Source organism: Dellaglioa sp. BT-FLS60 (assembly GCF_054941065.1).
In genome coordinates this window covers 1-57408 of the sequence record NZ_JBSOLI010000034.1, presented here as the reverse complement: position 1 = coordinate 57408, position 57408 = coordinate 1, and the positions used below count along the sequence as shown (strand labels likewise).

The 57408-nt window shown below is 34.1% G+C and carries 65 protein-coding genes and 1 pseudogene; 21 read left to right on the top strand and 45 right to left on the bottom strand.

Annotation, left to right across the window (positions count from 1 at the left end; all coding sequences use genetic code 11):
- The first annotated feature begins 69 nt into the window (after positions 1 to 69).
- Together treR and treC are read left to right on the top strand one after the other, a co-directional pair.
- Positions 70 to 789, top strand: a complete 720-nt coding sequence (gene treR / locus ACVQ8P_RS05850; protein ID WP_462298172.1) for a trehalose operon repressor — start codon at positions 70 to 72, stop codon at positions 787 to 789.
- Positions 790 to 807: 18 nt separating this feature from the next.
- Complete coding sequence (treC, locus tag ACVQ8P_RS05845) at positions 808 to 2454, top strand: alpha,alpha-phosphotrehalase (RefSeq protein WP_462298170.1); 1647 nt, start codon at positions 808 to 810, stop codon at positions 2452 to 2454.
- Between the two features lie 88 nt (positions 2455 to 2542).
- On the opposite strand, the gene ACVQ8P_RS05840 is transcribed toward treC, so the two are convergent.
- A complete protein-coding gene (locus ACVQ8P_RS05840) occupies positions 2543 to 3850 on the bottom strand; it encodes a sialate O-acetylesterase (protein ID WP_462298168.1) in 1308 nt (435 codons plus the stop codon).
- A 301-nt stretch (positions 3851 to 4151) separates the two neighbouring features.
- Between ACVQ8P_RS05840 and ACVQ8P_RS05835 the strand changes: the two genes are divergently transcribed.
- From ACVQ8P_RS05835 to ACVQ8P_RS05820, 4 genes are all read left to right on the top strand, one after another.
- Positions 4152 to 5477 carry an MATE family efflux transporter gene (locus ACVQ8P_RS05835; protein ID WP_462298166.1) on the top strand — a complete coding sequence of 442 codons (1326 nt, stop codon included), beginning with the start codon at positions 4152 to 4154 and terminating at the stop codon, positions 5475 to 5477.
- Positions 5478 to 5494: 17 nt separating this feature from the next.
- The gene (locus ACVQ8P_RS05830; RefSeq protein WP_462298164.1) at positions 5495 to 5842 is read left to right on the top strand and encodes a VOC family protein; all 348 of its coding nucleotides are present in this window, start codon (positions 5495 to 5497) and stop codon (positions 5840 to 5842) included.
- 102 nt (positions 5843 to 5944) lie between these two features.
- Complete coding sequence (locus ACVQ8P_RS05825; protein WP_462298163.1) at positions 5945 to 6601, top strand: ABC transporter ATP-binding protein; 657 nt, start codon at positions 5945 to 5947, stop codon at positions 6599 to 6601.
- A complete protein-coding gene (locus tag ACVQ8P_RS05820; RefSeq protein ID WP_462298162.1) occupies positions 6594 to 7352 on the top strand; it encodes an ABC transporter permease in 759 nt (252 codons plus the stop codon). Before ACVQ8P_RS05825 ends, ACVQ8P_RS05820 begins: the two co-directional genes overlap by 8 nt.
- 272 nt (positions 7353 to 7624) lie before the next feature.
- Here the strand turns inward: ACVQ8P_RS05820 and ACVQ8P_RS05815 are convergent, their stop codons facing one another.
- The 3 genes from ACVQ8P_RS05815 to ACVQ8P_RS05805 are packed head-to-tail and all read right to left on the bottom strand — an operon-like array spanning position 7625 to position 10888.
- Positions 7625 to 8770, bottom strand: coding sequence for a glycerate kinase family protein (locus ACVQ8P_RS05815; protein WP_462298161.1), 1146 nt, complete (start codon positions 8768 to 8770; stop codon positions 7625 to 7627).
- A gap of 53 nt (positions 8771 to 8823) precedes the next feature.
- Positions 8824 to 9492, bottom strand: coding sequence for an ABC transporter ATP-binding protein (locus ACVQ8P_RS05810; protein ID WP_462298383.1), 669 nt, complete (start codon positions 9490 to 9492; stop codon positions 8824 to 8826).
- Between the two features lie 22 nt (positions 9493 to 9514).
- Positions 9515 to 10888, bottom strand: coding sequence for an ABC transporter permease (locus ACVQ8P_RS05805; RefSeq protein WP_462298160.1), 1374 nt, complete (start codon positions 10886 to 10888; stop codon positions 9515 to 9517).
- A gap of 192 nt (positions 10889 to 11080) precedes the next feature.
- Here ACVQ8P_RS05805 and ACVQ8P_RS05800 point away from each other — a divergent pair, with 192 nt between their 5' ends.
- Entirely contained in the window at positions 11081 to 11926 is an 846-nt protein-coding gene (locus ACVQ8P_RS05800; RefSeq protein ID WP_462298159.1) for a hypothetical protein, read from the top strand.
- Between the two features lie 94 nt (positions 11927 to 12020).
- Here the strand turns inward: ACVQ8P_RS05800 and ACVQ8P_RS05795 are convergent, their stop codons facing one another.
- The 7 genes from ACVQ8P_RS05795 to ACVQ8P_RS05765 form a co-directional block, all read right to left on the bottom strand.
- Positions 12021 to 12890, bottom strand: coding sequence for a DegV family protein (locus ACVQ8P_RS05795; protein WP_462298157.1), 870 nt, complete (start codon positions 12888 to 12890; stop codon positions 12021 to 12023).
- Between the two features lie 55 nt (positions 12891 to 12945).
- Positions 12946 to 13308, bottom strand: coding sequence for a fluoride efflux transporter CrcB (gene crcB, locus ACVQ8P_RS05790; protein WP_462298155.1), 363 nt, complete (start codon positions 13306 to 13308; stop codon positions 12946 to 12948).
- Positions 13305 to 13691 (bottom strand): fluoride efflux transporter CrcB, encoded by a 387-nt coding sequence (gene crcB, locus ACVQ8P_RS05785; protein ID WP_462298381.1) that lies wholly within the window; start codon positions 13689 to 13691, stop codon positions 13305 to 13307. Before crcB (ACVQ8P_RS05785) ends, crcB (ACVQ8P_RS05790) begins: the two co-directional genes overlap by 4 nt.
- Before the next feature lie 225 nt (positions 13692 to 13916).
- Positions 13917 to 14540, bottom strand: a complete 624-nt coding sequence (locus tag ACVQ8P_RS05780; protein WP_462298154.1) for a response regulator — start codon at positions 14538 to 14540, stop codon at positions 13917 to 13919.
- Positions 14537 to 15754: a sensor histidine kinase gene (locus ACVQ8P_RS05775; RefSeq protein WP_462298152.1), complete on the bottom strand. Its 1218-nt coding sequence runs from the start codon at positions 15752 to 15754 to the stop codon at positions 14537 to 14539. Before ACVQ8P_RS05775 ends, ACVQ8P_RS05780 begins: the two co-directional genes overlap by 4 nt.
- A 64-nt stretch (positions 15755 to 15818) precedes the next feature.
- Positions 15819 to 17933, bottom strand: coding sequence for an MMPL family transporter (locus tag ACVQ8P_RS05770; RefSeq protein ID WP_462298150.1), 2115 nt, complete (start codon positions 17931 to 17933; stop codon positions 15819 to 15821).
- A gap of 157 nt (positions 17934 to 18090) precedes the next feature.
- Positions 18091 to 19179: a DUF871 domain-containing protein gene (locus ACVQ8P_RS05765; RefSeq protein WP_462298148.1), complete on the bottom strand. Its 1089-nt coding sequence runs from the start codon at positions 19177 to 19179 to the stop codon at positions 18091 to 18093.
- A gap of 335 nt (positions 19180 to 19514) precedes the next feature.
- Between ACVQ8P_RS05765 and ACVQ8P_RS05760 the strand changes: the two genes are divergently transcribed.
- Positions 19515 to 20258, top strand: coding sequence for a hypothetical protein (locus ACVQ8P_RS05760; RefSeq protein ID WP_462298146.1), 744 nt, complete (start codon positions 19515 to 19517; stop codon positions 20256 to 20258).
- 22 nt (positions 20259 to 20280) lie between these two features.
- On the opposite strand, the gene ACVQ8P_RS05755 is transcribed toward ACVQ8P_RS05760, so the two are convergent.
- From ACVQ8P_RS05755 to larA, 12 genes are all read right to left on the bottom strand, one after another.
- Positions 20281 to 21012: a hypothetical protein gene (locus ACVQ8P_RS05755; protein WP_462298144.1), complete on the bottom strand. Its 732-nt coding sequence runs from the start codon at positions 21010 to 21012 to the stop codon at positions 20281 to 20283.
- Positions 21012 to 21908: an ATP-binding cassette domain-containing protein gene (locus tag ACVQ8P_RS05750; RefSeq protein WP_462298143.1), complete on the bottom strand. Its 897-nt coding sequence runs from the start codon at positions 21906 to 21908 to the stop codon at positions 21012 to 21014. The genes ACVQ8P_RS05755 and ACVQ8P_RS05750 overlap by 1 nt, the downstream gene beginning before the upstream one ends.
- Positions 21909 to 22141: 233 nt before the next feature.
- On the bottom strand, positions 22142 to 23014 hold the full coding sequence (locus tag ACVQ8P_RS05745) for an NAD(P)-dependent oxidoreductase (protein ID WP_462298379.1): 873 nt from the start codon (positions 23012 to 23014) through the stop codon (positions 22142 to 22144).
- A 107-nt stretch (positions 23015 to 23121) separates the two neighbouring features.
- A complete protein-coding gene (gene trxA / locus ACVQ8P_RS05740) occupies positions 23122 to 23445 on the bottom strand; it encodes a thioredoxin (protein ID WP_462298141.1) in 324 nt (107 codons plus the stop codon).
- A gap of 18 nt (positions 23446 to 23463) precedes the next feature.
- Positions 23464 to 24201 carry a TerC family protein gene (locus ACVQ8P_RS05735; protein WP_462298140.1) on the bottom strand — a complete coding sequence of 246 codons (738 nt, stop codon included), beginning with the start codon at positions 24199 to 24201 and terminating at the stop codon, positions 23464 to 23466.
- Between the two features lie 125 nt (positions 24202 to 24326).
- Entirely contained in the window at positions 24327 to 25157 is an 831-nt protein-coding gene (gene larE, locus ACVQ8P_RS05730) for an ATP-dependent sacrificial sulfur transferase LarE (protein WP_462298378.1), read from the bottom strand.
- 17 nt (positions 25158 to 25174) lie between these two features.
- Positions 25175 to 25510 carry a hypothetical protein gene (locus ACVQ8P_RS05725; RefSeq protein ID WP_462298138.1) on the bottom strand — a complete coding sequence of 112 codons (336 nt, stop codon included), beginning with the start codon at positions 25508 to 25510 and terminating at the stop codon, positions 25175 to 25177.
- Positions 25511 to 25527: 17 nt separating this feature from the next.
- Positions 25528 to 26241 carry an MIP/aquaporin family protein gene (locus ACVQ8P_RS05720; RefSeq protein WP_462298136.1) on the bottom strand — a complete coding sequence of 238 codons (714 nt, stop codon included), beginning with the start codon at positions 26239 to 26241 and terminating at the stop codon, positions 25528 to 25530.
- A gap of 2 nt (positions 26242 to 26243) precedes the next feature.
- The gene (larC2, locus tag ACVQ8P_RS05715; RefSeq protein ID WP_462298134.1) at positions 26244 to 26681 is read right to left on the bottom strand and encodes a nickel pincer cofactor biosynthesis protein LarC2; all 438 of its coding nucleotides are present in this window, start codon (positions 26679 to 26681) and stop codon (positions 26244 to 26246) included.
- 35 nt (positions 26682 to 26716) lie between these two features.
- On the bottom strand, positions 26717 to 27496 hold the full coding sequence (gene larC, locus ACVQ8P_RS05710; RefSeq protein WP_462298133.1) for a nickel pincer cofactor biosynthesis protein LarC: 780 nt from the start codon (positions 27494 to 27496) through the stop codon (positions 26717 to 26719).
- A 13-nt stretch (positions 27497 to 27509) separates the two neighbouring features.
- Positions 27510 to 28256, bottom strand: a complete 747-nt coding sequence (gene larB / locus ACVQ8P_RS05705; protein ID WP_462298132.1) for a nickel pincer cofactor biosynthesis protein LarB — start codon at positions 28254 to 28256, stop codon at positions 27510 to 27512.
- A gap of 12 nt (positions 28257 to 28268) precedes the next feature.
- Positions 28269 to 29543, bottom strand: coding sequence for a nickel-dependent lactate racemase (gene larA / locus ACVQ8P_RS05700; protein WP_462298376.1), 1275 nt, complete (start codon positions 29541 to 29543; stop codon positions 28269 to 28271).
- A gap of 304 nt (positions 29544 to 29847) precedes the next feature.
- Between larA and ACVQ8P_RS05695 the strand changes: the two genes are divergently transcribed.
- From ACVQ8P_RS05695 to ACVQ8P_RS05680, 4 genes are read left to right on the top strand one after another with little or no spacing between them, the layout of a single operon-like run.
- Positions 29848 to 30513 (top strand): Crp/Fnr family transcriptional regulator, encoded by a 666-nt coding sequence (locus tag ACVQ8P_RS05695; RefSeq protein ID WP_462298130.1) that lies wholly within the window; start codon positions 29848 to 29850, stop codon positions 30511 to 30513.
- Positions 30514 to 30527: 14 nt separating this feature from the next.
- Complete coding sequence (gene cbiM, locus ACVQ8P_RS05690) at positions 30528 to 31529, top strand: cobalt transporter CbiM (protein ID WP_462298128.1); 1002 nt, start codon at positions 30528 to 30530, stop codon at positions 31527 to 31529.
- The gene (locus ACVQ8P_RS05685) at positions 31507 to 32319 is read left to right on the top strand and encodes an energy-coupling factor transporter transmembrane component T (protein ID WP_462298127.1); all 813 of its coding nucleotides are present in this window, start codon (positions 31507 to 31509) and stop codon (positions 32317 to 32319) included. Before cbiM ends, ACVQ8P_RS05685 begins: the two co-directional genes overlap by 23 nt.
- A gap of 12 nt (positions 32320 to 32331) precedes the next feature.
- Positions 32332 to 33057 (top strand): energy-coupling factor ABC transporter ATP-binding protein, encoded by a 726-nt coding sequence (locus ACVQ8P_RS05680; RefSeq protein ID WP_462298125.1) that lies wholly within the window; start codon positions 32332 to 32334, stop codon positions 33055 to 33057.
- 50 nt (positions 33058 to 33107) lie between these two features.
- On the opposite strand, the gene ACVQ8P_RS05675 is transcribed toward ACVQ8P_RS05680, so the two are convergent.
- The gene (locus ACVQ8P_RS05675; protein WP_462298123.1) at positions 33108 to 33473 is read right to left on the bottom strand and encodes a winged helix-turn-helix transcriptional regulator; all 366 of its coding nucleotides are present in this window, start codon (positions 33471 to 33473) and stop codon (positions 33108 to 33110) included.
- A 131-nt stretch (positions 33474 to 33604) separates the two neighbouring features.
- Here ACVQ8P_RS05675 and ACVQ8P_RS05670 point away from each other — a divergent pair, with 131 nt between their 5' ends.
- Positions 33605 to 34786, top strand: coding sequence for an MFS transporter (locus tag ACVQ8P_RS05670; RefSeq protein WP_462298121.1), 1182 nt, complete (start codon positions 33605 to 33607; stop codon positions 34784 to 34786).
- 49 nt (positions 34787 to 34835) lie between these two features.
- Here ACVQ8P_RS05670 and nhaC read toward each other — a convergent pair whose 3' ends face one another.
- The 6 genes from nhaC to ACVQ8P_RS05640 form a co-directional block, all read right to left on the bottom strand.
- On the bottom strand, positions 34836 to 36206 hold the full coding sequence (gene nhaC, locus ACVQ8P_RS05665; protein WP_462298119.1) for a Na+/H+ antiporter NhaC: 1371 nt from the start codon (positions 36204 to 36206) through the stop codon (positions 34836 to 34838).
- Positions 36207 to 36605: 399 nt separating this feature from the next.
- A complete protein-coding gene (locus ACVQ8P_RS05660) occupies positions 36606 to 38222 on the bottom strand; it encodes a SulP family inorganic anion transporter (RefSeq protein ID WP_462298118.1) in 1617 nt (538 codons plus the stop codon).
- A gap of 129 nt (positions 38223 to 38351) precedes the next feature.
- Positions 38352 to 38798 carry a universal stress protein gene (locus ACVQ8P_RS05655; protein ID WP_462298117.1) on the bottom strand — a complete coding sequence of 149 codons (447 nt, stop codon included), beginning with the start codon at positions 38796 to 38798 and terminating at the stop codon, positions 38352 to 38354.
- 18 nt (positions 38799 to 38816) lie between these two features.
- The gene (locus tag ACVQ8P_RS05650; protein WP_462298115.1) at positions 38817 to 40193 is read right to left on the bottom strand and encodes an Nramp family divalent metal transporter; all 1377 of its coding nucleotides are present in this window, start codon (positions 40191 to 40193) and stop codon (positions 38817 to 38819) included.
- 213 nt (positions 40194 to 40406) lie between these two features.
- Positions 40407 to 41054, bottom strand: a complete 648-nt coding sequence (locus ACVQ8P_RS05645) for a metal-dependent transcriptional regulator (RefSeq protein WP_462298374.1) — start codon at positions 41052 to 41054, stop codon at positions 40407 to 40409.
- A gap of 177 nt (positions 41055 to 41231) precedes the next feature.
- Positions 41232 to 41564: an MFS transporter gene (locus ACVQ8P_RS05640; protein ID WP_462298114.1), complete on the bottom strand. Its 333-nt coding sequence runs from the start codon at positions 41562 to 41564 to the stop codon at positions 41232 to 41234.
- Between the two features lie 566 nt (positions 41565 to 42130).
- Here ACVQ8P_RS05640 and ACVQ8P_RS05635 point away from each other — a divergent pair.
- Positions 42131 to 42796 (top strand): metal-dependent transcriptional regulator, encoded by a 666-nt coding sequence (locus tag ACVQ8P_RS05635; RefSeq protein WP_462298112.1) that lies wholly within the window; start codon positions 42131 to 42133, stop codon positions 42794 to 42796.
- A 170-nt stretch (positions 42797 to 42966) separates the two neighbouring features.
- Here the strand turns inward: ACVQ8P_RS05635 and ACVQ8P_RS05630 are convergent, their stop codons facing one another.
- The 8 genes from ACVQ8P_RS05630 to ACVQ8P_RS05595 form a co-directional block, all read right to left on the bottom strand.
- A complete protein-coding gene (locus tag ACVQ8P_RS05630; protein WP_462298111.1) occupies positions 42967 to 43155 on the bottom strand; it encodes a transposase in 189 nt (62 codons plus the stop codon).
- 18 nt (positions 43156 to 43173) lie between these two features.
- The gene (locus ACVQ8P_RS05625; protein WP_462298109.1) at positions 43174 to 43443 is read right to left on the bottom strand and encodes a hypothetical protein; all 270 of its coding nucleotides are present in this window, start codon (positions 43441 to 43443) and stop codon (positions 43174 to 43176) included.
- Between the two features lie 179 nt (positions 43444 to 43622).
- Positions 43623 to 44168, bottom strand: a complete 546-nt coding sequence (locus ACVQ8P_RS05620) for a transposase family protein (RefSeq protein ID WP_462298108.1) — start codon at positions 44166 to 44168, stop codon at positions 43623 to 43625.
- A 310-nt stretch (positions 44169 to 44478) separates the two neighbouring features.
- Positions 44479 to 44922: a universal stress protein gene (locus tag ACVQ8P_RS05615; RefSeq protein WP_462298106.1), complete on the bottom strand. Its 444-nt coding sequence runs from the start codon at positions 44920 to 44922 to the stop codon at positions 44479 to 44481.
- Positions 44923 to 44951: 29 nt separating this feature from the next.
- Positions 44952 to 46319, bottom strand: a complete 1368-nt coding sequence (locus ACVQ8P_RS05610) for an Nramp family divalent metal transporter (protein ID WP_462298105.1) — start codon at positions 46317 to 46319, stop codon at positions 44952 to 44954.
- 333 nt (positions 46320 to 46652) lie between these two features.
- Positions 46653 to 46850, bottom strand: coding sequence for an integrase core domain-containing protein (locus ACVQ8P_RS05605; protein ID WP_462298104.1), 198 nt, complete (start codon positions 46848 to 46850; stop codon positions 46653 to 46655).
- A gap of 40 nt (positions 46851 to 46890) precedes the next feature.
- A complete protein-coding gene (locus tag ACVQ8P_RS05600; RefSeq protein WP_462298103.1) occupies positions 46891 to 47178 on the bottom strand; it encodes a hypothetical protein in 288 nt (95 codons plus the stop codon).
- Between the two features lie 9 nt (positions 47179 to 47187).
- Positions 47188 to 47337: a hypothetical protein gene (locus ACVQ8P_RS05595; RefSeq protein ID WP_462298101.1), complete on the bottom strand. Its 150-nt coding sequence runs from the start codon at positions 47335 to 47337 to the stop codon at positions 47188 to 47190.
- A 327-nt stretch (positions 47338 to 47664) separates the two neighbouring features.
- On the opposite strand from ACVQ8P_RS05595, the gene ACVQ8P_RS05590 reads away from it, so the two are divergent.
- Positions 47665 to 47946 carry a transposase gene (locus ACVQ8P_RS05590; RefSeq protein WP_462298373.1) on the top strand — a complete coding sequence of 94 codons (282 nt, stop codon included), beginning with the start codon at positions 47665 to 47667 and terminating at the stop codon, positions 47944 to 47946.
- 203 nt (positions 47947 to 48149) lie between these two features.
- Here ACVQ8P_RS05590 and ACVQ8P_RS05585 read toward each other — a convergent pair whose 3' ends face one another.
- Positions 48150 to 48599 carry a Fur family transcriptional regulator gene (locus tag ACVQ8P_RS05585; protein WP_462298100.1) on the bottom strand — a complete coding sequence of 150 codons (450 nt, stop codon included), beginning with the start codon at positions 48597 to 48599 and terminating at the stop codon, positions 48150 to 48152.
- Between the two features lie 147 nt (positions 48600 to 48746).
- Between ACVQ8P_RS05585 and ACVQ8P_RS05580 the strand changes: the two are divergent.
- The 3 genes and pseudogenes from ACVQ8P_RS05580 (at position 48747) to ACVQ8P_RS05570 (ending at position 51153) form a co-directional block, all read left to right on the top strand.
- Positions 48747 to 49664: pseudogene (locus ACVQ8P_RS05580) on the top strand (IS30 family transposase).
- 102 nt (positions 49665 to 49766) lie between these two features.
- The gene (locus ACVQ8P_RS05575; RefSeq protein WP_462298099.1) at positions 49767 to 50444 is read left to right on the top strand and encodes a VIT1/CCC1 transporter family protein; all 678 of its coding nucleotides are present in this window, start codon (positions 49767 to 49769) and stop codon (positions 50442 to 50444) included.
- 52 nt (positions 50445 to 50496) lie between these two features.
- Positions 50497 to 51153, top strand: a complete 657-nt coding sequence (locus ACVQ8P_RS05570; RefSeq protein WP_462298371.1) for a VIT1/CCC1 transporter family protein — start codon at positions 50497 to 50499, stop codon at positions 51151 to 51153.
- 387 nt (positions 51154 to 51540) lie between these two features.
- Here ACVQ8P_RS05570 and ACVQ8P_RS05565 read toward each other — a convergent pair whose 3' ends face one another.
- A complete protein-coding gene (locus tag ACVQ8P_RS05565; protein ID WP_462298098.1) occupies positions 51541 to 51669 on the bottom strand; it encodes a hypothetical protein in 129 nt (42 codons plus the stop codon).
- A 547-nt stretch (positions 51670 to 52216) separates the two neighbouring features.
- Between ACVQ8P_RS05565 and ACVQ8P_RS05560 the strand changes: the two genes are divergently transcribed.
- A complete protein-coding gene (locus ACVQ8P_RS05560; protein WP_462298097.1) occupies positions 52217 to 52816 on the top strand; it encodes a cadmium resistance transporter in 600 nt (199 codons plus the stop codon).
- Between the two features lie 9 nt (positions 52817 to 52825).
- A complete protein-coding gene (locus tag ACVQ8P_RS05555) occupies positions 52826 to 53155 on the top strand; it encodes an ArsR/SmtB family transcription factor (protein ID WP_462298096.1) in 330 nt (109 codons plus the stop codon).
- Positions 53156 to 53644: 489 nt separating this feature from the next.
- Here the strand turns inward: ACVQ8P_RS05555 and ACVQ8P_RS05550 are convergent, their stop codons facing one another.
- From ACVQ8P_RS05550 to ACVQ8P_RS05530, 5 genes are all read right to left on the bottom strand, one after another.
- Positions 53645 to 53935, bottom strand: a complete 291-nt coding sequence (locus ACVQ8P_RS05550; RefSeq protein ID WP_462298095.1) for a hypothetical protein — start codon at positions 53933 to 53935, stop codon at positions 53645 to 53647.
- 175 nt (positions 53936 to 54110) lie between these two features.
- Entirely contained in the window at positions 54111 to 54359 is a 249-nt protein-coding gene (locus ACVQ8P_RS05545; RefSeq protein ID WP_462298094.1) for a hypothetical protein, read from the bottom strand.
- Between the two features lie 545 nt (positions 54360 to 54904).
- Positions 54905 to 55333, bottom strand: coding sequence for a MerR family transcriptional regulator (locus tag ACVQ8P_RS05540; protein WP_462298093.1), 429 nt, complete (start codon positions 55331 to 55333; stop codon positions 54905 to 54907).
- An 18-nt stretch (positions 55334 to 55351) separates the two neighbouring features.
- Positions 55352 to 55561, bottom strand: a complete 210-nt coding sequence (locus ACVQ8P_RS05535; protein ID WP_462298092.1) for a hypothetical protein — start codon at positions 55559 to 55561, stop codon at positions 55352 to 55354.
- Positions 55562 to 56002: a GNAT family N-acetyltransferase gene (locus ACVQ8P_RS05530; RefSeq protein ID WP_462298090.1), complete on the bottom strand. Its 441-nt coding sequence runs from the start codon at positions 56000 to 56002 to the stop codon at positions 55562 to 55564.
- A 124-nt stretch (positions 56003 to 56126) separates the two neighbouring features.
- Here ACVQ8P_RS05530 and ACVQ8P_RS05525 point away from each other — a divergent pair, with 124 nt between their 5' ends.
- A complete protein-coding gene (locus ACVQ8P_RS05525) occupies positions 56127 to 56981 on the top strand; it encodes an alpha/beta hydrolase (RefSeq protein ID WP_462298089.1) in 855 nt (284 codons plus the stop codon).
- Positions 56982 to 57408 lie beyond the last annotated feature (427 nt).

The window sequence follows — 57408 nt, the reverse complement described above, 5'->3', positions numbered from 1 at the left end:
ACATTTATATACACTTGTATAGACTTGATTAATTATGTTAAACTAATCTTATCATTGGAGGTAGTTATCATGACTAATCAAAATAAACATTTAGGTATTTATCAAGACCTTGCCACTAAAATCACACATAATATTTATGCAAAGGGTACCTTTCTACCTAGTGAAACTCAACTAAGTGAATTATACGGAACTTCTCGCGAAACAATTCGAAAGGCACTTCAAAATTTACTCACTAATGGTTATATTCAAAAAATTCGCGGCAAAGGATCCTTAGTTTTGGACGTTAAACGTTTTGTTTTTCCTGTTTCAGGAATTACCTCTTATAAAGAACTCGATCAGTCACTACAAATGAATTCAGAAACTCAAGTTAAACAATTATTTAGTACAACAATTCCTGAGGGTAGTTTTGCCCCTGAATCCGTCACTGGTGATCATGCTACTTTCATTGAACGATTACGTCTCGTAAAAAATGAGCCCAGCGTTATTGACCGTGACTACATACTCACTAGTATTGTCCCTAAATTACCACTAGCAGCTGCTCAAGACTCTATTTATGACTACTTTGAAAACAAATTAGGTTTAGAAATCAGTTATGCTGTTAAAAAAATCACGGTTGAACCTGCAGACTTAACTATCCAAAAATTATTAGATATTCCAAAAAATGAATCTGTTGTTGTTATACGAAGTGAGACCTATTTACAAGATAGCCGATTATTTCAAATTACTGAAGCTATCCACCGTGCAGACCGCTTTAGTTTTGTTGATTTTGCTCGACGAACAAAAAAATAAAAACATAGGAGAAAAATTATGAAGTTTGAAGATAAAATCATTTACCAAATTTACCCGAAATCATTTTACGATAGTAATAATGATGGACTAGGCGATTTACAAGGTATCATCGCGAAAATCCCTTATTTGAAACAACTCAATATTGATATGATTTGGTTTAATCCTTTTTTTATTTCACCACAAAATGATAATGGCTACGATATTTCCGATTACTATCGTATTGATTCTCACTTTGGAACTATGACTGACTTTGAAGAACTTATCGCTAAACTTAAATCTGTCGATATCGATGTCATGCTTGATATGGTTTTCAATCATACATCAACCGAACACGAATGGTTCCAAAAAGCCCTAAATGGCGATTCAAAATACATGGCTTACTACTATATTCGTGATGCTAAACCAGATGGCTCTCTACCTACTAATTGGGATTCAAAATTTGGTGGACCCGCATGGGAACCTTTTGGAAACACAGGTAAGTATTATCTCCATCTATACGATCCAACTCAGGCAGATTTAGATTGGCATAATCCAGCAGTTAGAAAAGAAATGGCTAAAATTATCAATTTTTGGCGTGATAAGGGCGTTAAAGGATTTCGATTCGATGTCATTAATGTCATCGGTAAAGATGTTCATTTAGTTGACGCTCCCGCCGACAGTGACAGCAAATTTTTATATACAGATAAAAAAATAGTGCATCAATACTTGCAAGAACTGAATCAAACCAGCTTTGGACAAGATGCTGACGCAATAACTGTTGGTGAAATGTCTTCCACTTCTATCGACAATTGTACTGCGTATACTTTAGCAAAAAATAATGAACTATCAATGGTCTTTACTTTCCATCATTTAAAAGTTGACTACGATCAAGGAAACAAATGGTCTACGATGCCTTTTGATTTCATGAGTTTAAAAAACATTTTAAATGATTGGCAATTAGGTATGACCACAGGCCATGGTTGGAATGCCCTTTTTTGGAATAATCATGATCAACCTCGTGCAATTAATCGTTTTGGCGACCCCGTTCATTATCGCGAAAAATCTGCCGAAATGTTAGCAACAACTATGCATTTATTACGCGGGACACCATTTATTTATATGGGTGAAGAAATTGGGATGAGTAATCCACAATATCAAAATTTATCTGATTATAACGATATTGAAACTAAAAATGCCTATACTGAATTATTAGCACTGGGACATAGTCAAGCTGATGCTTTACAAATTATTCAAGCAAAATCACGTGATAATAGTCGGACACCCATGCAATGGGATCAGACTAAATATGCAGGGTTTTCAAAGCATACGCCTTGGTTAATGCCCACGAATCAGGCAACTATCAATGTTAAAAATGAATTAGCTCACGGAGAAATTTTTGATTATTATCAAAAACTTATTAAATTACGTAAAACCTATCCAATTATTTCAATTGGCGACTATCAATCCCTTTTAATGGCTGATAATCACGTATTTGCTTATCAACGAACACTGAAAAAACAGCGTTTAATTGTTTTAAATAATTTCTATGGTACAACGACAACCATCACATTGCCCGCATTTATTGGAAATGTATCAACTCTTATTAATAATTATCCAACAGATGCTAAATTGACGACAACTATGGAACTAGCCCCCTATCAATCAATTGCCTTTTTAATTGAATAATAGCATTTTAACGGTCAAAATAATAAAGAAGACCTTACAGGTTAAATTCAGTCTGTAAGGTCTTCTTTATTATTAATACTTATTACATTTAATCAAAATAAATTCTAAATGGGCTAATTGGAACATGATTCTCATTCCAAAGTCCTGCTGAAGTCACATTAGCATATGCATATTGCAAACCTAATGATTCTTCTTCAAGCTTAATTTTAATATCATTGGTGCCCAAATCAATCACAGCAGGTTTTAAGACGTCCCCTGGCATGATCCATTTTAAATCAATCGGATAAATTGTTTCAAGTTGTTCACAATTTGAAAAATTCAAGCGCATTTGTTTCACATCTGCGGAGATTTCAGATAACTGTGGACTTGTCTGCATATCTTCAAATTTACCTTCATTTGAATACAATTCAACAATTCGATACCCTAATTCTCGTTTACTACTTGGATGAATATTATCTGCAGAGCCTTGGTCCATGGCTGTTACCAAATAAACTCGGTTTTCAGTTGATGCAAATTGTTGTTGTGCTTCACGAATTTCAGCCCAAGAATCAGCAACTTTACCATTGTATTGAGGTAATTGAATAATGTAAGTTGGTAATTTATTTTGTTTTAACGTTTTACGCCATTCACGAATTAATTTTTTCAACAACAATCCGTAATGTTTTGTATCGATATCAGCATCAGATTCACCTTGATACCAAGTCATCATTTTAAAACGATATGGACCAACATTTTTGAGCATTGATTCAAATAAGTTAGCAGTATCAACAATTTTAGGGATTTTCGTATCAACGTAGGCTGCTTTCAAAGTTTCATCATGCATTAACGTTTTTTCTGAGACCCAACTTGCTGCTGCCGTTCCGCCTTTGGCACATAATACGATACCAATTGGTGTATATTCATCATATTGACGAATTTTTTTAGCAATATAATAACCCATAGCAGTTACATCGCCAATATTTTCTTCATCAACAATTTGCCAAGAATTTTCTTCTGTTGTTTGTACTTCTGGCATATTAACAAAACGCAGATTCATCATCGGCATCGTTTTATTATGGTCAAATTCATCATCTTGAGCCATTTTGAAACTAGCATTTGATTGTCCAGCAATTAAGAAAACATCTCCAAATTGGACATCACGTAAAATAATTTCATCTGTTCCTGATTTAACTGAAACGGTCACAATTGTAGGTGCTAAAAATGATGTACTTTCAATTAAAAAATAGCCATCTTCATCAGCAATTCCTGTTTCAATCGTGTCTTCACTGCCGCCCATTGAAATGGTTACGGTCACTTCTTGATCAGGTTCTGTATAACCAAAGAATCGTGTTGTTTGGTCCTGTTGCATTACCATATGATTGGTAAATAGTGGTGCTAATCGCAATGTTGTTGCCACTGTTAAACCTTCTTTCTAGTCGTTGTCCATTAAGTATCCTTTACAATTATAACATAAGACAGTCCCCTACCGACTTTTAATCAATGTTGTTCAGTCACCTATTTTCCACTACTCCTTAATGGTTAATCCTAGCTATTTTTAATGTAAATTGCTAAAATAAAGAAAGTTAAAGCAGAGTAAAATCGCCGGGTTTTACAAAAATAATAGTTATCACATCCAAGAGGCCATTTTTCAATGAAGGATGTTGATACCTATTTTTTTATTAGTCATTTAAAAAATAGGTATTAATAAGGAGCACGAATTGACTAATCAAACCGTTTCAATCCGTCACGAACTTGCAGGGTACGTTTCACGGAACGTTTTAAGTACTTTAGGCCTATCTGTTTATCTTTTAGCAGATACTTATTTTATCGCTAATGCAGTTGGAACAACTGGATTAGCAGCCTTAAACATTGTATTACCACTATTTAATTTATTAAATGGTGTTGGTTTACTGCTCGGAATTGGTGGCGCAACTTTATTTTCTATTTTAAAAATTAAAGACCGTGAAGCAAGTCAAAAAATTTTGACTCAAGTTTTACTTGTTGGTCTTATTTTTGGATTAGCATTCTCAGTTCTAGGCTTTTTATTTATGAACCCACTGCTACATTTTTTAGGAGCAAATGCTGGAACCTACAAATTAGCTGCTGAATATTTGACTTATATTTTACTAGCCGCACCATTCTTTGCATGTAATTATCTCGTTTTAAGTTTCATTAGAAACGATAATAATCCACAATTATCCATGGTAGCAATGTTAATTTCAAGTTTGTTCAATATCATTTTTGATTATATTCTTATGTACCCATTACATCTCGGAATGATTGGTGCTTCAATCGCAACCGCCCTTTCTCCAGTTGTTGGGTTAACCATATTAACCTTCCACCGTAAGAAAGAAAATCGACTCTTAACGCTTCAACGAACGTCGATCCATTTTAAAACCATAAAAAGAGTTGTTCAACTTGGATTCCCCGTCTTTCTCACTGAAATGAGTACAGGGGTCAGCATTTTTGCTTTCAACCTCGTTATTTTAAGTTTAGCTGGAAACACGGCTGTCGCTGCCTATGGGATTATCGCAAATATTATCTTAGTGGCCTTATCCCTTTTCAATGGTGTTTCTCAAGGAATCCAGCCCTTATTAAGTCGTGAATTTGGTATCCAAAATTGGACCGCGGTTAAACAAATTTTACGTTTTGGCTTAATTGTCAGTTTCATTATCGGAACCATTTTATATCTCGCACTAACATTTGAAAAAGGCCCCATTATTGCCTTATTCAATAACAGTAATAACCAAGCCCTTATTCATTACGCTGAGATTGGCATTCCAATTTACTTCTTAAGTTTATTTGGCTCTTCTCTCAATATTGTCTTCGGTATGTTTTTCGCAGCAATCGAAGAACCTAAGCATGCACTATCTCTTGCTATTCTTCGTGGTTACGTGCTGTTACTTGGTTTGCTATTCATTTTTGCTCACTTCTTCAATTTAACAGGCGTTTGGATAGCATTACCTGTCACAGAATTTATCGTTGTCATTATAAGTACCGCATTTCTATTCAGTTTCTTTAATAAACAAATCAAAAAACAATAAAGAAGGTTTCTTATCTTATGAAAGTTAAGCGTTTTGAAGCAATTACAATTCCTGTTTCTAATATTCAAAGAAGTTTGCGCTTTTATCATGAAGTTTTCGATATGACAGTGATTGAGCATAGCGATCTTCCAACGGTCCATTTTGGCCATCAAAAAATTATTTTTGAGCTATCAGAAACGATTATTCCAATGACGCTCAGTTTTGTAGTCAGTGATTCGATGTCTGCCATAGAAAATCATTTAAAAAATTATTTTGTGACAATCCTTAATGGCCCTGTTGAAAAATCAGATGTAAAGAACGCTCAATCAATTACAATTTTAGATCCTGATAACCACAAGATTGAATTAATTAGTTATCAAAAATAACTTTACTAAGCCAGTATTCGCCTAATGCTGGCTTTTTTACGTTATCTAGACTATCCGGTCTGAACATGATAATCTGGAGTCATAGAAAGGTGGCGGGACGCTATGCAACCCATTATCAATTTACAAGACATTTCACTAGAAATTAATAATCACTCACTTTTGAAACATATTTCCTTCAAGGTAAATTCAGGGGACTTTTTAACAATCACAGGTCCATCTGGAAGTGGTAAAAGCACTATTTTGAAATTAATTGCGGGGTTAATTTCAAGAACTTCCGGCGAAATCCAATTTAATAATCAGTCAATTGATAGTTATGATCCAATTGACTATCGCCGGGTCATCTCTTATTGTTTCCAAACGCCCGTTTTATTTGGTGAAACAGTCAAAGACAATCTTGAATTTCCTTATATCATTCGCAAACAAAATTTTGATGAAGCACATGCTATTGTTTCACTTGAATCAGTAGGTTTACCCAGTCACTATCTTAGTAAATCAATTAATGAATTATCTGGCGGTGAAAAGCAGCGTGTCGCTCTCATTCGTAATTTAATCTTTTTGCCTAAAGTCCTCCTACTCGATGAAATTACAAGTGCTTTAGATTCTGAAAGTAAAAAAATCATCCACACACTCATTAATCATTTGAATGACTCAAATAAAATTACAATCATCGCTGTCACACATGATGATAGTGAAATAAAAATGGCCGATCAATTAATTGAAATTGTTAACGGTCAAATGACGGAGGTCGCTCATGAGTAATTTAGCCGTTAATAACCTTTCGCTTTTCTTCGCCTTCTCACTTGTTTTAGTCTCTCTTGGAATCGTTTATAAAGAGAAATTAGGTTTGGCAAAAGACATTATTTATAGTGTTATTCGTGCAATCATTCAATTAGTCATTGTTGGCTATATCTTAAAATATGTCTTCAATATTAATAATATTATTTTGACATTAGTTATGATGTTCATTGTTTTCTTTAATGCCGCTTATAGTGCGCACAAAAAAAGTGCAGGAATTCCGCACAGTTTTCGTATTTCATTTATTGCCATTTTTTGTAGTACTTCCGTAACACTTGGCCTTTTATTACTAGCAGGGACCTTAAAATTTATCCCTTCACAAATCATCCCTATCACTGGAATGATTGCCAGCAATTCAATGGTTGCCATTGGGCTCTGTTACCGAAATCTCAATAGTAGCTTTCGTGATCAACGTCAGCAAATTTTAGAAAAATTAGCACTGGGTGCAGATTTAAAACAAGCATCCTACCCAATTATCCGAGAAAGTATCAAAACAGGTATGTCGCCTACTATTGATTCAGCTAAAACAGTGGGAATTGTCAGTTTACCTGGTATGATGTCCGGTTTAATCTTCGCCGGTGTTGACCCAGTCTTCGCCATTAAATACCAAATCATGGTCACTTTTATGCTCCTTTCAGCCACAAGTATTTCATCAATTAGTGTTTGTTATTTATCTTATAAACAATTTTTCAACGATAAAAAGCAACTACGTTAATTATTCATCTACCCTACGTAGTGAGAATTGTCTGCCCTAAATAATAGTTAGTTCATTTCTATAAAAATAAGCTAATCCTCATTTTTAATTTGAGAGTTAGCTTATTTTTTATAAAACAAATACTACTATTTGAACATCGTGATTAAAACAGTTTTTATACTAATGCATGCAATAAATAATTGCGCTTTGAAAACTATCATTTTTGAGCAGTTCTTACTTGCCTAGTCAGCTAAACCAGTGTCATCCCAAATTTCATTTTCATGATAACTCTATCATTTCACATTACCTGCTTTAAACAATCTCACGACCGATTCACTAGTTAATGCTATTTGTTGTAAGGTTGTCGTTTTTTCTATTGCTTTTTCCAACGCAATTGGCCCAAGTTGAATGGAAAATGCACCTGCCAATAAATCTGCCATCTTTCCTATATCTGCACTTCTTCTGCCTGATAACCCAACAACTGGAACATGATATTTTTTACCAAGCATCGCCACACCGAATGGTACTTTTCCTTGGGCAGATTGACTATCTAAACTACCTTCACCAGTAATCACTAAATCAGCTGTCTCAATTTTATTTTCCAACGCAACAGCTTGGCTAATCAGAGGGAAACCCGCTGCCATATGCCCACCCAATACCATTAATGCGCCACCAATACCGCCAGCTGCGCCAGATCCTGGTTGCATTTGAAGATTGATTTCAGTATTTTTTTCAATCATCTCAGAAACTTTTTTCGCCTGATTATCCAATTCTTTAATCTGCATCTTTGAAGCGCCTTTTTGTTTACCAAAAACTGCAACAGCACCGGTTTCACCATAAAAAGGATTAGTCACATCTGCTGCAATAATTAGCTCAACATCTGCCATACTATTTTTCAATTGGTCTGGAAACACCATTTTTGAAACCCTGACTAGCGGGTTTCCTGTGATAATCAATTGCGCTTCATCATCTGTCACCTGCACACCAAAAGCCTGCAATAATCCCAATCCACCGTCAGAGGTACCACTCCCACCAAGTGTCATAATCACTTTGGCTACGCCTTGTTGAAGCGCATCTTTTAACATTGCCCCTAATCCAAAACTACTACTTTGTTCAACTGTTTTTTCGCTAGGTTCAATAAAATCTAGTCCAATAACTGAAGCTGATTCAATGACAGCTGTTTTCTCACCATTAATAATGGTCATTAAGTAATCTGCTGTCATTGGTCGTGCCAATAAATCAACTGTTTTAACAGATTGCCATACACCGCCACAAGCTTCAAAGATAGCAGCCATACTGCCTTCACCGCCATCCGCGATTGGAACTGAAATTCCTTCATCTATTAATTTCAACTCTAATAAATGATTAATAACGGCTTCATTTAATTCTTTTGATGTTGCACTTCCTTTAAACGAATCTATTGCACTCACTAGTTTCATTTTTAACCCTCCGACCATTCAATTATTCTTTAAGTTAAGTGTACCACTTGCTTTTAACATGCTGCTTGTTTCAATTTAAATTCATGATTTCTCAACACATATTGCCGATCACACATGCTAGCAACATCCGGTTCATGAGTGACAATAATCACACATTTACCTTGTGATTTAGCTAAGTCTTGCAGTAACCCAATGATTATTTTTGTATTAGCTTCATCCAAATTACTCGTTGGTTCATCAGCAACAATGAGTCGCGCATCACAACATACCGTTCTGACAACAGCGACACACTGTTGTTGCCCACCAGAAAGATGTTGGACGTTTTTCTTAGCCATCTCTTCATCAACACCAACTTTTTTCAACATTTCAAAGACATATTCCTTATCACCTGCATGTGTTGCACCAGTGATAGCCATTGTTGTCATCACATTTTCAAGCGCTGACATATAGGTAAACAAATTATATGATTGAAAAATAATTGAAACATCTTTATTTCGATAATGTGTTAGCCCAATTTTATTAATAGCTTTACCTTCATATGAAATTTCTCCAGCCTTAGGTTTATCTAATCCCGCAATTAATGAGAGAAAGGTTGTTTTACCTGAGCCACTACTGCCGACAATAGCGTACGATTTACTATTTTCAAAAATTAAATTAACATTTGAAAATAGTGCATTATCCTTATTTTCATACCAATAAGCAACATTTTTCATTTCAATCATATAACCAGTCCTTTCCATTAATTTATGAATTCAAGCGTTTATTGAGTTCAAATCGTAACATACTAAGTGATGCCAAAATAATCGACACCAAGATAATTGTAAGACCCATTCCGCCTAATACTACCAAGTCTTTTACCTTAATTGTCGTATTTAAGCGATTCAATTTTACTGATTGGCTTGCCGTTATTGCTGATTGATCTGACAAATCACTTTGCGCACCACCTTGTATATCACTTGAAGTTGTTAATGTAGTTGCTGCCGTTTGTTGGTTTATTAACTGATTCCCAACGACATTGCCGATAACTCTACCACCAATACCTGCAACAGCTAACGATACAATTAAAATCATAACCATTTCAACAAAGAATTGTGCGATAATTTTCCACCATTTTTCTCCTAATGCTAATAAAATACCAATTTCATAACGCCGTTCTCTAATCATTAGAATAATCATTAAAGAAAGAATAATAGTTCCTGAAATGACCACTAACAAAATAATTTTTTGTGCAAACCGTTTAATATTATTCAATGGTATCAGCATTGATTGGTAATTCCTATCATCCGTTGATAGTGAAAATTGAGCTGGATTAATGAGTTTCTTAGCTTTTTTTGTAAATACTGCTAATTCAGCCGGATTGTTCAATGTATAAATAATTGAATCAGCAGTCCCTTTATATTTGCTACCTTTTATCGTATTAGCAAATGTATAAGCTGTATAAATTGTATTAGATGCATTTTTACCAATACTATTTGAACTAGCTTTATAAATACCCACAACTTTAACCTTGTACATTTTACCACCAGTTGATTTTAGTTTAATTGTATTCCCCACTGAAATATGGTTAATTGAAGCAAGTTCCGATTCAATCACAACATTCTTAGTGTTTAAATCACTTGCTGTCAGACCACGACCTTCCGTAATTTTGGCATCGCTAGAACTTAATAGACTAGTTGTTTCGCTCACACCAGAAATCATTATATGACCTGTTGTCACAGATGACTTCATTTTTTTATCATTCGTACCTTGATTTGAAGGTACTGTCTCAAATGAATCAGTATCAGCTATTACTGATGTCATAATTCTATAACTCTTCACGTTACTTAATGCACCAATTTTTTTAGCCGTTGTCATCTTGACCCCTGATAAGTTAGCTATTGTCTTCGATTTTTTTGAACCAAAGGTTTTCTTTTTGCTGACAGGCTTCTCCTGGTTAGCTGTCAACGTTACTGTTGCACCTACGCTCTTCTTGGCATCATTCGCCGCAGTTATTGCCGCATTTTGAATAATTAATCCTATTAACATGAATAACATAATAGTCGACATGACTAAAACAAGTAAAAATGATCTTCCTTTTTTAGCTTTAATATTTAATAAAGCTCGTTTAAAAAAATTCATATTCATTCCCTCTATATTCGCTTAATCTCTATCATTAAGCATAACTAATAAATATGAATTATTTTTGACGATTATCAGAACCTTTTGCATACAAGCCACAAAAAATATATAATGCAAGTTGGATTAGTTAAGATTATACTGTTTTTATTAATGCCCAAACACTCAATTAATAATGAAGGAGCACTATCACTCATGCCAACTCGTCAAGATCATCATAATAATAAAATAAAAAGAAACAAACAGGCCATTATTATAATAAGTACTATTTTGATTATTATAATAATTGGCGCCATCTCTTTTTCTGCTGGTAGTCGTGCGTCACATAAACGTGCTGAACAATCCTCACAGGATGCCGCTAGCTCTAAAGCAACAAGTATCGCTTTAAAAATTGCTAAAGAAACAAGTAATTCTTTAAAAAAAGCTAATCAAGATGCTAAAGATGCTGCAAGTTCTTCAGCTGATAGTTCTCATTCAGATTCTCAAACCGATAACACCATAAAATCCCCAACCTCGTCTAATACTTTAAATGCCAATGACAAATCTGAGATTTCAACTGACTTCTTAACTTGGGCTGGCAGACAAGCTATCATTGGTAATATGGCTGTAAGTGAGCATTACTTTAGTAATGATGTCGATAATTCAAGAGATTGGTACGCTAATACGCCAGACGGAAAAGTTCAAGTCCAAAATAATGATAATCCTGGCGCAAACTCATTCAAAATCCATGCCATTGGTGGTGTTATGTTTTACACAGCTAATGATAAAACAACTGGAATTGATAGCTCCTTGGACAGCGATGATGACTATTCACTTAATGTAAACTTTGACAAACCTGTCAGTAAATACCTGTTGGCTGATAACGGTGTCGTCTACCAATTAACAACTGGTAGTGGCACAGATGTTAACCCCGAAGACGGTTTTGCTGAATTAGATACTGATGGTACTGATTACGATAACGGACCTGATCAAGATTTTTTTGTTTCTAAAGATGCTGCTGCTCAGACTGAACTACGTACCCTAATTCAAACATATAAATAACCAAATAAAAGGCACGACAACTATTAAAAAATAAGTTGTCGTGCCTTTTATGACTATTAAATTTTATTCAGCTAATAACTATAGAGCCTTTTATTTAATCTATTAAACTTTCCCAATCTCTCGACCAGATTAAGCCTAAACATTTTTCACCGGTATGAACACCCACCAAAGGTCCGATATAACCTGATTCAAAATGCATATTAGGAAAACTATCTCTCAAATCTTGTCCCCATTCAGCTTGAAGATCTGGATTATTCGCATCAATTAAATCAATCCGAACTGGATAATCAAGTGACTGAGTCGTTTCTTCAAATTGTGATTTAATTTCTGCGTACGCATTTTTCATTTTGCGTTCTTTACCAATAGCAACAATTTTGCCTTCTTTATCAAAAGTTAAAATTGGTTTAATTTTCAATAAATTACCAACAAATCCTGAACGATTTGATAGGCGACCCGTTCTCATTAAATGATTTAAATCATCGACAACAAAAAGTACGCGTGTTGTTTCTCTCAACTCGCTTAATTTTTCAACTATTTCTGTAACATCTTTATTTTTTTTAACCATTGTGGCAGCTAATTGAACCATGTTCCCCATCCCTGCACAATCAATCTTTGAATCAAAGACATGCACATTGATAGAAGAAACAGATGGCGCAAAAGCCTCAAGATTTCCAACCAATCCACTAATACCTGATGATAAGTGAATACAAATCACATCAGTATAACCTTCAGCAGCAAGTGCATCAAATCGTTCTTCCATTTCACCCATTGATACTTGGGAAGTTGTTGGAAGAACGTCTTCTGTTTTTAATAGTTGATAAAATTGAGCCACTGTTAAATCCGCATTTTCATGATACACATGATTACCAAATAAGACTGGGTTATTGACGACTTTAATATCCAATCGTTCAACAATCTCATCTGCGAGATATGCCGAACTATCTGTTAATACAGCAATTTTCATTATTCACACTCCTATCTTTACTATCGTATCATACATTACGATTGAATACCGTCATTTAGCCACCAATTTGGCGCCCAATAACTAATCCTAAAAAAGTCATCAAGCCACCAATAATATAACTAACTAATAAATAAATCATAAAGAATGAAACTTTTTGACTTTTAATTAACTTAATCAATTCAAAATTATAAGTTGAAAAAGTCGTAAAACCGCCCATTGTTCCTGTCCCAAGTAAAACTAACATTGGATTGGATAAATTAAGTCCTGTTAAAATCCCTAAAATTAAACACCCTATTAAATTAATGGACAAAGTCCCAACCGGAAATTTATCAGTTAACAATTGATTGCTAAGATTAGTTAAGCCATATCTGAGCATAGCTCCGACTGCAGCTCCCAATCCGACTAATAAAATCATCATGAGTGTTCACGCTCCATTCGCCAATCACCAACTCGATTTCCAAGTAAATAACCCAGTAGCGTTAAGGAAAGGCCACCAACAATCGTAACCACGATATAAATAATTGCATAAGTCCATTGTTGCATTTCAATTAACGTTACCGCTTCTAAACTATAAGTTGAAAAAGTCGTAAAAGCACCAATAAAGCCAGTTTTCATTCCTAGTGTTAGCCATGCCGGCACTTTCTCAGTCGTTTCAATATATTGAACCAAGAACGCCAAAATAAAGCAGCCAACTAAATTAATCATAAGTGTCCCAAGTGGGAAGCCATCTGGTTTAACAATGGTTAAACCTAGTAAATACCGACTTATTCCGCCAAAAAAGGCAAATATTGCGATAATCATATAATTCAATTTAAATACCTTCTTATTTATTGATGTCTAATACCTTATTTTACCGAATTTTTACATTAATACAACGGATAAAATAATCATCTTAATATTTATTAATACTTTATTAAAAGAAACGTAGAAGAACCCAAAGTAATTACCTTGAGCACTTCTACGTTTCTTAGTTTTTGAAAACTTTAACACTGGTTTCTTAATTATATTAACGACATGGCAATACAATCATAATAAATTAAGTTTTACAGCAACTGCAATTGCTTGTGCCCGATTGGTAACATTTAACGTCTCATAAATTTCTGTTAGATATAACTTCACAGTCCGATCGGTCACAAACATTTCTCCGGCAATGTCTTTATTTGTCATCCCATCAGCAACGTTTTTTAATAGATCAATTTGTTTTTCGGTCAACTTAATTTCATTTTCTGGATTTTCGTTTAACGCCATCATCTTTTTAGTAACTTCATTACTAACAGCCACATAATCATCCGCATTAAGCACTCTCACAACTTCATCAACTATTTTAGCCGGTTCTTCACTTTTTAACAGATATCCTCGAATACCATAGTTCATCATATTCTTAACAACATCATTATCTATTTCAGTTGATAGCACAACTATTCTCGTTTGCCCTGCAAGCTGTTTTATTAAATCAAATCCGGCCATTTTTGGTAATCGTAGATCTACTAGAATTAAATCAGGAATTTCATCTAATTCTGCCAATTTAGACTGAGCATCAATCCCATCTACGGCGACACCAACAACGGTTAATTGTGGATTCATATTAATCATCATTTCCAAACCATTTCGTACAATTGGGTGATCATCAACAACCATTACCGTGTTCATTCTGTATCCCCCATTTCAACTTTAATTCGTACAACCGTACCCTCTTCTGACGTACTAAGAATTTTAATATCGCCGCCATGACTTTGTGCACGCTCACGCATTCCCACCAAACCATAATGGTCTTTACGTGTCCGTCCACCATTTGGAAATAAATCACCATTATTTTCAATATCTATAATCAATTGCCCACTAATAAGAATGGCACCAACCTGAGCATTTAAAATATTGGCATGCTTAATAACATTCATGAGTGCTTCGTTAATCATCCGAATGACATCTATCAATAAATCACCTGTCAACATCAAATCATCATTAATATCAACAATTGTTTTCAAACCATACTTAACCTCTAATAATGCAGTTTGTTCTATCACGTGTGACCTCAAACTAACCTTAGCATTTTCAGAAGTGATACCCCGATACGTTTCAATCATACTGCGTGATTCCTTAATTGAACTAGACGTTAATTTCTGTATCTGCTTAAGTCTATTTTTAGCTTTTTCATATTGTTCGCTATCAATATAAGATTCCGTTATTGCAAGCTCCATACCAATACCTACTAAATCTTGAGTTAACGTGTCATGCAGATCACGCGCCATTCTTTGACGTTCTTCCACAACAGTAAACTTACTAACTTGTTTATAGGCAGCATTCAATTCAACATTCAGTTGTGACAATTGCAGAGCTTGGTATTTGCTGTCATAAACCGCTTTGTAAATATAGTAGGACAAAAACATAATTGCAGAAATAGCTTCTAAAATGTAAAAACTATTAATCAATGGCCCTATGATTATACCAACTAACAAACCAGCTAATATAATAGTAATTGCATAACCCCAAACTAATTTAGAAAAGAAATAATAAGGTTGATGTAATGACAACGATATATCTTCAATAACAAATACTATTACGACACCAATTAAGTAACAAAGTGATGCATTAACATTATTCATCAAAAACGCCATGCCAACTGAAACAACAATTTGCATGCTCATCAGTACATATTGATTAGATTTTTTTAAGATTTGCTTTGCACCTAATAAAATTAATAAATGTCCAAACATTAAATAGCCAGCATCATAAGTTTCCAGCGTAGGATTCGGATATTCTGTGATAAGTGCAATTAAATAAACAATTGTCAATAATCCGGCAACTAGCCAACGACCTCTACAAAAGAAAAGTTGCTGCATCTGCAGCCGTAATTCATCATCCAATATAGTCCCTCCAATTACAAAAATAACCTCAACGTATAAACCTATATAGCCATCTTATCATTAATTATTCTAGTTTCATATTTGGTAGGATTTTATCTAACCATTTAGGAAAGTACCAATTTGCTTTTCCAAATAAAATAATCATTGATGGTACTAAAATCATTCTAACAATAAAGGCATCAAAGAAAATCCCAAATGAGAGTGCTAACCCAATCGACTTCACTGTTGAATCACCAGCAAACACAAATCCCATGAATACAGCAGTCATGATTAAGGCTGCGGCAAATACCGCTTTACCATTAGTCCGAAGTGCTTCAATAACGGCAGTTTTAGTATCATGCGTTTGATCATATACTTCTCTTATTCGACTGACCAAAAAGACCTCATAATCCATGGCTAAACCAAATAAAATTCCAATTAAAATAACTGGCGCAAAATTAAGGACTGGCATTTTAACACTCAAACCAATCAACCCCATACCATGACCCTGCTGTGTTACAAACACTAGTGCTCCTAACGTCGCTAATAGTGATAAAATAAACCCACCAACTGCAACGAATGGAATAAGTAAAGAACGAAAAATTGTCATCAATAATAAGAATGCAAATACAACAATAATAATAGCAAACTTAGGTAAGGCTTTCATCAACATATCCGACATATCGATATTAATAGCCGTTGATCCTGTCACCAACATTTTGGGCATGCCCTGTTTCTCTGATTGAGATCGAATCTGATAAACCAAATTTTTAGTTTTAACATTATTACCATCATCTTTAGGTGTGACCGCAATCATATAATAGTGACCACTTTTACCATTACCTGTTACAGCTGGTGTTTCACTAACAACATTTTTGTCACTCTTTAGTTTTGCAGTTGCCTTAGCTACTTGGTCTGTATTTTTAGTTTCAATTAACACCACTAATGTAGCAGAATTTCCTTTACCATATCCTTCAGTCATCAAATCATAGGCACGTCGCTCTGTAAAATGGCTACTTTTAACTGAATCATTTGGTAATCCTAAATTTATTTGACTAAAAGGGATTGCTGCACCAATTAATCCTATAACTACCATTAATGATAGTAATATACTGTGCTTAGCAACAAAATTTCCATAACCTTTATCCCGATTCCATTTGCTTAATACACCGAATAATCGATTACGCTTCTCACCTGTTCCATATTTACCCATTAATACTAAAGTTGCTGGAATAAATGTCAGCGCAGTGAACATTGCCGTCAATACTGACAGCGCCCCACAAATTCCCATAATTGTTAAAAATTCAATACCTAACGTACTCATCGCCAGTAACGCAACCATGACAGTAACTCCCGCAAAAATAACGGATTTTCCAGCAATTGTTAATGCTCTCCGTAGCGCTAACTGTCGGGTATGACCTGATTTTAATTCTTCACGATAACGAGAAATGATAAACAACCCATAGTCAATTCCCACAGCAAGTCCAACCATACCGCTTAATGATAAATCTGCTGAACTAATTGTAATGAAGTTTGACATAATTACCGTACCCAAAATACTAAGTCCAAGTCCTAATATTGCTGATATAATGGACATCCCAGCAACTAATAAAGAAGCAAAAGTAATAGCAAGTACAATAACAGCACAAATTAGCCCGTACATCTCTGATTTTTCACCTGTATCCATTGCATTTATCGTTAAATCACCACTAAGTTCAGTTTGAATACCTGCTGAACGAGTGACATTAGTCGCTTTAACTAAGCGATTAATAGACGCTTGTTTAACAGACTCTTTTTTTTGCTTATAAATAACAGTCAAATAACCATATTTAGCCTTTTTGACCAAATTTTGTTGTTGCTTTGGTGTTACAATTACTTTAACATTTTTATCTTCACTTACTTTTTTAGCAAGGCGTGTGATTGCTACGTCTTGTTTAGCATCGGTTAACTTCCCCGATTTTGCTTTTAAAACTATTTTTTCTGTTGCTCCAGTTGGTGCCGTATCACTAAAATCGGTCGTGACAATATTTAATGCTTTTTGCGCTTCAGTTCCGTTTATTTCCAGACTATTCCCTGAAAAACTAGCCCCCTGAGTTGCCGCCACACCACCTACAATCCCTAATATAGCTAAAACAAGTACAATCGTTATTACCGCATGTCGATATATAAAATCACTTAATTTATCTAACCCTTTTGTCAAAATAATATTTCCTCCTCTTTAATTGCATGAGTTTATTCTAACAAGGCTTAGCCTTTAAGATAATGGACCATTGGGAAGATTTTTAGTTCCCTTTAGGGAAAATCAACCCAAAATAAAAAGCCCTTGCTCCACAAGGACTTTAATTACATAACTCTTATTAAGCTTGACTCAATTTAAACTGACTCCATGGTTTTAAGAAATCGAGTAAGAATAATTCATCATCCGTAATGCGGCCAACAACATTCACCCGACCATCATTTTTCATTTCTTTTAAGGCAATTTGTGTTTCACCTTTGTACTGTCCATATCCTTCATTATCAATTAAGACATCCCCACGCTTAATTTGTTTCGTGTTATGTGCAGGGAACGCTTTATCTTTATAAATAACCCGTGTCATCGTTGAACGTAACAGATAATCTGAGCGATCACCACGGTAACTGTGCATACTATCGAGTAAAACTTTCTTTTCAAGATCAGTTACATCGTCAACTGTTTCAATCTTAAGGGTTGGATAATTGGCATTAAATGCTTCCGCAGCAGATTTTAATTCAGTTTCTGAAGCATACGCGTTAGCGATAATCACATCGTCAATTAAATCCGTCATCAACATGTGTTTAACTTGTGTGGCAATCTCTAAATGACGATGATCTTCCAATGTGCATAACCCATCCGCCGTTGGCCAAGGACCGAAAGTTGCTGAGTTAGCATTCACAAAGGCTGCCGTATTTAAATTATATTTTCGGAACTTCTCACTACAAGCAACAAAAAAGTTATACGCCAATCCTGTGTATTCATGTGGATAAAAATTGTGTGATCCTAATAAATTTTCTCTTTTTGGTGAATAACTCATAATGTTATCCACATAATTAGTCCCAGAACTCATATTAATTTCAATTTTTAAATTATATGGATTGCGAGTCATTGCGGCTTCTTCTGCCCCAGTAAATCCTAAATCTAATCGAACACCGTATGCACCCATGTCATCAAAGAATTTTAAATCTTGATAACTAATATTTAATTGTTCAAACAAATCAGGATTAATATCAACCATGACTTCCATGCCCAGTTGATTTGCGTAATCAACAGTCTTTTTAAATTCAGCTAATACCTTATCTTTACCATCAGTCACTTGTAGTAAACTCGTAAAAACTCTCTTATACCCATATTTACTAGCTAAATCTAAATACGCTGCATCGTCCTTAAAGTTTGATCGTTCTGGATAAATTGAAACGCCTAATTTTCCCATCGTTATTCCTCCTAAATATTATTAAGGTCTATACCAATAGTATAAAGGTTATTTTTCTCATTTGAAAGCGTATTCTATGATTTATTTGGATTATTTTTAAAGAATTCCTTAATATTAAGGTTATTTTAAGGTTCGTGTTGTATAGTGAACTTATCCCAAAACAACATAAATAACTAACCTTTATACTTTTTCATTTCTCCTCCAAAGTAATGAAAGAGAGAGCTAATTTATTAGCTCTACAACTTACTCCCTAGAGACTGCCTTCCCAGCAGTCTCTTTTTTTGTTTTTATTTTTTAAAGGTGTGCTAAAATATAAATCACAAAGGAGTCAAAATATGACAATACTCACTACTTTACTACAATTAATTGGCCTCAGTGTGGGGCCTCTTCTTGTGGCCGCCTTTTTACTAACTGCTGTGAATCGTAATACAAAAAAACAGTTATCCTTAAACCAACAATTATATTTGGGTTCTATTGGCATTATCATCCATGAAGCTAGTCACGCCATAATGGCTTTTATTTTTCGATTCCATATCACTCAAATTAAATTAATTAAACGACCTCATCCAGAGATGGGCGATAACTCACTTGGATTCGTCAGCTATAATTCACCCCAAAATTTAAGAGGTAAAATTGGTACGGCAATGGCTGGAATTGCCCCTATTATTGGCTGTTCAGCCGTAATCATTGGCCTTTTCGCCTTACTTTTACCCCAATCTTTTAATCTATTATCCACAATGCTACTAAACAAAACATTCAATACACAATCATTTTTTTATTTATTCACATCATTATTTCAAAATTGGGCATTAAACTTCATCGTGTGGCTGTTGATCACAACGTCCATCACAGTTGGTGGGTTCGACTTAAGCTCAGCTGACAGACAAGGATTTGGTCTTGGATTTAGTTTACTGGCATTTTTAGCTATTATTATTTATTATCTGTTTGCCCTATTTAACCAACAAACGCTACTAATGACCTTATTAACTAATCTCGCTTTACGCACTAGTTTGATTACTATTTTGATGCTCTTTTTATTACTAATTACAAATTTAGTGGTTAAATTATTTAACCATTAAAATACAGTTTAACTGACTATAATCACTGCGCCTTTTTAATTAATTTCACCCAAATGACACCCATAAATGGCATAAGTGTCACAAAAAATGAGATTAAAAATTTCATTAAATCAATGTCTATCACTGTATGCTTAATTAATTCTGAATTAATTTGATATAAATAATACCCAGGAAAAGCACTCTGAATATTAGTAATTAAGTGAACAAACCACCCACTACTAAACGTGTAAAATGGCACTATTAATAGTGCTACAATGACCATTAGCGGAAAACCACCCGCATCTAAAGCAACAGAATCCATCGTTAATCCAAGAGCAAATCCAATGGCACTAAAATAAATTCCTAAGATACTTAATAAACCTATTAGTTCAAACAAGGTAATGTTAATTATAATAGCCCCTAAAATGGATCCAATAATACTAATAATTAAACTGATTATCACGTTAATAATGAGTTGAATCAGTAATTGATCAAACATAAAATTCCAGATAGAATAATGTGATGTTTTACTTTTAAGTAAGTAATATCGTTTACTACCGTTAATTTTTTTGCTAAAGGTTACGATAGAGTTCCCCATAATTCCAAATAAACAAGCAATTAAAAAGAATCCTTGTTTTTCTGCTTCTGGCATTATTGTAGAATTATCTTTAGCCAAATTAATCATAAATAAATACCAAAGAGAAGGAATCACAATGGTGAAAAATAAAAATCGTTTATTACGCATGACTTGTTTAAGTTGAATGAATATAGCCATTATGCTCGTCCTTTCTCATCGTTAAAGTGACGGTACCATTGTTCAATGGTTTGATTGTGTCCATGAATTTTAGTAACAGAAACATCCTGATCAATTTTTCCATTTTTAAGTAACAAAACTCGTGAAAAGTATTTATCAATTTGGTTAAAGTCGTGTGTAATCGTGATGACACTTCCGTTAACATGATCTAAATGTTGCCAAAAAAAATCAATCGATTGCAAATCCATCCCAACTGTTGGTTCATCTAAAATTAATAACTTAGAGGGCCTTAACAAACTAAGCATTAACGCTAACCGGCGCTTTTGACCACCAGATAATTTTCTAACAAAAGTATTCATGACATCTTGTAGTTGAAATTTTTCAAGCATCTGACTTACGAATTCTTTAGAATAGACTTGATCAATTAATGAAGCCAGTTGAACATGCTCAATGACTTTTAAATCACCTAGCAGGACATTTTCCTGGGACATAATATTTAAATCATTTTTATTATCAATTAAACTTTCAAGGTGCCCGCTATCAGCTTTTTCTTCGCCATAGATAATTTTTACTAGTGTCGATTTTCCTGAACCATTACTCCCTAAAAGCGCAATTCTATCTTTTTCATAAACTGTTAAATCGATTCCATTTAACACAGGTTTGTCAAAGGCTTTTTTTAAGGCACTTATTTTTAATAAAGCTTCTTTAGAATTATTTTTCCCTAAAAGTAATGCATCTAAACTAACGCCTAAAATTTCTGATAAACTAATTAACTTATCAATTCCAGGTTCAGCTTGTCCATTCTCCCACTTTGAAATTGATTGACGAGAAACGTATAATTTTCGGGCTAAATCTTGCTGAGATAATTGTTTTTCTCTTCTCAATGCTATTAATTGATCTAAAAAAATATTTTTCATTTTTTAACTTCCTCCTTAAATTAATTATTAGTGATACTTAGAACTATGTAAATAGATACGCCAGATAATTATAGATGACAAGCACGCAACTTAACGTTGCAGTGCTGCTATATGTACGTTTCAAGGGGGTATTTCAACTAAAAAAGCTGATTATATTTCTGTGTTTTTTAACAACCAGAAATATAATCAACTTTCAATACTTACTTATTTTTCAATGTCTTCATTTAACTTTTCTATTTCCACCATAATTTCACTAACGCTTGTGTCCCATCGTTACCTAAGTTGTCTTCATCAACTAATTTTTCATATAAAATCTTAGCTTCTTTTGTTGCAGGTAAATTAACATTCATTTTTTCTGCTTCATCCAACGCAATACGTAAATCTTTTAGGAAATGTTTTGCGAAAAATCCTGGCGTATAATCCTCTTTTAAAATACGTGGTGCGTAATTAGCAAGGCTCCAGTTAGCAGCACTACCACCGCCAACCGTTTTAACAATACTTTCTAAATTTAAATTGGCTGCTTTTGCGTAAACCAACAATTCAGTCATTCCGGTCATTGTTCCAGCAATCATAATTTGATTAGCCATTTTAGCGTGCTGCCCTGAACCATAGGCACCGAAAAGAGCAATTGTTGTGCCCATTTTTTCAAAAATAGGTTTAACTTGTTCATAAATGTCACTCGTTCCACCAACCATAATTGTTAATTTTGCATTTTTAGCCCCAATATCACCACCAGAAACAGGAGCGTCCAATGCAAATAACTCATGACTCTCCGCGTAATCACCAATTTTTTTAGCTAACGTAGGTGTACTTGTTGTCATATCAACAACGATTGTCCCCTTTTTAGCTCCAGCAAAAATACCATTTTCTTCAAAATAAATAGCTTGAACATCAGCCGGAAAACCAACCATTGAAAAGACAATATCACTTTTTTCTGCCACTGCTTGAGGAGAATCAGCCCAAATAGCACCTTGGCTAACTAAAGTATCTGTTTTTGATTTTGTTCGATTAAACACCGTCACAGAATAATCTGCTTTCAATAAATTACTAACAATCGCGGCACCCATGACGCCGGTTCCAACAAATCCAATTTTTTTCATAATAATCTCCTCTTTAATCGTTTCCTCTATTATGCCACTTACCCTAGAAATCGCCCACCATTTCGACTAAAAAAGGTAACCATCACATCTACTGATAGTTACCTTACGCGTCGCTATTTATTTTGTGCCACTTTTTCACTTAAATATTTTGAAAATTCACTTTTATCATGATAACCAACTACTTTTTCAATTGCTTTACCATCTTTGAAAAGTAAGAAACTAGGAATACTCATAACATCGTATTCTAATGCCGTTTCTTTATTCTCATCAATGTTCAATTTTACGAATTGCATATCAACTTTGAATTCTTGCTCTAATTCATCAATGACAGGCTCCATCATTAAACAAGGGCCACACCAAGGAGCCCATAAATCAACAATTGTTAATCCTGAATTCGTATGTTCTGCCAACGTTTTATCTGTTACTTTCGTAACCATGTTGTCACCTTCATTTCATTATTTTTTATTCTGAATATTGTACATGTGAATCAATGTTGTTACTATAATTGCGCCAAAGACAATTCCAGCAAAAAGAATAGATGAAATTTCAATACCAATCTGTGGTATTGAAACAAATAATTTCACCGCAATCAACGCGATTAATAAATAGGCCATTGATTCTAGTTCTGGCACAATCTTCATTAATTTCATAATCAATGTTGCAATGCCACGCATCGCTAAAATACCAAACATCCCACCAATCAAAACGACAACTGGATTCGTTGAAATAGCTAATGAAGCTAAAACTGAATCGATTGAAAAGACAATATCCATCATTTCAATTGAAATAACAACTGACCAGAACAATGAGAAGGGCCCTTTACGTCCATTCCCTTTTTTCTCTGATTTAGGTTTTGGTGTCTTAACTTTTGAGAAAAAGTAATGGGCTGATAAATAGATTAGATACCCAGCTCCAATCACTTTGATTTCCCAAAAATCAATTAAAAATGTTCCAATTCCTATAATGATAAAGCGAAAAATATAAGCGCCCCATAATCCATAAAACAAGGCTTTTTCTTGGTCTTTTTTTTGCGGTAATTTTTGTGTTTGTGCGGCCAATACGATGGCATTATCTACTGATAATAAACATTCGATTACGGCTAATGACAGAATAATCATCCAATCACTACTAGATTCAACTACTGTTTTCCAATTATTGAGGTCAAAAAATGGTCCATATAAGTTTGTTAACATTTAATTCTCATACTTTCTTTTAATAAGTTTTATGAACAACTGTAGAAAGTAATTATACAGCAATTCAACATTTATGCAAAAAAAGGAGTGACAGCTAATTAGCTACCACTCCTTTCACTTAATTATTAAGCATACATTTTCAATTGTTTGTCAGAAAGAACTTGGTTCATACGTCCACTCTTGAATCCTTTAAGATCCATAGTGACATATTTAAATCCTAAATCAGTTAATTTAGCATTTACGTCTTCATTCAAAGCAAGTAACCCATTTAATTGTTCTGCAGGTACTTCAACACGAGCAACATCCCCGTGGAAACGAACCCGAACAGTTGTGAAACCTAAACCGCGAAGATAATGTTCAGAATCCATCACTAATTTGATATTATCTAACGTTAATTTAGTATTGTATGGAAAACGTGATGATACTGAACATGAGGCAACTTTGTTCCAGTTGTTTAAGTTCAACTTTTGAGCTAACTCACGCACATCTGTCTTGTAAAGATCAGCATCTTGCAAGATACTCTTAGCGTTAGCTTCATCTCTAGCTCTTAATCCAGGTCTAAAATCGTTATTATCATCCATGATCATACCATCTAAAACAGCATCATACCCTTTTTCTAAAGCAATCTTATTCAAGGCATCATAAAACATTTTTTTAGAATAGTACCAACTATCTGGTGTGTTATTGCTAATATGAACATCTGATAAATAGTTCAATTCAGTCCCATAAACAGTTGCGCCCATTGCTTCAGCAAGTGCGATTGCTTTATCGTATTCTTCATTTGTGAAAAGTTCTGAATTGGCAATAACAGCCAAAACATTTTCTTTACCAAGTGTCTTCAAAGCCATTTTTAAAACTAAAGTACTATCAATACCACCTGAAAAGGCAACAATCACCTTATTCATTTTATTTAAGTTAGTTACGATTGCTTGTTCTTTTTCATCAATAGTTGTCATTATCATTTCTTCTTCCATTATTTTATTTGTGCAGATAATTCAGTTAATTGCTTGTATTGTTCTTTTAGTACGTCATCAGATGTCCATTTAACACTATCAATATTGTTAATAAAGGCATCATTTAATTTGTTTGTACATTGACAAACCATTTCATTAATTGATTCATAGCGTTCTTTTAAATCATCTGATAATGAAACATAAATATTTTGAATTAACGTAAATTCTGAGTAGCTTTCTTCTAATAAGGCCAATTTAGTCCCTGTTAAAGAGGTTGAAAAAATAGCATGATTATATAAATGCAATAATCTTTCGAATGAATCTTTGTATAAACTCATTTGCATATCAGTTTTCATTTTTCACTTATCCCTTACTAAATATTAAAGTATGAATGCATAAATAACGCTGCAACCACACCACCACAGATTGATCCTAAGCCAGGTGCAACAAGTGCATATTTCCAGTCACTAGTTGCTTTGTTTTTGAATGGAATAACAGCATGCGCTAATCTTGGACCCCAATCACGAGCAATATTCATTGCGAACCCAGTAGTCCCACCAAGTCCCATACCAACAGCCCATGTTAAGATACCAACGCCAATTGGAACAACGCCTGCTGATTTCGTTTCAGAAATTGCTAAAATTGAACTAATAAAAATAAATGTTGCCACGAATTCAGCAAAAAAGTTACGTGGTAAATTTCTAATTTCTGGTGCTGTACTGAAAATATTACGAATAGCCGTTGGGCTAACTTCGCCTTCAGATGCTTTAAATTGATCTTTATACATGACGTAAACAAGTAATGATCCACACATACCACCTAAAACTTCAGCTACTGAGAGTGGAATGAATTGCATCCAAGGTACATTGCCTAAAATACATTGTGCCAAAACCATTGCTGGATTTAATGACACATTACCAAATACGAATAAAGCAACGGTAATCCCAAATCCCCATGTTGTAACAACAAAAATATCACCTGAACCACGATATTTTGATCCTTTTAAGACGTTATTACAGAAAACTCCTGTCCCGAACACACACATTAAGCCTGTAGCTAAAAATTCCGATATCATTTGATGCAACATATTTAAATTACCTCTTTTTTATTTTTTTGCCACTCATTTGAAACCAATTGATAAACCTCTGATAATGATAAATCATTATCGTTTGCAATCTTTTCACAATCATCATATTCAGGGCTATATTTTTCAATTTCTTCATAAGTCGCTATTTTTATTCCAACAACCCCATATTCTGTTTTTACAGAATCAAAGTGTCTTTTCATGATTGTTCGATTGAACGTTTGGTAGCGAACGCCCAATGTACTTGTATATTTTAAAAATAATTTAGTCATTTTTTCTTGGTCTAACGGGTGACACAACGCAGTTACTTTATAAGCTGGACGATTTTTTTTCATTTGAATGGGTGTAAAAAAGGCATCATAACTGCCTTCAGCCATCAATTTTTTCATTAAATAACCCAACTGTTCACCGGTTTGGTCATCAATGTTGGCCTCAATACTCATAACAGAATCATTATTTTGATCGATAATTTGTGAACTTAGTTTTTTTTTTTGAGTAATAAGACACGTAATGCGTTGAATCCGCCTGTTTCTCTTTTACCAAATCCATAACCCACTTTTTCAACCATTAATTCACTTGGTATTTCACTAAATTCCGATACAATATTTTTCACAATACCCATACCAGTTGGTGTAATCAATTCTGTATGAATTGATGCATCCTGCTTGATTGGAATCTGGCTGCCCACTCGCATTTGCATCACAGCCGGAACCGGAACTGGCATCCTGCCATGAGCAACATCAATAAACCCACTTCCATCAGTTAAAGGAGATGAAATAACCTGATCAACGCCTAATAAATCTAATGCAACAAAACAACCAATAATATCAACAATTGAATCTAATGCGCCAACCTCGTGAAAATGAATTTCAGAAATTTCGACATGATGCACAACCGCTTCTGCTTTTGCAATTTCAGTAAAAACATCACTGGCTTGCTCTTTAATTGACTCTTTTAACTCACTATCTTGAATAATTTTTAAAATATCAGCTAAATGTCTCACGTCATGATCGTGATGATGATGTTCATGGTCTTCAATGAAGCCATGATCTTTTTCACCGTGATGCATATGAACATCAAAACTAGTTCCAAAAATACTACTTTTTGAAATTTTTTCATTTTCCAACTCATAACCTGCTACGTTAATCTTGGCTAATTGTTGTTTAAACGTTTCAAAATCAATCCCTAAATCAAGTAAAGCGCCAATGAACATATCGCCACTAATCCCTGAAAAAGCATCTAAATATAATGTATGCATAGTGTGTTCCTTTCTATAAATGATTCATCATACTGGCTGAATACCCTGCACCAAAGCCATTATCGATATTAACGACAGTAATACCCGATGCACAGCTATTCAACATTGTTAACAACGGCGTAACGCCGCCAAAGCTAGTCCCATAACCAACACTTGTTGGCACAGCAATTAACGGTGCATCAATTAAACCGCCCACGACACTAGCTAAAGCGCCCTCCATACCAGCGATAACAATCACGACTTTTGCGCCTTGAATGACATCAAGCCGTTTGAATAACCGACCAATCCCTGCAACGCCAACGTCATACACGCGTTCAACTTTGTTACCATATGTTTCGGCGGTAACAGCTGCTTCTTCCGCAACATTCATATCTGACGTACCTGCAGTTACAATTGCCACATAACTTTCAGTTGTTGGCATTTCATGATTTGTAACGGTCACACATCTTGCTTTTTCAAAATAAATCGCATTTTTCTCAGATTGTTTGATGATGTCAAATTTTTCTTTTGAAATACGCGTTCCTAAAATATTCAATTTATTTTGTGCCATGACTTGCATGATGCCAATGATTTGTTCTGCTGTTTTACCCTCGCCATAAATGACTTCTGGATACCCATTTCGCTTCTCACGAGATAAGTCGACCTTAGCAAAATCAAGCTCTTCAAACCCGGAATTGTTAATTGTATCCATAGCATCTGCAACGTCAGCTTTACCAGATGCAACTGACATTAATAACTCTTTCAAATTGTTTTGTTCCATTTTTATTTTCCTTTATTTAACGATAACGCCTAAACCATCAGGGATAACGGCAACTTTAGCATCTGCGCCTTCAATTGCGTAAGCCATTGCTAGGGCTTCGTCGATTGTCTTAGCCAACTTCATATGCATATCTGAAATTAACTTTGGATCAACCAAATCAGAGACAAAAATCACATCATGATTAACTAAGATTCTTGCCAAAATTTGTGACGTCCATTGATCAGGAACTGTTTCAGATTTGGGTGTATTAATCGCCTTATCTAAAAATTCTTTAGGATCATCACAATCAGCAATATTATGGTAGAAACCTTCACCACCATGACCATCACGAGAACCCGCAACCATGATAATAATGCCGTGTTCTTTATTTGTGGCTTCAGCAGATGTCATCCCTTTAACCGCTTGGTAGATATTTTGATCTAATGGATAACCTCCATTAGTTGAGATTGTAATATCACTTTCAACCTTAGGGACTTCTGATAAGCGTTTAACAAAGGCACAACCCTCTGCATGTGCTTCTTCCAAATCTCCTGCGAAAGAACCGATAATTTTTTTATTTTCATCTAAAACGACATTAATAATAAATTGTAAGTTAGCCGTTTTTGCAGCATAGACCATATCTTTATGAATAGGATTATGACTAATATTCCCAGTTCTTGCTTTAGGAGAATTAATAAAAGGTCCTGAATGATTAGCTAGAATTGTTTTATATGAAGCAACACCAGGTAATACAGATTTACGTCCACCTGAGAATCCAGCAAAGAAATGCGATTCAATGAAGCCTTCTGATAAAAGTAAATCAGCTTCTACAGCCACTTTGTTCACAATGCATTCACCACCTGAAGGTAATGTCCCAATTTTTGCCATTGAGCTATCATCTTCAGAATCATGAATCACGATTTCTTCATTTGCGACAATTTCTTCACCATATTTATCAACAAGTTCTTCATGCGTTGAAGCACGATGGAATCCGGTTGCAACTAAGATACGAATTCTAGCATCTGGTGCAACTGACCGAATTCTTCTTAATAAGATAGGTGTAATAATTTTTGAAGGGACTGGACGAGTGTGATCTGAACTAATGATGACAATATTTTTCTTACCTTTTGCCAACTCTTCTAGCTTAGGACCACCAATTGGGTTGTCTAATGAGGCCTCAACTGTCTCCTCCTCAGATAATTCGTTATGATATGTTGCAGCTTCTGAAACTAATTTCCCGGCAAAATTTTTGTCTGCAATGTTCACAGTAATCATCTTTTTGTCATATGGTAATTTAATTGATACCATTTTATGTGTCATTTCCTTTCTCTATGCTTGCTTTTATAACATTTGAATTATATCATGGGTCACCAATATAAACTTTCTCTTTTGACGTTCTTATTTTGTCCCCCTATTTATTGTTAACATTTGTATCCTTTAAATCAGTCATTTTTTGTTATCCTTTGGCTCTATACTGTTGCTATGCAATTAGTCATGTATCGTTGTCAACAAATGTGTACAATCAAGATATATTATTTTCCCTTTTGATTACCTTTCCATGTACTAATTAGTATTGTCGCTTGTAAACAAATATAAAATTAAGGTGGCCCTTATGGTATTAACTGATATTGAATTTCTAATGAACTACTTGGAAGAAAAAAACGTGCCTACCATTACCAAGAAAAGACATAATTATTTAACTTATAACGGATTAGAAGAACGCTACACTTACATATTAAAAGAAGGCATCATCAAAAATAGTATTATTCTACAAGATGGTCGCGAATTTAACTTATCGTATATCGCTAAGCCAGATGTTATTTCCTTATTACGTGATGAAGTTTCAAAGTTCACTTCTTCTCCATTTAATGTGCGAATTGAATCAAAAGAAGCAACTTTTTATAGAATTGATCGTGTCACTTTTTGGGAATACGTTAATTCAACGATTGAATTACAAAACTATGTAAAAAACTATTATCGAAAAAAACTCTCAGAAAATATTTATCGCTCACAACGGATGATTATGAATGGGAAAAAAGGGGCCATCTGCGCGTTTGTTTATAGTTTAATTGATCTCTTTGGTAAACAAATTAGTAATGGTATTTTAATCGATTTTGATATTACTAATGAAGACATCGCAAACTTTTGTGGGATTTCCTCCAGAAGTAGTGTGAATCGAATCCTAATGGAATTAGAAAATGAACAAGTAATTTCAAAAATCAAACGGAAAATTGTCATCACTGATATCAGCTACTTGCTAGATTTCATCGCCAATTAATAAAGGAGTTTCTTATGCATATTCCAGATAATTACCTTAGTCCCCAAACCTGCATCACCATGTTTGTCGCCATGACTCCTGTCTGGGCGATATCCATCTCAAAAGTTAAAAGCCAAATTAAAGAAAAAAAAGAAACAGTCCCGTTACTCGGAATTGCTTCTTCTCTTTCTTTTTTAATTATGATGTTCAATTTACCCGTACCAGGTGGCACGACGGCTCATGCAGTTGGCGGAACCTTATTAGCCATCCTATTAGGGCCGTGGGCTGCTTGCTTGTCCATTACCGTTGCCTTACTCTTACAAGCACTTCTGTTTGGCGACGGTGGTATTTTAGCCTTTGGTGCAAATGCCTTTAACATGGCCTTCATCATGCCATTCTTTGGCTACATCATTTATTTATTTTTTAAACATTTCAAACATGATCGGATTGGGGCCTTTATCGGGGCTTACTTTGGCATCAATTTAGCCGCCTTAATCGTGGGTATTGAGTTAGGCATCCAACCACTACTCTTTCATGATCAAAGTGGTAATCCTTTGTACTCGCCTTACCCACTCTCAATTTCAGTTCCCGCAATGACCTCAACCCATTTGCTCATTATTGGTTGGGTTGAAGCTATTTTTACCGTTTTGGTTTTCTCTTTTGTAAAGAAAGCCTCTCCCAATTCAATTTATTTAGCTGATAATCACCAAAAATCAAATACAAAAAAATTATTAACTCGTTTTTATCTTTTAATTGGTGGCTTAGTAGTCCTATCTCCACTGGGGTTACTCGCTTCAGGAACAGCTTGGGGCGAATGGAGTGCATCCGATATTTTACCAACGTTAACGAAAAATGGTCTGAAAGCTCACATGCCTACAGGGATGGCACATGGTCTTAATTTCAAACCATTGCTGCAAGATTACTCACTATTTGGTGTCTCATTACCGATTGGTTATATTTTTTCAGCTTTCTCAGCTGTTATTATTTTTATTATCTTATTTAAGCTGGTGACACATGAAAAATCAAAAACATCTTGATGTGCCAGATTGGCTAACATCATCCGAAAATTATTCACCCATAAAACAACAAAATACCTTTTTACAAAAAAATAGAGGTCATCTACTGCATTTATTAAGTCTTTTTGCAGATAACAAAGAAACAGCGTCTCAACCATTGCCACATCAAAATTCATTTATTCAACTTTTGACGACGTTTATCTTAATTTTGCTCATTTCTCTTTCACGAAATTTGTCGTTTATTTGGCTTATTTATCTGTATCAATTTTTTTTAATTGCCCTATTACCAAAAACCGTTCTGTTAAAAATACTAAAACGACTTCCGGTAAACCTATTTTTCGTACTTTTATTTATCCTACCCAGTCTTTTTTTAACAAATGAATCGACTGTCTTTTTTTTCATCATCAAAACATTATTAATTTTGACGATAGTCTCTTATTTTATCAATACGAATACTTTTTTCGATATTATTATGGCTCTAAAAAAATATCATTTCCCAGATATTCTTATTTTCATCATTGATATCACCATTAAATATTTAAAAGTCTTGTCAGAGTCACTCTATTCAATGACTGCAGCGATGGAATTACGATCAGTGGGTACAAATAAACACCAATACCAATCCTTATCAAACTTGTTTGGTAATCTGTATCTTAAAACAAAAAGTATGGCCTTAGATATGTATAGTGCCATGGAATCACGTGGATTTACTGGTGACTACCATTTTCCTCGTACAAAACAAGGCGTTCACTTTACTGACATTCTACAGACTTGTCTCACACTCTTTTTTATCGCACTCTTTTTAAATTAGGAGGTTCCTATTATGTTTTCATTTTCAAATATAAGTTATGGTTATACAGATAAATTGAGCTTGGCTAATATTGATTTAGTTATCAAAGAAAATGAATTTGTCTGTCTTTTGGGGCCTAACGGTTCTGGAAAATCCACTCTATTCAAATTAATGAATGGATTGATTTATCCAAGTAAAGGCCAGTATACGTTTAACAATCAACAAATTAATGCTCACTTTTTCAAAAACGCGACTAATGCTAAAAAGTTCCACCAACAAATTGGCTTTGTTTTTCAAAATAGTGACGTTCAACTATTCAATACAACGGTTTATGATGAAATTGCTTTTGGACCTAGACAAATGGGCCTTTCTGAAGCAGAAGTCGCTAACCGCGTGGCTGATTGTCTCAGCTTACTAAATATTAAAGCATTAGAAAACCGCGTGCCTTATCATCTCTCGGGTGGTGAAAAAAAATTAGTTGCCATCGCTAGTGTGCTATCTTTAAATCCGGATGTACTCATTTTAGATGAGCCGCTCACAGGACTAACAGCACAAGCTCAAACAACTATTATTTCAATTATTCAAGAATTACACAACGTTGGTAAAACAATTATCCTGTCGACACATAATTTTAATCAAATTAAAGCCTATGCAACACGATTTGTTGAATTCTCAGAAAATCATACTATTATCTTAGATGAATCGGCTCCAACTGTCTTAGACAATGCTAATTTAACAGCGCATTTCGCTTTACTTTAAAAACTAGAAAAGGATGTATCCACTATTAATGGATACATCCTTTTTGGTAGCTATGAAACTTTATCTCTATTCATCAAAACAATATTAGCATCATCTGCATTTAACCGATCAACATGATTCTCACCCCAAATACACAATTGACTCAATATAAGGCTCAAAGATTCACCATATTCAGTCAACTGATAGTCGACTTTTGGTGGCACTTGTTCATAAATATGTCTTGAAATAATCCCGTCTGCTTCTAATTCACGTAATTGTTGCGTCAGCATTTTCTGCGTTATCTTAGGAATCGCACGCTTTAATTCACTCGTTCTTCTTTTTCCACCACGTAAATGACACAAAATAATCGTCTTCCATTTACCACCAATAACTTCTAAAGTAGCTTCAACACCAATATTATATGTTTTATTTTCCATATTTCACCCTCCATGGGTACTAAAAAGTACCTATGGCACTTTTTAGTACGTTCTTGTCATTTTATTCCGTACACGTATAATCATAAATTGTAGCATTATTCGAATAGAAATCAAGGAGGCTTTACAAACTTATGGCAAAAACAAAAATATCCCCATCTCTAACTCTTTTAGCATTAGCTATCAGTGCTTTCGCAATTGGCTCAACAGAATTTATTAGTGTCGGATTGATTCCCTTACTGGTCAATGATTTTGGTATCTCATTAAGTCAAGCCGGACTCAGCGTTTCATTATATGCATTCGGTGTCACAATCGGTGCACCCGTTCTAACTATTTTGACTGGCCAATTTGACCGAAAACACTTGCTTTTAAGTATTATGGGCTTATTCATTGTCGGTAACTTAATTGCAGCATTTGCACCAACTTTTTCAATCTTATTGGTCGGTCGAATTGTTTCTGCGCTAGCTCATGGTATCTTCATGACCATTGCATCTGTTATCGCTGCTGATGTTGTTGAACCCTCAAAACGTGCCAGTGCTATCTCAGTCATGTTCACTGGTTTAACCGTCGCAACCGTAACCGGTGTCCCATTAGGAACCTTTATTGGGCAACATACGAGTTGGCATGGCTCATTTATTTTTATTAGTATTATTGGCTTAATCGGCTTGTTTGCTAACTTCTTCCTTGTCCCTGATGGGTTACCTATCCCCGGAAAATCTGATGCAAAAGGCTTTATCCGCGTCCTAAAAAATAAATATTTATTAATCACATTATTATTAACAGCCTTAGGTTATGGCGGAACGTTTGTTGTTTATACGTATATCACACCACTTTTAGAAACATCAATGGGTTACAGTGAAAGTGCTGTGGTTATCATCTTAATTGCATATGGATTAATGGTTGCCATTGGTAATACGATTGGCGGACGCTTAGCAAATCATAATCCCCTTCAAGCTCTATTAAAAATGTTTATTGGGCTTGCTATCACGATGTTCATTCTTTTCTTTACCGCCAAATTAACCATTTTAGGCTTACTAACGGTTATGGCATTAGGTTTGTTCGCTTTCATGAACGTTCCTGGCTTACAGCTTTATATTGTACAATTAGCTGAAAAATATACCCCTAAAGATATTACGTTAGCCTCTTCACTCAATATTTCTGCATTCAATATCGGGATCACATTAGGCTCTTTAATTGGTGGACAAGTTGTTGCCCATCTCGGCTTAAATACAACACCACTTTTTGGAACAATCATGGTTTTAATCGCAATCTTTATGACTATTTACCTAATTAACTTAAATAAAACTGAAAAATAAATAACAAATGGGTCATAACGAAGCGAACATTCGTTATGACCCATTTTTGTTACCTTTGCTTTTCACGTAATCCAATTCCCGTCCAACCACTAATAATTGAAAAGACTGGAGATAATAAACTAAAGAATGCGAATGGTAAGTAATCTAACGTTGAAACACCCAGTGTACTTGCCGCAAATGCACCAGCCACACCCCAAGGAATCAAGTAATTAATCACTGTACCACCATCTTCAAGCGCACGGCTCAATGCTAAGTTATCCAATTTAGAAGCGTCAAATGCAGGTTTAAAAGCTTTACCCGGTAGGATAACGGATAAGTATTGTTCCCCAACAAATAAATTAACTCCGATTCCCGCAAAGATAGTCGCTGTAATTAATTTACCTGATGAATTCAATCGCTTGACTAAGGGTGCCATGACAACTTGAATGATATTAAAATTCATCAATAAACCACCTAATGTTAAGGTTAAGATAATCAACGAAACAGTTCCCATCATACTCGCTATACCGCCTCGTGTTAACAACATATCTACATTAGCATCTCCCGTTTTAGAAACGAAACCTGATTGAATTAACGTTGCGATACTTTGTAAACTCGTCTGAGGTTTTTGAATAAATAACATCACCAGTGATACACCAATATTGATAAATAACGTTGGAATAGCTGGAATTTTTAACCACGCACAGACGAACATCAAGATGATTGGTAAAGCAGCCCAAGCTGTAATTGAGAAATGGCTAGATAATACTGAGATTGTCCGATTAATTTTAGCCATATTAACTTCTAAAGAACTACTTCCAAGTATAATGTATAAAATTAAAGAGCCTACAAAAGCAGGTATGGTTGTCCACATCATATTTTTAATATGTTTAAATAAATCTGCTTCTCCAATGGCTGCTGCTAAATTAGTCGAATCTGATAAAGGTGACATTTTATCACCAAAAATAGCACCTGAAATAATGGCACCTGCAACTAAGGCTGGGTTGACGCCCATTGTCATCCCCATACCAAACAGTGCAATCCCAACCGTTGAGATTAAAGTAAAGGCGCTCCCAATAGATACGCCGATAATGGCACAGACAATAAAAACAGAAGGGACAAAAAATTTAACACTAATTAAATGAAAGCCCCAAATCATTAAGGTTGGAATAATCCCCGCTGCAATCCAAGTTGCAATCAACGAACCAATCAAAATAAAAATAAAAATTGGAATTAAACCCGTACTCATCCCATCTTTGATCCCTGAATGAATCTCATCCCATGAAAAATGACGCATCCTAGCCCATAAAATTAACAGGCCAATCACTAACATCACCGGTGTTTGTGGTGACAAGCCAAACTTGATCACACTGAATCCCATAATAATTAACATGATACTTAACACACTTGCTGCCTCTGTAAACGATAATTTTTTTCCCATTAGTAAACACTCCTATTTTTTAGTTAGTTTTCGTATTTATCCTGAAAAATTTGATATCGAACCTTGCTCCAATTTATAGTTTGCATTTTATAGCGACTCCTTTTCTGAACAAAAAAAGTCCCTGATACAATATTAAATATTGTATCAGGGACGACTCTAGCCGTGGTACCACCCAGTTTAATTGAGAACACAAATTCTCACTCACTAGATGATAACGGTTCTAGATATTTATCCGATGTTTAAATAACGTTAACGTATTTGGTTCATTTATCCTGATTGGTTCGCATCACCCACCAACTTTCTGACTCCCAGATAAACAACTACTTTTGTGTTAACTTTTATTTATTAAGTTGAATGAATCTTAACATGCTTAAATATTCTTGTCAATTAATGCCCTACTTATAGGATTTCTTTTAAGACACGATCCACTGAGAAATAGAACGCATCTTCACCAGCTGACGCTTTAAACCCTGAACGTTCAAACATTCTCATCACATTTGGTTGAACGGAAGAAAAAATAACGGTATGATTTTTTGCTTGAGCATCACTGTAGAAAGCTTGGATAACGGCCATTGCCGTATTATCGATTGATGGCACTCCACGCAATGAAAAAATAACCAAGTCTCGCTCATGAAGAGGTTGTAACGCTTTATCTAAGCGGTCAGCAGACATAAAAAATAATGGCCCAGTAATATAAACAACGGCCCAATCAGCTTTTAATCTATCCTGCGTCGTTTCAACTTTACTCAAGTCAACATCTTCAACAACAACATCTAAAATAGAACTTTTAGCCACGAAAATAATAATACCAACTAAAACGCCTGCCATAATAGCTGTGCTCAGATCAAAGACAACCGTACTTATTAATGTTAAGAAAAATAAAATTAAAGCACTTTTAAATTTATTCTTGAAAAGGTACTTAATAGCTTGCCACTCATTCATACGCCATGAAGTCACAACAAGAACACCTGCCAAAGCAGCTAAAGGAATCTGTGCCATAATTGGCGCCAATAAAAGCATTGAAACTAACAATGCAAGTGCATGGAAAACACCCGTTAATCGTGTTTGTGCACCCGACTTAATTGCCACACTTGTTCTGGCAATCGCCGCTGTTGCTGGAATTCCTCCAAAAAATGGCAGGATTATATTACCAATACCTTGGGCAATTAGTTCTTGATTACTATCTAGTGTTTTGCCAGTCATTCGTCCAGCAGAAGCGCCACATAATAAACTCTCTATCATTCCTAATAAAGCAATACTTGCACCAGGAATAATTAAATTTTTAACAGTCTGAAGTGTCAACGAATCGAGATGTAATCTATTGTGACTAATCACACTCGTTGGTATTTGACCGACTGTTGCGACATCTAATTTAAATACCATTGTCATCGCCGTCGTAACCACAATTGCAATCAACGATGCCGGCACCACTTGATTCCATTTTTTAGGAAAAATAAAAAGTGCAATCACAACTAAAACAGCCATCAAAGTTGTCGCCAACTTAGGTTGAAATCCAAAACTGGCATAACTTCCAATCTTTTCAATTAAACTACTACCACTTGAATGCGTGCCAAAAAAATTATCTAACTGGCCAAAAGCAATAATAATTGAAATTCCTGATGTAAAACCTGTAATAACAGGGGCTGGAATAAACGTCGTTAACACACCCAATTTAAATATACCGGCTAATAATAAAATAACGCCGGCTATCAAAGTCGCTATGAAAACCCCTTTTAATCCATATTGTGCAATCACACCCATTAATACAGCAGCCATAGCACCGGTTGGCCCTGATATTTGATAGTACGCGCCTGATAAAGTACTTATCAAAACACCCGCCACAATTGCCGTAATTAAACCCGCAGCAGCCGTTGCCCCACTTGATACACCAAAGGCTAAGGCTAACGGAATGGCAACTGCCGCAACCGTCAATCCTGCCATTAAATCTTTCGCTAATTTAGCGACATTGTACCCTTTAAATTCATCTCTTAGTATTGCGATATAGTTTGAAATCATTCATCATACTCCTATTTATGTCATACTTAAAAGCATAACATAAATCTTATGTGTAAATAAACAAGTAAACGTTTTCCATATAAAAAAGGTTAAATCTTTATTAGATTTAACCTTTTAGTATCATTTATTTTAACGTACAACCATCACTGAAACAGGGGCATTTTTGGCAATATATGCTGCTTGACTACCTAAATACTTACCAATTCCCTTAGTCACAGAAGAACCGACAACGACTAGATCAGGTTTAACATCTGGAATCACATCTTTAACAATTGTTTCACCAGGTTCACCCTCAGCAAGAACGATGTGGACTTCCTTAACACCTGCATCTAGTGCGCTTTGTTTATATTCTTGAAGTTGTTTTTCAACCTTCATTCGTTTTTCAATTAACGTATCTTTTGTCAGAATTTGAAAAACATTTAAATCATCTGACTCCAAAACAGTCACAATATGCAGCAGCGAATCATCATCTAAAGCATGACTAACCGCGTTTAAGAAAGCTAATTGTGCATCGGCTGAATTATCAACCCCTACAAGAATGTTCTTATGTTTTGGTAATTCAAAACTTTTTTTCATGTGAGTTCACTCCCTATTTTATAAAACGTCTGTGAAAAATTGAACGATTAAATTGAAAACTAATTGAATATTCAAAACAGTTAGCCCAATTGCAGCAGTCCACCCAATAATTGATACCCAGAGAGGGTTAACAAATCGTTCACCCATGTATTTTTTTGAAGATGTGAACCAAATTAAAGGAATCATGGTAAATGGTAAGGCAACTGATAAAAATACTTGAGAATAAACCAGTAAGTTATCCAAAACGCCTTCAGTGCCACCCCAGATAATGGCTGCAATCATAACGGGTATGACTGCGATTATCCGTGTCACTAAACGACGTGCCCATAATGGAATTTTCAAGTGAATGAACCCTTCCATTATGATTTGCCCAGTCAAAGTTCCGGTAATTGTTGCATTTTGACCTGAAGCTAACAAGGCAACAGCGAACAAGGTTGAGAGCATTGGAGATGCAATCCCCTTAGCAATCGTATTATCACTCAATGCCCGGTATAAATCACCGAAAGCTTGAAGTTGTTCTGCATGTCCAAAGAACAAGGCAGCTCCCAAGATTAAAAGTAAACTGTTAACAATCGTTGCACCAAATAATTGAATATTTGAATCCCAAGTTGTGAAACGAACCACTTTTGCAACTTCTTCTTGATTGTCTGAATCGTATTGACGTGTTTGTGAAATTGATGAATGGAGGTATAAGTTATGCGGCATAACCGTTGCACCAATAATTCCTAAAGCCAATGTTAATTGGTCATGATTCATAACAATTGACGCTCTTGGAAGGATTCCACCCATAATACCTGATAAACTTGGGTTTGATAAAGCAACCAAGTAAAGAAAAATAACTAAGATTGATGCAATCAAGGTTGCAACTATCGCTTCAATTGTTCTAAATCCTAATTTTGTTAATAATAGTAGTAAGAAAACATCTAAAATTGTAATCATAACGCCGACTGTTAAAGGAATTCCGAACAGTAATTGTAAGGCAATCGCCCCACCAATTACTTCAGCGATATCTGTTGCCATAATTGCTAATTCTGTCATGATCCATAAAAGAAATCCGACTGGTTTATTTGTGTGCTCACGTATTGCTTGTGCTAAATCCATTCTTGTTACAATTCCCAACTTAGCAGCCATATATTGCATTAGCATGGCGATAAGCCCAGAAAAAACAACAACTGATAGTAGTAAGTAACGGTATTGTGCCCCACCGACAATTGATGTAATCCAGTTACCTGGATCCATATAACCAACGGCAACTAATGCACCTGGTCCACTAAATGCCCATAAGGTTCGTAAAAAACCGGCACTTTTTGGTACTTCTACTGATCCATTTACTTCTTCTAAACTAGCACTCTTTGTTGTGGTAGCCATTTCTGGTGCTTGCGTTTCTTTCGACATTTTTAACCACTCCTTTGAATTCTTTTCTTTCCCAATTTCTTATTATACATTGCAAACAAAAAGTTTAGGTTAACTTTAATCTTGTTTTTGAATTACTAAATATTTCTAAGTTAATCAAAAAGGTGGCGATATCTGTTTGATACCACCACCCTTAACTCTTTATCTACGTTAACTTTCCTGTAATTAAACGATTCATATTTCAGTCAGAAAGACCTATTTTACAAAAATATAATGCGCGGCTTTGTAACTAATATTTCTAACTTCACCCGTATTTTCTAATTTAATTTCAACAGGTCCTTCAAAAGGTGCATGAGAAACAACCGTTAATTTATCGCCGATATGTAATTCCAAATCATCCAAGTAAGTTAACAAATCATGATTATCAATAAAACGTTCAATGATAACCTTGGTTCCATCTTCAACTGCCTCCAAAACCAAGTGACTGTCTTCCTCATAGTTACCTTCCTTATCAGGAATGACACCACCATGGGGACAATGTGTTGGATAACCCAAGAATTCATTTAAATGATCAAGCAAATATTCACTTGTCACATGTTCAAGTAATTCTGACTCGCCATCAACATCTTGTAATTTGTAGTTTAACTTATCAACTAAAAAACATTCCCATAACCGATGCTTACGCACTAAGTCTTCCGCTAATAATATCCCAGGCTTGGTTAACGAAATCCCTGCATATGGCGTATGTTCAACCAATTCTTCTTTAACGAGTTTGTTGACCATTTCTGTAACTGATCCGGCCGCAATGTTCAGACTAAGCGCAATCTGTTTGTTTGATATTTTCTTTTGCGTACCGCCTAATTCAAAAATAATTTTTAAATAATCTTCCTTCATAGGTGTCATATTCGAGCTTTCATTTTTTGTCATTAGTTAATCAATTCACTTCCATTTTCTTAATAATGAATTCATTATATCAGAATGACGGTCGAATTGTAACTTATTTTTTAGGAACGCCTAATTTTTCATTTTAAAACACCTAAACGTAAAATTTTAGTGTTTTATGACCTTAATAATTACGCATTATAAAATTTTGGAGTGCATTCCCTTTGTTACGTGAATAACCCATAAGAGATTAATAGTAACCAGAATGGCTGTTGAAATAAAAACACCGCCATAATCAAAAATACCAGATATAGTTGACCCTATCATTGGTCCTACTACGGAACCAAGCGATTGAAAAGATTGATTATAACTAAAGACCCTTCCAGTCAATTCACTAGGTGTATTCTTAGCTATCAATGTTTGAACAGCTGGAAACATTGCAGCATCAGCTAATCCAATTAAAAATCGCAATCCGCCAAGCTGCCAAATATTTGTCACTAATGCCATTGGTACAAAAAAAGAAACTAGCACTAATCGTGAAGGGATTCCACAGAATTGAAGTAAAAATTAAACAAACAATTATCAAAAATAACTGTCGCACTAAGACAAATCATTAAAAAATATCTATGTCTTCTAAAATTTACGCAAAAAAATAAACCTGTTATCAAATAACAGATTTTTTCTTCTTTTACTACACTATCTAATAAAAATCCTTACCATTTACATAAATATCATTACCATCATATTCAACGCCGTTCACACTAAACTCATTATCGTCAGATATGTCAATTTTGCTTCCAATCCAGTTATACCTTGGCGTTACTTGGGTAAACCCAAAAACATTTTAGATCCATTTTTTAATGAATTCATTTCATCCAAGTTAAGTTGACTTCTTACGAATTTAACAGCCGCATCAGCATACTTTATCGATAAAAACAGATTAGGTAATAATTCCACTTCTTCAATTTTTGGAATGTTTATATCCTTGGGTATCTTTTATATTATTTATTAGCTGTTTTTCCTTTGGTATCATTATAATCTATCTTTTTATATGTTATAATTAAAGTATAGATAATAATACAAATGGAGATTATAAATTGACTGAATCTATATCCAAAAACTTATATTTACAAACAATTCTCGAGCTGAGTAGTGGTAACGATAAAATATCAAATAAACAAATTGCTGATCATTTAAACGTTTCTCCCTCTTCCGTTTCTGATATGTTATCGAAGTTACAAGAACAAGGAACGATTATTTTACAACCTTATTATGGTGTAACATTAACTGAAAAGGGTAAAAAAACGGCAATTAAATTAATTCGCTCTCATCGCTTATTTGAGATATTTTTATCAAATAAATTACATTTATCTATTTCAGAAACACATATGAATGCAGATAATTTAGACCATGATGCAGATGAAAAAATGATTAATGCACTAGAGATATTTTTAGATTATCCAACACATTGTCCTCATGGCCTATTAATCCCTGATGCAGACTATAACTACGCTCCAGTATCTCTCAAAACGATTTTCGACTCCTCTATTGGAAATACAATTGAAATTGATAGTTTCACAGAAGATTTAGAATTATTACAATATATTGAATTAATTAATATTCCAATTCATTCTCAATGGATTATTATCAATAAATTACCATTTGATGGTCAAATCATTTTAACCAATGTAGATGATCATAGAGAAATTCAATTAACACCTCATGCTGGAAAATTTATTTTCATTCAAATACTTTCAAAATAATTCATAAGGTATTTTCCAACCCAAAACTTTTCGAGGTCTGTTATTTAAGCTAAATATAAATTCTTGAATATCACTTTGACTGTAGTTATCAGGCTCTATGTCAAATAGTGTTGACGAAGCAAAAAATGATAAAACTAAAGCTGAAGAATCTTACGATTCTTTGGTTTTTTTTATGCCGTTATGAAGATTCTGTTTCTGAATGAATTGAAGGTTCTGTAACCGAAGGATACACGTTTAATAACCTTGATTTTATTATTTATGCCCTCAAGTATTACGTTGGAATATGAATGAGAAGTGGCATTTAGTATATGTTCCTTGTGTTTGATTATTGATTGAACTGAAGTTTTAAAAAAAATCATTCGGAGTACCTTTTTCTTTTAGTTTCTCAAGAAAGGCAGAAATTCTTCTGTCTTTTTGTATTTAATGATACGAATAATAGTTTGATAAATATCATAGGCATCAGAAAGCTCAGGTGAATAGGTTAACAATCGGTCCATTAAGTCTTGTTCAGTAAAAAGTCCTTTAAATAAAGAAAAATGTTGGTAATTTTTATAATCGGGTTTATCGGAATACTTGTTAAATTTTTTCCAATAACGCTTTAATACTAGCGCATCTTTTTTACGAGGTAACTGTTTAGAGGCGTTCATATCAATCACAATATACTGCTCTGACTTCTTTAGGATAATGGAGAAAATGTGATTTTAAGGTCATTTGCCTACGATCTGGTAAGATATCAAGAGTTTTCCCACTTTTTTCATCTAAATATATGAAACTTAAACCACCTAAAACGTTACTTGTGAGACAGACTTCATCAAAACAGAGTACTTCAGGCAAGTACATCCAGTCTTGTCTGATGTTGATTTTCAAGCGTATTTAAAACACGAAGTGTTGTTGAAATAGAAATACCGATACGTTTTGAAATGGTCTTTATGGAAGAAATATCTGATAGGTAAAGAAGCGTTAAACACTTAATAACGATAGAAAGATGACACCTAGGTTTAATGATAGATGTCGTTGTCGTAAACGTTTCTTGACAAGCTTTACAGTAGAAACGTTGTTTCTTTAATTTAAGATAGGTGTCAAAATGGCTTGTTCGTGGTAAAAGGATCATGGAAGTTTTCGTTCCGTTTTTGACAACTGTGAAATTAGTATTGATAACGCCACATCTCTCACAGCATTTCGGCATATAAGTGAGAGTAGCATCAACCTTTTTGATTTTTCTTTGATGATAAGTCACTGTCGTGACGACATAAATAATACAATCAAGGTTATTAAACGCGTATCCTTCGGTTATAGAATCTTCATAACGGCATAAAAAAACCAAAGAATCGTAAGATTCTTCAGCTTTAGTTTTATCATTTTTTTGTTTCATTAACACTATTTGACATAAAGTCTTTTAATTTAGTGACTTATGTCACAGCCTCTTTCATAATATTATCTAACCACAGTTGACGAAGAGCCTGCGATAGTTCTTTCCTAAAAAGACTAATTTCAATCAAATTACAAATAATGATTTATTAAAGGCTCTAGATTTAATTAATCATCAACCACTAAAAGTTCAATATTTTCAAACTGCCATTGATTGTTTTAGAATTTGTTCGAATTAAACTTGTAATTTGCTATATATTATCTTACAAAGTATGCTCCTATGATATATTATACCAGTCCTATTTCTCATTCAATTAACGTACTACGTAAACAGAAATAGGAGCATGTTTTGCCATATAGGCTGCTTGGCTTCCAAAATACTTACTTACACCTTTTTTTGCTAATGAGCCGATAATTAATAGATCAGCACGTACTGCAGGGATAATTTCATGAACAATTGTCTCGCCAGGTTCTCCTTCACCAATAACAACCATCACATCTTTAACACCTTCATTTTCAGCAATTTCTTTATATTCAAGTAAATGCGTTTCTAATTCTTTACGTTCTCCATGAACGTAATCCTTAGTAAGTGCTTGAAACACATTAACCTCATCACTTTCTAGTATCGATACAATAGTAAGCTTTGCATCTTCCTCTTTAGCACGATGAATAGCCGTCTTAAATGCCAATTGAGCATCATCCGAATCATCAACACCCACTAAAATATTTGCTAATTTTATATCGTCTGATTCTGTCATTTTTAAATAACCTCCCTAACCTTTATATTTTAAAACATTGTCATAAAGTCTTGAACTGTAGTAATAATTAATTGAATATTTAATAAAGTTAAAACAATCGCACAGATCCAACCAAGTATAGTTACCCATAATGCATTTACAAATCTTTCACCCATCATTTTTTTACTACCCGTAAACATAATTAATGGAATCATTGTAAATGGTAAAGCGACACTCAGAAATACTTGTGAATAAACAAGTAAGTTATCAAGTGCACCTTCAGTTCCACCCCAAACAAATGCGGCAATCATAACTGGAATAATAGCGATTAAGCGTGTAACTAATCGTCTAGCCCATAAAGGCATACTTAAATGGATAAAACCTTCCATAATAATCTGACCGGTTAATGTTCCAGTAATTGTTGCATTTTGTCCGGAAGCAAGTAATGCTACGGCAAATAACGTACTCAATATCGGACTAGCAATTGCACCTGCAATACTATTATCTTTTAGTGCATTATAAAGATCACTAAATGCTGCTAATTGTTCACCATGACCAAAGAATAACGCTGCTCCTAAAATTAAAAGTAAAGAATTAATAATCCAAGCGAATCCTAATTGGATATTTGAATCCCATGTTGAAAAACGAACTGCTTCAGCAACTGCTTCTTCATCATTATGATCAACCTTACGTGTTTGTGAAATTGATGAATGTAAGTATAAATTATGGGGCATAACAGTTGCTCCTACAATTCCTAATGCTAAAACTAGTTGATTCTTATGCATGATTTCTGAATGAGGAATCAACCCGTTTAACATTGGTCCAATTTGAGGTTTTGAAAGGACAACTAAGTAAATAAAAATTGCAAAAATAGAAAAAATAAGAACAACAACAATAGCCTCAATTTTACGGAAACCTAATTTTGTTAATAATAATAATACTAATACATCTAATACGGTAAGCATAACACCTACTGTTAATGGTATCCCGAATAATAATTCTAAAGCAATAGCGCCACCAATAACTTCAGCAATATCGGTTGCCATAATAGCTAATTCTGTCATAATCCAAAGTATAATACCTAGGGGTTTATTTGTTTTAGCCCTAATTGCTTGTGCTAAATCTAACTGTGCTACAATTCCCAGTTTACTAGACATATACTGCATCAACATAGCTATTAAACTCGAAATTAAAACAACAGATAATAGTAAGTAACGATATTTTGCCCCACCAACAATTGATGTGATCCAATTACCTGGATCCATATATCCTACAGCTACTAATGCACCTGGACCACTAAAGGCCCATAGTTTTTTCCAAAAGCTTCCTGTTTTTGGAACTTCCACTGTACCATTAATTTCTTCTAAGGAAGCACCATTTGCTTGATATATTAAGCCCTTTTTTTCTGGTTTATTCATATTACCACCTTCTCTTTCTTAGTACATTGTCTAGTATACACAATGCACTAAGAAAAAAAAAGATATTTTTTAGTTTTGGCGAAACTTTTTTTATGATGAGTCAAATTACAAGTTTAATTTTAACGAACTCTAAAACAATCAATAGCAGTTTGAAAATATTGAACTTTTAATAGTCTGTGATTAATTAATTTTAGAACTTGCCATTTAAAGGACTTTTTACTGAACAAGACTTAATGAATCGATTATTAGCTTATTCATCTGATGCCTTGCTCCTATGTCAAATATCCGGACAAAAATATTGTTGAAATTTAACTAACTTTTGAAAATATTTGTTTATAACTTAATTGGTTCAATTAATTTGAATTTTTGTTGGTAAATCCATTTTCTTTTAAAAAGTGAATGGAATCCTTCAATATATGAATTATCATATGGATGTCCTTTTAATGAGTATGAAGGTTCAATCCCGTTTGATTTCAGACATGATTCAAACAACTGACTTTTATATTGGCTTCCCATATCACTATGAATCATTCCAATGTTTGTTAAAGCCCTTAGGGCTTTAACAACAGGTTTAGTCGGTCATATACTTATCAATATTGTAGGCAATTACTTTCCTTGTTTTAACATCGAAGACACTCGCTAAATAAACCCAATTTTTGTTAATTATTTGAATATAATTTATATCAGTATATAGAATACTACCATCATTGTTTAACTGTGATAAATTAGCTCTTTGACTGTATTCTGTTTGAGTTATTGGCTTATGGTATCGATTAACCGTACAAGGTTTAATCCCACTTTCATGCATTAATTTCCAAACAAACCGACTCGATGTTGTTAGTCCAGTTCCTTGAATCACGGCCGTGATTCAAGGATAGACATAAGTTCTAAAGGTATCGTTCCAGGTTTTAACGACTAATTTTCGTAAATATTCATGTTGTTCTTCTTGTTTACTTGGCAGCCACTTTAACCAATCATAATAAGTTGAACGAGGGACCTTAATTACCCGTAAAATCATGGAAATACGATAACCTCTGTGTAGATTGAAATTGATAACTTTGCGCATTCCACTACGTTTTCGAGTTTTTAATATTTGGCAAAAATTATCGTGACTGATTTTAAAATATCATTTTCCTGTTCACCTTCTGGTGAATGACTTTTTTTAGATTTTTTAACCCAATCAAGGATAGTTTGATAATGAGGTCCATATTCTTCAGCTAAATCCTTAGGATTGCCGCATCATTTAACATTTTAACAATAGAATTTTTAAAGTCTTGATCATAATATTTTGTCATAAAAGTACCTCCATAGATTATTATGCAGAACGAAAGAAAAATGTCCGTAAATACATCATAGGATCATATTCGTATCATTTAAATACAAAAAGATAGAAGATTTCCTTCACTTTCTTGAGGAACTAGAAGAAAAAGGAACGCCTAATGATCTTTTTAAAATTTCAGTTCAATCAATAATAAAACACAAAGAACATATACTAAATGCCATTTCTCATTCATATTCCAACGCAACACTTGAGGGCATAAATAATAAAATCAAGGTTATTAAACGTGTATCCTTCGGTTACAGAGCCTTCAATTCATTCAGAAACAGAATCTTCATAACGGCATAAAAAAAACCAAAGAATCGTAAGATTCTTCAGCTTTATCATTTTTTTGCTTCATCAACACTATTTGACATAGAGCCAAAAAATCCATTGTCAGTAATAGACTAAATTCTATTACCCAACAACAGATATTGTAGACCCAGAGAATCATCGTAATCAAGTTTTTCTTTTAAAATTGATTGTAGATTCATAGGGTCCTTTCTTTGTACTTATTTTACTAGTCCTAATTCAACTTGGCATTCTGGACAATAACCATAGGTTTCTACATGCGTACTTTCAATTATATAACCACTTTTTTGTGCAGCTTCTAATTCAACTTTTGGAAAAGTCATTTCTGTAAAGATATCCGTTATTTTTCCACAATTCAAACAAATAGCATGATAGTGTGGTTCACCGAAGTAATCGTAATGCATTTTACCATCATCACTGTTGGATAATTCAATCACTAATTTATGTGCCACTAATACCTGCAACGTATTATAAACAGTTGCGATTCCAATTCCGACGCTATCATCTTTAATCCCATTAAAAATTTGTTCAACAGATGGATGATTATGTTGCGTAACTAAGTATTCAAGGATAATTTTTCTTTGTGGCGTAATTCGAACACCACGTTCCACTAATATTCCTAACGCTTTTTCTACATTTTTTTCCGTCAATTCGGTAACCTTCTCTTTCTAGTTAATTATTCTTTTTTATTATCTCATAAGGTAAGTTCTAAAATTAATTCGAACAGAAACAAAAAAACTCTAAGTAATCTCGTAAAATGATAGTAACTTAATCCAACCAAAAAAGGAAAGATTACTTTGAGCACTTCTACTTTAACACAATTTCAACGTGGACAACTAGGCCAGCTTGTTTCTGAAGGCAAAACCTATCAAGTCATAGCGAACGCCTTAGGCGTTCGCTAAATCTACGATTCATTATAAATTACAGCGTATTACACCCTATGACCCTATGCTGGCACAATCTGATGCAGATACCAAAAAGCGATTACGAAGATGCCATACAATTTTGACAGCTAAACTACGAACTTTAATTGAAAATCATTTACGCTTAATTTTGTCTCCTGAAATAATTGCTAATACATTTAACTTAGTTACCACTTCAATCTATCATTGTCCTTATAATGGTTAACTTAATTTTAATTTAATCGATTTACCCAACCGCAATATTTATCAGAAACGTTCTAACAAATCCCGTAGCACCTTTGTCCCAGGTAAATAAGTTAAAGAACGTCCAATTGGCATTAATAACCGTTCGGAATTTGGCCATTAGAGAATAGGTATCGTTCTTTCAAGTTGTGGTTAATCTTAAAGCCCACTTGGTGACCTTTGTTGAACGTCAATCACGGTTATTGTGGTCACCTAAAGTCCCAAATCAACTGCTTTAGCTTTAAATAATGCCTTTAAGAGTTTTATGAAAACCTTCGGTTCACAAGTAAAGTCAATTACAATCGATCATGGTAAAGAATTATCAAAATATCGAGCTCTTGAAAAAACATAAAATTGACGTTTATTTTTGTCATCCTTATTCACCATGGGAACGTGGCAGTAACGAATATTTTAACCGCAGGTTACGATGGTTCTTTCTTAAAAAGACTAATTTCAGTCAAATTACAAACGATGATTTAGTTAGAAGCTCTAGATTTAATTAATCATCGACCACTAAAAGTTCGATATTTTCAAACTGCCATTGATTATTTTAGAGTTTGTTCGAATTAAACTTGTAATTTGCCATAAATTAAAAAAATAGTGGACTTTTGGGTTTGATTAACATTATAATGATTATATATTTAGAACCATTATAACAAAGGAGAGGTTAAAATGTCTAAGAAAATATCCTTAGCACAACAAATAAATATTTTACGAGCTGCCGTAATGGGAGCTAATGATGGAATTCTTTCCGTCGCCGGAATTGTTATCGGTGTCGCTGGAGCTACAAGCGATAATTTTTCAATTTTCATTTCAGGTATCGCTGGAATGTTGGCCGGAACAATTTCCATGGCTATGGGCGAATACGTCTCCGTTAGTACTCAAAAAGATGCTCAAGAGGTCGCTACAGCAAATTCTCAATTCAATATCAAACATAATTATGATGCTGAATATCAATTTGTTTATAAAAAATATCTTACAACCGGTATCTCTTCAGAGTTAGCAACTAAGGCTACTGATGAAATGTTAGCATCTAATCCATTAAAAACAGTTGTCCGAGAAAAATATGGATTTAATCCGGATACTTATACAAGTCCTTACGCTGCTGCATTTGCTTCATTAATTTCTTTCCCAATTGGATCATTACTACCCTTACTTGCAATTACCTTATTTTCACCTAAATACAAAATTATCGCTACCTTTATTGCTGTTATTATTGCGTTAGCTATTACAGGTTATAGTGCTGCAACTTTAGGTAGTGCTAATCGAAGTAAAGCTATGGTTCGAAATATTATTTCTGGAGTTTTAACAATGTTAGTAACTTATTATATCGGAACGTTATTCGCTTAATTACGAAAGGAGATTCAGTACTTTGACATCTAAAATAAAGAAATATAAAACAATGGAAGAAAAATTAAACTCACTTCGTGCCGGTATTCTAGGTTCAAATGATGGTATTTTAACTGTCGTTGGTGTTCTATTCAGTGTTGCCGCTGCAACAACCAATAATTTTATTATTTTTATTGCCGGTTTAAGTGATTTAGTCGCCTGTGCATTTTCCATGGCTGCAGGTGAATATTCTTCTGTTAGCTCACAAAGTGATACTGAAAAAGCAGCAGTATCACTAGAACAACGTCGTTTAGATACAGATCGTCCATCACAAATTAAAGAGGTTCAAGCTTTCTATACAGAAAGAGGTGTTTCTGAAGCAACATCTTTAGAAATCGCGACCGAACTAATGGAAAAGAAACCTCTAGAAACGATTATCAACGTTAAGTATGGTTTGAAATTAAATCATTATATGAATCCTTGGGATGCAGCTTTTACTTCACTTTTTTCTGCATCTCTTGGTGGTATTTTCCCATTACTAGCTATGGTTATGTTACCTGAAAATTTTAAAATGATCGGAACCATCATTGCTGTCTCAGTTTCCGTTGCATTAACTGCGTATATTAGTTCCAAATTAGGTGACGGAAAGATTAAAATTGCTATTATTCGAAATATTATTATTGGGCTTCTAACTATGATGATTCATTATGGTATTGGTCAATTCTTTTAAAAAGGGCAAATTGTCAAGTCAAGTGCAATACTTTATTGTAAAATAATTCAGGAGACGTCTTCCAACTCAAAACTTTTCGAGGTCTGTTATTTAAGATAGCTGTGAATTTTAGGATATCACCTTGAGTATAGTTATCAATATCTATTCTTTTAGGTAAATATTCTCATATTAACCATTAGTATTTCCGTTTATGTCTCATTGCCAATGAGCATGTGCGTTAGGAAAATAAATGGGATCGTTTAGTGTATCAGTTAACATCGCATGTTTTGTGATCTTTTTTACTCTGTCCGGTGTAACTGTTAAAAATGCGATTACTAGGTATTTTTGATAACAATTGAATCATCATTGAGATCACTTTCATTGATGTCTTTTTGAGTACTTTAGCCGTTAATAAGTATCAACTAAAGTAACAATAACTGAGTGGCCTGGTTTCCCAATGAATGCATCAGCTTCCCAATCACCAATTCGACAACGATTATTAGCAACTCCAGGTCTATCATGAATTGAATTAGACATCTTTATTTTTCTACGTGTTTCAATACGAACTGCTGAATGTCTTGTTTTTCCACGATGTCTTAACTTACGAGTAATTCTTCATTTTTTAAAATTAATATTCTTTTAGATTTTTTCGACGTAATTCTTAGGCTACTTAAGCATCTACGGCTGAATAAACTAACTGATTACGGTGTAATTCGTGACTAATAGATGACGGTGAGCGATACAATACTTTAACAATCGACCAAATCGATAGATTCTAATGAACACCTAGTAGTAGTTTTTTTCGTTCATTTTCGGTAAAACTATGATAGTAATTCATAAGTTTTTTCCTTTCGTATTTGGCTGTCTCAGTAGCTTCATTTTACGATAGAAAATGACTTGTGAGTTTTTTTTATTTTAACTAGGTGTTGCACTTCAATTGTAAATTTATCTAATGAAAAACTTTGTTGTAAGACACATTGCTAAAGTATTAATGCGATATCTTTGTGTGTAGGTATTGTAATTAGATTTATAAGTGTTAATATATTCACATGAATATAATTTCATATGAAAAGGAGAATATGTAATGTCAAAATTAATTAGTTCAACTATATTAGCATTTATTTCAACAAACACGGATTACCTCTTAATTCTAGTTATCATATTTGCAAAATATAAAAATAAGCATGATGAAAAACTAATATTCATTGGAGAACTGTTAGGATCTGGAACTTTAATTGCTGTTAGTCTAATAGCTGCATTTTGGTTAAAAATGATTCCAGATGAATGGATATTAGGTTTCTTGGGTATTATTCCAATCGTTATGGGAATAAAAATGTATTTCAATGATGAAGAAGAGGGCGATGCGGTTCGAAAAAAATTAGAAATATCAAAATATGGCATAATTTTAAATGTCTTCCTTATTACAATCGCAACCTGTGGACCAGATAATTTAGCCATCTATGTACCTTATTTTACAACCTTGACAGCTGATACAATTCCACTTGTATTACTTTTATTTATTATGTTTCTATGTATAATTACAGTGTTAAGCAAAAAAATAACTGATTTACCTAAAGTTGGAGATTTTTTTAAAAAATATGGTGATTTGATTACACTAGTTGTATATGTTATCTTGGGAGTATATATTTTACTAGAGAATGGTACTATCCAACATTTTCTTTAAGGGGAAGTAATGAGACCATACGAACAGATTCCAGAAAATGAACTTAAAGAAGCAATAACATTGACTAAATTATTAAATCATCGTATACGATTACAGTTAATATATTTGCTAGAACAGCATGAATATAATGTTTCAGAATTAGTGGAAATACTTGGAATTGAGCAAACTAATTTATCTCATCAATTGAGTTTATTAAAAGAGCATCAAATAATAAGTCAACGAAGAGATGGGAAACAAATATTTTATCAAATTGACGACCCACATATTATTGAAACAATGACATCTCTTTTACAACATGCAAAGCATGTTATGAATGGTAAAAAACATAATGACAGTTAATAATTGGCAAATTACAAGTTTAATTCGAACAAACTCTAAAACAATCAATGGCAGTATAAAAATATTGAACTTTTAGTAGTCGATAATTAATTAAATCTAGAGCTTCTAATAAATCATTATTTTTAATTTAATTAAAATTAGTCCTTTTAGAAAAGAACCATCGTAGGCTCTTCGTCAACTGTTGTTGTTAGATAATATTATGAAAGTTCTGATTACTTAGTGATTAGGACTTTTTTGGCTCTTCGTCAGCTGTGGTGGTAGGTTTTCTATCACTAACAACAGCTTTTTAGATATACAAAAACAGAATTTTATTTCCTTTTAATAACCAGCCCAAAAGAAAGAGGGTTCATCTAAATTAACAATAATAGCCATTCAATCCTATAACTAACAACAAACCAATTATCGTAAAATATCTATGTCTTCTAAAATTTACGCAAAAAAATAAACCTGTTATCAAATAACAGATTTTCTCTTCTTTTACTACGCTATCTAATAAGAATCCTTACCATTTACATAAATATCACTACCATCATATTCAACGCCGTTCACACTAAACTTATTATCGTCAGATATGTCAATTTTGCTTCCAATCCAGCTATACCCTGGCGTTACTTGGGTAAACCCAAAAACATTTTTAGATCCATTTTTTAATGAATTCATTTCATCCAAGTTAAGTTGATTTCTTACGAATTTAACAGCCGTATCAGCATACTTTATCGATAAAAACAGATTAGGTAATAATTCCACTTCTTCAATTTTTGGAATATTTATTTCCTCCATCAACACTATTTGACATAAAGCCAAAATAGAACCAATTAAAATAGGATTTGAGCATTCTTTTTAAGAAATGTCTCGAATCCTATCTTTTTGTAGAAGGAAAGCCGAAACCCGTGTTACCGAGAGTCGATTTTACTTGATTGTTAATATGTTTCGCCTCTATATTCTTTATACTTATCTAGTTCTGTGAAGTCGCTTTTACATGCATTGACTCATACAACATCGAATGACGCCCTCTGAGCGATTTATTTATCCATTCGATTTCAAACGTTTCTTCAAGACCAAATACCTGTGAACTCGATTGATTATTCGTTCTACTAAAACTTGAATCATCAAAATTCGATATCTTGATTTGCTTTTTAATGCTCAAGACCGGCACCAATTCGCCTTGCTTGACATCTCTCAACGTCATTAACTTGCCATACATTGGAAATTTGATTCATCATCTTATCGATGTGTCTTGATTTGCTTTTTAATGCTCAAGACCGGCACCGTTTTAATTCGCCTTGCTCGACATCTCTCAACGTCATTAACTTGCCATACATTGGAAATTTGATTCATCATCTTATCGATGTGTCTTGATTTGCTTTTTAATGCTCAAGACCGGCACCGTTTTAATTCGCCTTGCTCGACGTCTCTCAACGTCATTAACTTGCCGTACATTGGAAATTTAATTCATCATCTTAATTGATGTGTCTTGATTTGCTTTTTAATGCTCAAGACCGGCACCGTTTTAATTCGCCTTGCCGACATCTCTCAATGTCAATAACTTGTGTTACATTTTTCAACTATCTTCAGTACTAAACACCGTCCAACTAACTTCGTTTTTTAAAACCATTAAATGAATTTAAAAAAGTGACTTCAGTTTTATTTTGTTCAGGGATTTCGATAGCTTTCCTTGCTACAAGTTCAGTATAGCACACTTGTAAACGGTTGCAAGCTTTTTGTTATTTATTTTAAAATTATTTTTTCTTACACATCTCTCAGCTCAAAATGTGTGCCATCTTCATCAATAACCGCGAATAAACGCTGCTTTTCAGTCTGATCAAAATACCCCATATCAAAAACAGTTTTATTCCCCTGCTTACCAACATCTGAAATACGATCAATGACAAAATGTTTAAATTGTCTAAAAATAGCCATTTTGCCGTTAACATGTTCAATAGCGGCAACTAACGTATATCCCTCGTCCAATTCTGATTTTATTAGGCTCACTTTTATCACCATATCTAAGCGATATTCTCGAGATTTTGTACGCCCATCTGAAATGCTTTCAATATAGCCTTTTTGCTCCCAATACCGTAATTGCCGTGTTGAAACCCCAGTCATTTTACTGATTTCACTGATTCCGACAATTAACCGATCCTGTTTCATGAGATTCGTTAATGGATTATTATTCACTATAAAAACCTTCCATCTCTAGTTTTCTAAATATATTTGAAACTTTTTATCGATTTCTGGCAAACTTTTCTGCAATGATTTTGATTTATTTTGTGTTCCCTCAGCCATCAATTTTAAATACATAAATAAAATTTGACTAGCATCTTTATGATATTTATTGCCAAGTTCACTTGCAAATGTGTACCGGTCATCTGTTAATAACTTTGAAAATGCCGTTTCTTTTGCCATTTAAACCCCTTCTATTGTTTTAATCATTGTGTGATGAGCAATTCCAGCATCCATAAATCCTTCGCCTTCAACCACATACCCTAATTTTTCATAAAAGCCTTGTGCTTGATCTTGTGCGCCTAATGTTAAATATTTAATGTCATAGACGGTTGCGAATCCTTCGATAAACTTGAGCGTATCCGTTGCTAAATGTTGACCCCGAGCTGATTTAATTGTCGCAACTCGTTGAACATGCCATGTTTCAGTATCCTCGCTAATGACACGAGCTGTCACAACAGGCTTGTCATCTTTATACCCAACAAAATGAATCGCTTCTGCTTCATTTTCTATCTCTAATGCCATTGGTACCTTCTGTTCTTCAACAAAAACCGTTTTTCTAATTGATAACGCATCTTTATAAATTTGACCCTCTATATCTCTAGTTGATTTTACCGCAAACATATTGTTCAGCCTCCGCTTTCTTATCATCTTCGCATATAGCTTACCATAACTTTATGTAAATTTGAACGACAAGAATCGTTGCCTTATAATTAGATTAATAACTTACTATTAAGGAAAAAAATTAATGAAAAAATACGGCATATTAATCACTATTTTACTAATACTTGGCTTGGGTACTGGATTTTTATGTTCAAATAAATCCACGTCAAGAAACACACCCGTACCAGTAACTAAAAAGAAAGTTGTGACGCAGATTCCTACTTTATATATTCATGGTTATGGCGGTACGGCCAACTCAAGTAATTATATGATAGCTGCGGCGAATAGATCAGGTAAAGCCCAAAAAGTACTGACGGCTACCGTCTCTTCAACGGGCGCTATAACTTACACAGGAAAATGGCGACAATCTGAAAAGAATCCTATTATTCAAGTCATTTTCACTCGAAATGATGCGGAAATTCCTGAAGAAGGCAGATGGATTGGCAAAATTGCTGATCATTTGAAAAAAACGTATCACATTAAAGCTATCAACCTCGTCACGCATTCAATGGGTGGATCATCCGCCATGTATTGGGCTGAATCAGTCAGAACGAAAACTTCTCCTAAGTTAAATAAATTTGTCCCAATTGCAGATCCAATTAACGGTGTTATTGGTATTGAAGAGAAAGCGAATCAGAATTATTTTTCAAAAAATAATGAACCTGCCCTAAAAACAAGCGCCTACAAAAGTTACTATAATAAGCGAAAAAACTTTCCCTCAAATACGAAAGTCTTTGTCATTTATGGTAATCTCGATGATGGTTCCAATTCTGATTCAGCTGTTAGCACGGTTTCGGCCCGTTCAATGAATTATTTATTAAGAGGCCAAATAAAATCATATCAAGAACTAAAGATTACTGGTAAAAATGCCCAACATAGTAAACTTCATAGGAACGCAACAGTGGATAAAGCAGTCATTCAGTATCTTTGGGGCAAATAACCCCTATACGAAGCGCCAACTTTGTGCTATGATTAATTTATGCGATGAGTCGAGTAAAATCAGACAACTTCGGTTGTTCCGCTGCGGCGGCTAGTGATTAGTTCGAAGATGGGGCATTTTTTACCTACCGCATTGTAGGTATGTCTGATTGTCACTGTTTTGTGGAATTCATACAATCTATTTACTTCGGTAAGTACCATATCAGGAAGCATCAACTTAGGTTGGTGCTTTTTTTGTTGCACACAATACGTAAATAATATTGAATAAAATAATTATTTTGATGATAATGTTAATAATTTCGGTTCTTCGTCAACTGTTGTTGGTGAATGATATTATGAAGGTTCTAATCACTTAGTGATTAGGCCTTTTTTTGTATGAATCTTAAGGGTATAAAATATTCTGATGCGAAATCTATAAAAGTTTCTAA

Excerpts from the sequence above, each read along its gene's own strand:
- treR (WP_462298172.1), top strand. The coding sequence starts at position 70 with ATGACTAATCAAAATAAACATTTAGGTATTTATCAAGACCTTGCCACT.
- treC (WP_462298170.1), top strand. The coding sequence starts at position 808 with ATGAAGTTTGAAGATAAAATCATTTACCAAATTTACCCGAAATCATTT.
- ACVQ8P_RS05830 (WP_462298164.1), top strand. The coding sequence starts at position 5,495 with ATGAAAGTTAAGCGTTTTGAAGCAATTACAATTCCTGTTTCTAATATT.
- ACVQ8P_RS05825 (WP_462298163.1), top strand. The coding sequence starts at position 5,945 with ATGCAACCCATTATCAATTTACAAGACATTTCACTAGAAATTAATAAT.
- ACVQ8P_RS05820 (WP_462298162.1), top strand. The coding sequence starts at position 6,594 with ATGAGTAATTTAGCCGTTAATAACCTTTCGCTTTTCTTCGCCTTCTCA.
- ACVQ8P_RS05815 (WP_462298161.1), bottom strand. The coding sequence starts at position 8,770 with ATGAAACTAGTGAGTGCAATAGATTCGTTTAAAGGAAGTGCAACATCA.
- ACVQ8P_RS05810 (WP_462298383.1), bottom strand. The coding sequence starts at position 9,492 with ATGATTGAAATGAAAAATGTTGCTTATTGGTATGAAAATAAGGATAAT.
- ACVQ8P_RS05805 (WP_462298160.1), bottom strand. The coding sequence starts at position 10,888 with ATGAATTTTTTTAAACGAGCTTTATTAAATATTAAAGCTAAAAAAGGA.
- ACVQ8P_RS05800 (WP_462298159.1), top strand. The coding sequence starts at position 11,081 with ATGCCAACTCGTCAAGATCATCATAATAATAAAATAAAAAGAAACAAA.
- ACVQ8P_RS05795 (WP_462298157.1), bottom strand. The coding sequence starts at position 12,890 with ATGAAAATTGCTGTATTAACAGATAGTTCGGCATATCTCGCAGATGAG.
- crcB (WP_462298155.1), bottom strand. The coding sequence starts at position 13,308 with ATGATGATTTTATTAGTCGGATTGGGAGCTGCAGTCGGAGCTATGCTC.
- crcB (WP_462298381.1), bottom strand. The coding sequence starts at position 13,691 with ATGATTATCGCAATATTTGCCTTTTTTGGCGGAATAAGTCGGTATTTA.
- ACVQ8P_RS05780 (WP_462298154.1), bottom strand. The coding sequence starts at position 14,540 with ATGAACACGGTAATGGTTGTTGATGATCACCCAATTGTACGAAATGGT.
- ACVQ8P_RS05765 (WP_462298148.1), bottom strand. The coding sequence starts at position 19,179 with ATGGGAAAATTAGGCGTTTCAATTTATCCAGAACGATCAAACTTTAAG.
- ACVQ8P_RS05760 (WP_462298146.1), top strand. The coding sequence starts at position 19,515 with ATGACAATACTCACTACTTTACTACAATTAATTGGCCTCAGTGTGGGG.
- ACVQ8P_RS05755 (WP_462298144.1), bottom strand. The coding sequence starts at position 21,012 with ATGGCTATATTCATTCAACTTAAACAAGTCATGCGTAATAAACGATTT.
- ACVQ8P_RS05750 (WP_462298143.1), bottom strand. The coding sequence starts at position 21,908 with ATGAAAAATATTTTTTTAGATCAATTAATAGCATTGAGAAGAGAAAAA.
- trxA (WP_462298141.1), bottom strand. The coding sequence starts at position 23,445 with ATGGTTACGAAAGTAACAGATAAAACGTTGGCAGAACATACGAATTCA.
- ACVQ8P_RS05735 (WP_462298140.1), bottom strand. The coding sequence starts at position 24,201 with ATGTTAACAAACTTATATGGACCATTTTTTGACCTCAATAATTGGAAA.
- larE (WP_462298378.1), bottom strand. The coding sequence starts at position 25,157 with ATGACAACTATTGATGAAAAAGAACAAGCAATCGTAACTAACTTAAAT.
- ACVQ8P_RS05725 (WP_462298138.1), bottom strand. The coding sequence starts at position 25,510 with ATGAAAACTGATATGCAAATGAGTTTATACAAAGATTCATTCGAAAGA.
- ACVQ8P_RS05720 (WP_462298136.1), bottom strand. The coding sequence starts at position 26,241 with ATGTTGCATCAAATGATATCGGAATTTTTAGCTACAGGCTTAATGTGT.
- larC2 (WP_462298134.1), bottom strand. The coding sequence starts at position 26,681 with ATGAGTATTGAGGCCAACATTGATGACCAAACCGGTGAACAGTTGGGT.
- larC (WP_462298133.1), bottom strand. The coding sequence starts at position 27,496 with ATGCATACATTATATTTAGATGCTTTTTCAGGGATTAGTGGCGATATG.
- larB (WP_462298132.1), bottom strand. The coding sequence starts at position 28,256 with ATGGAACAAAACAATTTGAAAGAGTTATTAATGTCAGTTGCATCTGGT.
- larA (WP_462298376.1), bottom strand. The coding sequence starts at position 29,543 with ATGGTATCAATTAAATTACCATATGACAAAAAGATGATTACTGTGAAC.
- ACVQ8P_RS05695 (WP_462298130.1), top strand. The coding sequence starts at position 29,848 with ATGGTATTAACTGATATTGAATTTCTAATGAACTACTTGGAAGAAAAA.
- cbiM (WP_462298128.1), top strand. The coding sequence starts at position 30,528 with ATGCATATTCCAGATAATTACCTTAGTCCCCAAACCTGCATCACCATG.
- ACVQ8P_RS05685 (WP_462298127.1), top strand. The coding sequence starts at position 31,507 with ATGAAAAATCAAAAACATCTTGATGTGCCAGATTGGCTAACATCATCC.
- ACVQ8P_RS05680 (WP_462298125.1), top strand. The coding sequence starts at position 32,332 with ATGTTTTCATTTTCAAATATAAGTTATGGTTATACAGATAAATTGAGC.
- ACVQ8P_RS05675 (WP_462298123.1), bottom strand. The coding sequence starts at position 33,473 with ATGGAAAATAAAACATATAATATTGGTGTTGAAGCTACTTTAGAAGTT.
- ACVQ8P_RS05670 (WP_462298121.1), top strand. The coding sequence starts at position 33,605 with ATGGCAAAAACAAAAATATCCCCATCTCTAACTCTTTTAGCATTAGCT.
- nhaC (WP_462298119.1), bottom strand. The coding sequence starts at position 36,206 with ATGGGAAAAAAATTATCGTTTACAGAGGCAGCAAGTGTGTTAAGTATC.
- ACVQ8P_RS05660 (WP_462298118.1), bottom strand. The coding sequence starts at position 38,222 with ATGATTTCAAACTATATCGCAATACTAAGAGATGAATTTAAAGGGTAC.
- ACVQ8P_RS05655 (WP_462298117.1), bottom strand. The coding sequence starts at position 38,798 with ATGAAAAAAAGTTTTGAATTACCAAAACATAAGAACATTCTTGTAGGG.
- ACVQ8P_RS05650 (WP_462298115.1), bottom strand. The coding sequence starts at position 40,193 with ATGTCGAAAGAAACGCAAGCACCAGAAATGGCTACCACAACAAAGAGT.
- ACVQ8P_RS05645 (WP_462298374.1), bottom strand. The coding sequence starts at position 41,054 with ATGACACCTATGAAGGAAGATTATTTAAAAATTATTTTTGAATTAGGC.
- ACVQ8P_RS05630 (WP_462298111.1), bottom strand. The coding sequence starts at position 43,155 with ATGATTTTTTTTAAAACTTCAGTTCAATCAATAATCAAACACAAGGAA.
- ACVQ8P_RS05625 (WP_462298109.1), bottom strand. The coding sequence starts at position 43,443 with ATGAACGCCTCTAAACAGTTACCTCGTAAAAAAGATGCGCTAGTATTA.
- ACVQ8P_RS05620 (WP_462298108.1), bottom strand. The coding sequence starts at position 44,168 with ATGAAACAAAAAAATGATAAAACTAAAGCTGAAGAATCTTACGATTCT.
- ACVQ8P_RS05615 (WP_462298106.1), bottom strand. The coding sequence starts at position 44,922 with ATGACAGAATCAGACGATATAAAATTAGCAAATATTTTAGTGGGTGTT.
- ACVQ8P_RS05610 (WP_462298105.1), bottom strand. The coding sequence starts at position 46,319 with ATGAATAAACCAGAAAAAAAGGGCTTAATATATCAAGCAAATGGTGCT.
- ACVQ8P_RS05605 (WP_462298104.1), bottom strand. The coding sequence starts at position 46,850 with ATGATTCATAGTGATATGGGAAGCCAATATAAAAGTCAGTTGTTTGAA.
- ACVQ8P_RS05595 (WP_462298101.1), bottom strand. The coding sequence starts at position 47,337 with ATGATTTTACGGGTAATTAAGGTCCCTCGTTCAACTTATTATGATTGG.
- ACVQ8P_RS05575 (WP_462298099.1), top strand. The coding sequence starts at position 49,767 with ATGTCTAAGAAAATATCCTTAGCACAACAAATAAATATTTTACGAGCT.
- ACVQ8P_RS05570 (WP_462298371.1), top strand. The coding sequence starts at position 50,497 with ATGGAAGAAAAATTAAACTCACTTCGTGCCGGTATTCTAGGTTCAAAT.
- ACVQ8P_RS05565 (WP_462298098.1), bottom strand. The coding sequence starts at position 51,669 with ATGTCTAATTCAATTCATGATAGACCTGGAGTTGCTAATAATCGTTGT.
- ACVQ8P_RS05560 (WP_462298097.1), top strand. The coding sequence starts at position 52,217 with ATGTCAAAATTAATTAGTTCAACTATATTAGCATTTATTTCAACAAAC.
- ACVQ8P_RS05555 (WP_462298096.1), top strand. The coding sequence starts at position 52,826 with ATGAGACCATACGAACAGATTCCAGAAAATGAACTTAAAGAAGCAATA.
- ACVQ8P_RS05550 (WP_462298095.1), bottom strand. The coding sequence starts at position 53,935 with ATGGAGGAAATAAATATTCCAAAAATTGAAGAAGTGGAATTATTACCT.
- ACVQ8P_RS05545 (WP_462298094.1), bottom strand. The coding sequence starts at position 54,359 with ATGTATGGCAAGTTAATGACGTTGAGAGATGTCAAGCAAGGCGAATTG.
- ACVQ8P_RS05535 (WP_462298092.1), bottom strand. The coding sequence starts at position 55,561 with ATGGCAAAAGAAACGGCATTTTCAAAGTTATTAACAGATGACCGGTAC.
- ACVQ8P_RS05530 (WP_462298090.1), bottom strand. The coding sequence starts at position 56,002 with ATGTTTGCGGTAAAATCAACTAGAGATATAGAGGGTCAAATTTATAAA.
- ACVQ8P_RS05525 (WP_462298089.1), top strand. The coding sequence starts at position 56,127 with ATGAAAAAATACGGCATATTAATCACTATTTTACTAATACTTGGCTTG.